Annotated in this window: 39 protein-coding genes, 1 tRNA gene and 1 pseudogene; 38 read left to right on the forward strand and 3 right to left on the reverse strand. The window is 68.4% G+C overall.

Going from position 1 to position 53,854, the window contains the following annotated elements; translation table 11 throughout:
- From tuf to FL344_RS22835, 20 genes and pseudogenes are all read left to right on the forward strand, one after another.
- Positions 1 to 218 (forward strand): annotated as a pseudogene (tuf, locus tag FL344_RS22740) (elongation factor Tu); the annotation flags it as partial.
- A 99-nt stretch (positions 219 to 317) separates the two neighbouring features.
- Entirely contained in the window at positions 318 to 482 is a 165-nt protein-coding gene (gene rpmG, locus FL344_RS22745) for a 50S ribosomal protein L33 (RefSeq protein WP_011553120.1), read from the forward strand.
- A gap of 23 nt (positions 483 to 505) precedes the next feature.
- Positions 506 to 581 (forward strand) — tRNA-Trp (locus FL344_RS22750).
- A gap of 100 nt (positions 582 to 681) precedes the next feature.
- The gene (secE, locus tag FL344_RS22755; protein ID WP_141594345.1) at positions 682 to 1,125 is read left to right on the forward strand and encodes a preprotein translocase subunit SecE; all 444 of its coding nucleotides are present in this window, start codon (positions 682 to 684) and stop codon (positions 1,123 to 1,125) included.
- Positions 1,125 to 1,667, forward strand: a complete 543-nt coding sequence (nusG, locus tag FL344_RS22760; protein WP_002640701.1) for a transcription termination/antitermination protein NusG — start codon at positions 1,125 to 1,127, stop codon at positions 1,665 to 1,667. Before secE ends, nusG begins: the two co-directional genes overlap by 1 nt.
- Before the next feature lie 146 nt (positions 1,668 to 1,813).
- On the forward strand, positions 1,814 to 2,260 hold the full coding sequence (gene rplK / locus FL344_RS22765) for a 50S ribosomal protein L11 (protein WP_090494983.1): 447 nt from the start codon (positions 1,814 to 1,816) through the stop codon (positions 2,258 to 2,260).
- 36 nt (positions 2,261 to 2,296) lie between these two features.
- Entirely contained in the window at positions 2,297 to 3,010 is a 714-nt protein-coding gene (gene rplA / locus FL344_RS22770; RefSeq protein WP_011553124.1) for a 50S ribosomal protein L1, read from the forward strand.
- A 396-nt stretch (positions 3,011 to 3,406) separates the two neighbouring features.
- Positions 3,407 to 3,928 carry a 50S ribosomal protein L10 gene (gene rplJ, locus FL344_RS22775; RefSeq protein WP_090494980.1) on the forward strand — a complete coding sequence of 174 codons (522 nt, stop codon included), beginning with the start codon at positions 3,407 to 3,409 and terminating at the stop codon, positions 3,926 to 3,928.
- A 103-nt stretch (positions 3,929 to 4,031) separates the two neighbouring features.
- Positions 4,032 to 4,400 (forward strand): 50S ribosomal protein L7/L12, encoded by a 369-nt coding sequence (rplL, locus tag FL344_RS22780; RefSeq protein WP_141619995.1) that lies wholly within the window; start codon positions 4,032 to 4,034, stop codon positions 4,398 to 4,400.
- 177 nt (positions 4,401 to 4,577) lie between these two features.
- Positions 4,578 to 8,804 carry a DNA-directed RNA polymerase subunit beta gene (gene rpoB, locus FL344_RS22785; protein ID WP_141594342.1) on the forward strand — a complete coding sequence of 1,409 codons (4,227 nt, stop codon included), beginning with the start codon at positions 4,578 to 4,580 and terminating at the stop codon, positions 8,802 to 8,804.
- 134 nt (positions 8,805 to 8,938) lie between these two features.
- Complete coding sequence (gene rpoC / locus FL344_RS22790) at positions 8,939 to 13,150, forward strand: DNA-directed RNA polymerase subunit beta' (RefSeq protein ID WP_141594341.1); 4,212 nt, start codon at positions 8,939 to 8,941, stop codon at positions 13,148 to 13,150.
- Positions 13,151 to 13,360: 210 nt separating this feature from the next.
- Positions 13,361 to 13,888 (forward strand): hypothetical protein, encoded by a 528-nt coding sequence (locus tag FL344_RS22795; protein WP_141619996.1) that lies wholly within the window; start codon positions 13,361 to 13,363, stop codon positions 13,886 to 13,888.
- Positions 13,889 to 14,060: 172 nt separating this feature from the next.
- Complete coding sequence (locus tag FL344_RS22800) at positions 14,061 to 14,411, forward strand: phasin family protein (protein ID WP_140862317.1); 351 nt, start codon at positions 14,061 to 14,063, stop codon at positions 14,409 to 14,411.
- On the forward strand, positions 14,408 to 15,148 hold the full coding sequence (locus FL344_RS22805) for a lytic transglycosylase domain-containing protein (protein ID WP_011553131.1): 741 nt from the start codon (positions 14,408 to 14,410) through the stop codon (positions 15,146 to 15,148). Before FL344_RS22800 ends, FL344_RS22805 begins: the two co-directional genes overlap by 4 nt.
- A 129-nt stretch (positions 15,149 to 15,277) precedes the next feature.
- Positions 15,278 to 15,967, forward strand: coding sequence for a hypothetical protein (locus FL344_RS22810; RefSeq protein ID WP_228565290.1), 690 nt, complete (start codon positions 15,278 to 15,280; stop codon positions 15,965 to 15,967).
- Between the two features lie 32 nt (positions 15,968 to 15,999).
- Entirely contained in the window at positions 16,000 to 16,467 is a 468-nt protein-coding gene (locus tag FL344_RS22815; RefSeq protein ID WP_011553133.1) for a hypothetical protein, read from the forward strand.
- Positions 16,468 to 16,504: 37 nt separating this feature from the next.
- The gene (gene tgl / locus FL344_RS22820) at positions 16,505 to 17,266 is read left to right on the forward strand and encodes a social motility TPR repeat lipoprotein Tgl (protein ID WP_141593081.1); all 762 of its coding nucleotides are present in this window, start codon (positions 16,505 to 16,507) and stop codon (positions 17,264 to 17,266) included.
- Between the two features lie 22 nt (positions 17,267 to 17,288).
- Positions 17,289 to 17,675, forward strand: coding sequence for a RodZ family helix-turn-helix domain-containing protein (locus tag FL344_RS22825; RefSeq protein ID WP_011553135.1), 387 nt, complete (start codon positions 17,289 to 17,291; stop codon positions 17,673 to 17,675).
- A gap of 9 nt (positions 17,676 to 17,684) precedes the next feature.
- Positions 17,685 to 18,419 (forward strand): DNA repair protein RecO, encoded by a 735-nt coding sequence (gene recO / locus FL344_RS22830; RefSeq protein WP_141619998.1) that lies wholly within the window; start codon positions 17,685 to 17,687, stop codon positions 18,417 to 18,419.
- Positions 18,416 to 19,438: a carbohydrate kinase gene (locus FL344_RS22835; RefSeq protein WP_141619999.1), complete on the forward strand. Its 1,023-nt coding sequence runs from the start codon at positions 18,416 to 18,418 to the stop codon at positions 19,436 to 19,438. The genes recO and FL344_RS22835 overlap by 4 nt, the downstream gene beginning before the upstream one ends.
- Positions 19,439 to 19,535: 97 nt before the next feature.
- Here FL344_RS22835 and FL344_RS22840 read toward each other — a convergent pair whose 3' ends face one another.
- Positions 19,536 to 20,024, reverse strand: a complete 489-nt coding sequence (locus FL344_RS22840) for a GyrI-like domain-containing protein (protein WP_141620000.1) — start codon at positions 20,022 to 20,024, stop codon at positions 19,536 to 19,538.
- A gap of 54 nt (positions 20,025 to 20,078) precedes the next feature.
- Between FL344_RS22840 and FL344_RS22845 the strand changes: the two genes are divergently transcribed.
- From FL344_RS22845 to FL344_RS22865, 5 genes are all read left to right on the forward strand, one after another.
- Entirely contained in the window at positions 20,079 to 20,882 is an 804-nt protein-coding gene (locus FL344_RS22845; RefSeq protein WP_141620001.1) for a MerR family transcriptional regulator, read from the forward strand.
- A 16-nt stretch (positions 20,883 to 20,898) separates the two neighbouring features.
- A complete protein-coding gene (locus FL344_RS22850; RefSeq protein WP_194863215.1) occupies positions 20,899 to 22,755 on the forward strand; it encodes an OPT family oligopeptide transporter in 1,857 nt (618 codons plus the stop codon).
- Between the two features lie 15 nt (positions 22,756 to 22,770).
- A complete protein-coding gene (locus FL344_RS22855; RefSeq protein ID WP_141620003.1) occupies positions 22,771 to 26,595 on the forward strand; it encodes a serine/threonine-protein kinase in 3,825 nt (1,274 codons plus the stop codon).
- 161 nt (positions 26,596 to 26,756) lie between these two features.
- Positions 26,757 to 28,301: a hypothetical protein gene (locus FL344_RS22860; protein WP_141620004.1), complete on the forward strand. Its 1,545-nt coding sequence runs from the start codon at positions 26,757 to 26,759 to the stop codon at positions 28,299 to 28,301.
- Between the two features lie 12 nt (positions 28,302 to 28,313).
- Positions 28,314 to 29,687: a serine/threonine-protein kinase gene (locus FL344_RS22865; RefSeq protein WP_141620005.1), complete on the forward strand. Its 1,374-nt coding sequence runs from the start codon at positions 28,314 to 28,316 to the stop codon at positions 29,685 to 29,687.
- A gap of 3 nt (positions 29,688 to 29,690) precedes the next feature.
- Here the strand turns inward: FL344_RS22865 and FL344_RS22870 are convergent, their stop codons facing one another.
- Positions 29,691 to 31,109: a sigma 54-interacting transcriptional regulator gene (locus FL344_RS22870; protein ID WP_141593090.1), complete on the reverse strand. Its 1,419-nt coding sequence runs from the start codon at positions 31,107 to 31,109 to the stop codon at positions 29,691 to 29,693.
- 379 nt (positions 31,110 to 31,488) lie between these two features.
- Here FL344_RS22870 and FL344_RS22875 point away from each other — a divergent pair, with 379 nt between their 5' ends.
- Complete coding sequence (locus tag FL344_RS22875) at positions 31,489 to 31,884, forward strand: MmcQ/YjbR family DNA-binding protein (RefSeq protein ID WP_228565291.1); 396 nt, start codon at positions 31,489 to 31,491, stop codon at positions 31,882 to 31,884.
- Positions 31,885 to 32,025: 141 nt separating this feature from the next.
- The gene (locus FL344_RS22880; RefSeq protein WP_141620006.1) at positions 32,026 to 33,225 is read left to right on the forward strand and encodes a cyclic nucleotide-binding domain-containing protein; all 1,200 of its coding nucleotides are present in this window, start codon (positions 32,026 to 32,028) and stop codon (positions 33,223 to 33,225) included.
- Between the two features lie 23 nt (positions 33,226 to 33,248).
- Here the strand turns inward: FL344_RS22880 and FL344_RS22885 are convergent, their stop codons facing one another.
- Complete coding sequence (locus FL344_RS22885; RefSeq protein ID WP_141620007.1) at positions 33,249 to 34,421, reverse strand: PAS domain-containing sensor histidine kinase; 1,173 nt, start codon at positions 34,419 to 34,421, stop codon at positions 33,249 to 33,251.
- Positions 34,422 to 34,645: 224 nt separating this feature from the next.
- Here FL344_RS22885 and FL344_RS22890 point away from each other — a divergent pair, with 224 nt between their 5' ends.
- From FL344_RS22890 to polA, 11 genes are all read left to right on the forward strand, one after another.
- On the forward strand, positions 34,646 to 36,952 hold the full coding sequence (locus FL344_RS22890) for a serine/threonine protein kinase (protein WP_141620014.1): 2,307 nt from the start codon (positions 34,646 to 34,648) through the stop codon (positions 36,950 to 36,952).
- 47 nt (positions 36,953 to 36,999) lie between these two features.
- On the forward strand, positions 37,000 to 37,992 hold the full coding sequence (gene glyQ / locus FL344_RS22895) for a glycine--tRNA ligase subunit alpha (RefSeq protein ID WP_141620008.1): 993 nt from the start codon (positions 37,000 to 37,002) through the stop codon (positions 37,990 to 37,992).
- Entirely contained in the window at positions 37,982 to 40,093 is a 2,112-nt protein-coding gene (glyS, locus tag FL344_RS22900) for a glycine--tRNA ligase subunit beta (RefSeq protein WP_141620009.1), read from the forward strand. Before glyQ ends, glyS begins: the two co-directional genes overlap by 11 nt.
- 137 nt (positions 40,094 to 40,230) lie before the next feature.
- Complete coding sequence (locus FL344_RS22905) at positions 40,231 to 41,709, forward strand: YncE family protein (RefSeq protein ID WP_228565292.1); 1,479 nt, start codon at positions 40,231 to 40,233, stop codon at positions 41,707 to 41,709.
- Positions 41,706 to 43,772, forward strand: coding sequence for a hypothetical protein (locus FL344_RS22910; protein ID WP_228565293.1), 2,067 nt, complete (start codon positions 41,706 to 41,708; stop codon positions 43,770 to 43,772). The genes FL344_RS22905 and FL344_RS22910 overlap by 4 nt, the downstream gene beginning before the upstream one ends.
- A gap of 63 nt (positions 43,773 to 43,835) precedes the next feature.
- Complete coding sequence (locus FL344_RS22915) at positions 43,836 to 44,702, forward strand: FHA domain-containing protein (protein ID WP_141620011.1); 867 nt, start codon at positions 43,836 to 43,838, stop codon at positions 44,700 to 44,702.
- 107 nt (positions 44,703 to 44,809) lie between these two features.
- Entirely contained in the window at positions 44,810 to 45,349 is a 540-nt protein-coding gene (locus FL344_RS22920) for a prepilin peptidase (RefSeq protein ID WP_020478566.1), read from the forward strand.
- A gap of 35 nt (positions 45,350 to 45,384) precedes the next feature.
- Complete coding sequence (locus tag FL344_RS22925) at positions 45,385 to 46,833, forward strand: type II and III secretion system protein family protein (RefSeq protein ID WP_090494915.1); 1,449 nt, start codon at positions 45,385 to 45,387, stop codon at positions 46,831 to 46,833.
- A 163-nt stretch (positions 46,834 to 46,996) separates the two neighbouring features.
- A complete protein-coding gene (locus FL344_RS22930) occupies positions 46,997 to 48,784 on the forward strand; it encodes an ATPase, T2SS/T4P/T4SS family (RefSeq protein WP_090494912.1) in 1,788 nt (595 codons plus the stop codon).
- Positions 48,785 to 48,791: 7 nt separating this feature from the next.
- A complete protein-coding gene (locus FL344_RS22935; RefSeq protein WP_141620012.1) occupies positions 48,792 to 51,023 on the forward strand; it encodes an FHA domain-containing protein in 2,232 nt (743 codons plus the stop codon).
- 45 nt (positions 51,024 to 51,068) lie between these two features.
- On the forward strand, positions 51,069 to 53,795 hold the full coding sequence (gene polA, locus FL344_RS22940) for a DNA polymerase I (RefSeq protein ID WP_141620013.1): 2,727 nt from the start codon (positions 51,069 to 51,071) through the stop codon (positions 53,793 to 53,795).
- The last annotated feature ends 59 nt before the right edge of the window (positions 53,796 to 53,854 follow it).

Genomic DNA, 53,854 nt, shown 5'->3' on the forward strand with positions numbered 1-53,854 from the left:
TCTTCAAGGGCTACCGCCCGCAGTTCTACTTCCGCACCACGGACGTGACGGGCTCGGTGAAGCTGCCGGAGAACGTCGAAATGGTGATGCCGGGCGACAACATCGCCATCGAGGTGGAGCTCATCACTCCTGTGGCCATGGAGAAGGAGCTGCGCTTCGCTGTTCGCGAGGGTGGCCGCACCGTGGGCGCCGGCGTCGTGGCGGAAATCATCGAGTAATGCCGGGTCGGCCGTGAGGCCGCCGGGCTCACTGTCCCGATTCCGAGGGGAGGGCTGCGTTGTGGTAGCCTTCCCCTCTCGTATCTGGTGAGGTAGGTCATGCCGAAGGGCAATCGTTCCATTATTTCGCTCGAGTGCACTGTGTGCAAGGAGCGGAACTACACGACCACGAAGAACAAGCGGAAGAGCCAGGACAAGCTCGAGCTGAGCAAGTTCTGTCCTCGTTGCCGCAAGCATCAGGACCACAAGGAAGGTAAGGTCTAGGTCGGTAGTTCAGGGAAGGTTCTAGGCCAGTAGCTCCAACGGTAGAGCAGCGGTCTCCAAATCCGCGTGTTGGGGGTTCGAATCCCTCCTGGCCTGCCAACTCTCAGTAGTCGCGGGGCCCCCGGTACCTGGAGGTGCCGGGGGTTCCTGTGTTTTCGCAGTTTCGCGAATTCGCATCCGCAGTACCTCGTGAGGCACCATGGCGACGGCATCAGAGGCCAGCCAGCAGGCTAACCGCTCGGCGATGGATCCGAAGCGGCTCGTGGTCATCTTCTATCTTCTCGTCGGCATCGTCCTGGCCCTCTTCCTGGAGCGTCTGCTCGGATTGCTGTGGGCGCGATTCAGCTGGAGCGACCCGGTCCTCATCGAGGGCTTGGACTGGAAGGTGTCCACCCTGGTGGGCTACGCGCTGGCCGTGGGACTGGCTGTGGGGGCGTACTTCCACCCGCGCACCCATGCGCTGTCCATCGATGTGGCTTCGGAGTTGATGAAGGTCACCTGGCCCACCTGGTCGGAGACCAAGGCGTCGACCATGGCCGTCGTCGTGGCGTCCCTGGTTGCCGCCGTCATCCTCTTCTGCATCGATACCGCCGCCTACAACCTGATGGTGGAGTGGCTGCCGGCCATGTGGGGGAAGCTGTAATGGCGATGAAATGGTACGTGGTCCACACCTACTCGAACTTCGAGAACCAGGCGAAGAAGAGCCTGGAAGAGAAGGTCCGTCTGGAGGGCCTTCAGGACCAGTTCGGTGAAATCCTGATTCCGATGGAACAGGTCGTCGAAATGGTGAAGGGCGAGAAGAAGACCTCTCGCCGCAAGTTCTTCCCCGGCTACATCTTCGTGCAGATGGAGCTGAACGACCGGACGCTCCACCTGGTGAAGAACACGCCGAAGATCACCGGGTTCCCGGGAACGGCGCAGAATCAGAATCCGTTGCCCATCTCCGACCAGGAAGTGGCGCGGCTGACGTCGCAGATTTCCGAAGGCACGCTCAAGCCGAAGCCCAAGGTGCAGTTCGACGACGGCGACACGGTGCGCGTCATCGACGGTCCGTTCGCGAACTTCAACGGGACCGTGGAAGAGGTCAATGCGGAGAAGGGCAGGGTGAAGGTGCTGGTCAGCATCTTCGGCCGTGCCACCCCGGTGGAGCTGGACTTCATGCAGGTGGAGAAGACCACCGGCTAGCAGTTGATGCCGCGCCGTGCACTCCTGTATGGCGTGCGCGGCGTTCGCATTTCTGGTCCCCGTATTGGGGCCGGACTCATGGGTGGGAGGGCTTCCCCGTCTGGTGGCCCGCTCGCACCACCCACTCGAAAGGCAGTTGTCGTTCGATGAAGAAGATCACAGGTCAGGTCAAGCTGCAGATCCCCGCCGGCAAGGCGAACCCCGCTCCGCCGATCGGCCCCGCGCTCGGTCAGCAGGGCGTGAACATCATGGAGTTCTGCAAGCAGTTCAACGCGAAGACCCAGGCGGAAGCCAAGGAAGGTCTCATCATCCCGGTGGTCATCACCGTGTATGCGGACCGCTCCTTCACCTTCATCCTGAAGACCCCTCCCGCCGCCGTCCTCATCAAGAAGGCCGCGGGTCTCCACACGGAGAAGAAGAAGGGTTCGGGCGCGAAGAAGCCGGGCAAGGAGAAGGTCGGGCAGATCACCCGCGCTCAGCTCGAGGAAATCGCGAAGAAGAAGATCCAGGACACCACCGCCGCGTCGCTCGAGGCCTGCATGAGCACCATTGCTGGCACCGCACGCTCCATGGGCATCGACGTCGTCGGCTAGGCCGCCGCGCACCCACTCACGACAAGGATTTCTGTCATGGCTAAGACTGGGAAGAAGTTCCGTGCGGCCGCCGCTCTGGTTGACCGCGATAAGCGCTACGCCGTCGCCGAGGGCTTTCAGCTCCTGAAGAAGACGGTGGAGGCTCGCTCCACCAAGTACGACCAGACGGTCGACGTCTCCATCAACCTGGGCGTGGACCCGAAGCACGCGGACCAGATGGTCCGTGGCGCTGTGGTGCTCCCGCACGGCACCGGCGCCACCGTGCGCGTGGCCGTGTTCGCCAAGGGTGAGAAGGCCACCGACGCGACCAACGCCGGCGCGGACGTGGTCGGCGCCGAGGACCTCCAGAAGCGCATCGAGGAGGGCTTCCTCGATTTCGACACCGTCATCGCCACCCCGGACATGATGGGTGTCGTCGGTCGCCTCGGTAAGGTGCTCGGTCCCCGCGGCCTGATGCCGAACCCGAAGGTCGGCACGGTGACCATGGATGTCGCGAAGGCCATTCGCGACGCCAAGGGTGGTAAGGTCGACTTCCGCGCCGAGAAGGCCGGTATCGTCCACGCGAAGCTGGGCAAGTCCTCCTTCGAGGTCGAGAAGCTCGAGGCCAACTTCAACGCGCTGGTGGACCTGGTGATGAAGCTGAAGCCGGCCGCCGCGAAGGGCGTGTACCTCCAGGGTATCGCCATCTCGTCCTCCATGGGGCCGGGCATCAAGCTCGACACCATGGAAATCAAGACGCGCCACGGCTAATCGCCGTCCGGTCGCACGGACAGGGGGATGCAACCCTGACTACGGGTCAGGGCTGTTGCCTGTCTGACGTCACAGGTTCGAAAGTTCTGGATCTTTGCTGAAGCCGGGGGTATAGGCCCCCGGCTTTTGCAATTGGGGCGCCACGTCGTGAGGCGCGGCGTCCCGACACCTGGTTCATGACAGCAGGGACCTGGGCGAAGAGGATGCATGTTCCGTTGGCAGCCGGGCAACCGGCCGGACGGCACCTTCGACCCCTGGTTCAAACGACCGCAAGGTCAGCCCTGCCGAGACTGGAGGTGCGGTGTGGTGCCTCTCGAGGCTCCTCTCGCTCTGCCACTTTGGCCCAGGCATCACGCCCGTCCTGAAAAGGCGGGCCCAGTAAGGAGGTGAGTCAAAGTGCTGAAGAGCGAGAAGGAAGAGATGATCAAGGAGCTCCACGAGAAGTTCTCGAGGACGACCTCCGCCGTCGTCGCCGAGTTCACCAAGGTGGACGTGGAGACGGTGACCAAGCTCCGCAAGAAGTTCCGCGAGGGCAACGTCGAGTACAAGGTCATCAAGAACACGCTGGCGCGCCGTGCCGCGCAGGGCACGTCCGTGTCGGTCATCGCTGATGACTTCACGGGCCCCGTGGCCCTGTGCATCAGCTACGGCGACGTGGTGGCTCCCGCGAAGATCCTGGTCGAGTTCGCGAAGGACATCGAGGACAAGATCAAGATTCGCACTGCCGTCGTCGAAGGCCGCAAGGTCGACGTCGCCGGCGTGAAGGCCCTGGCGAAGCTGCCGGGTCTGCCCGAGCTTCGCGCGCAGCTGCTGGGCGTCATCAGCCAGCCCGCGAGCAAGCTGGTTCGGACCATCGCGGCTCCGGGTTCGCAGCTCGCCCGAGTCGTCCAGGCCAACGCGGACAAGGCGCAGGGCTGAGAAGCCCTCATCTGTTCGAGAAGTTTTTCTACCGCAACCTCTCCGGCCGGAACTCTCCAAAGGGGGAGTTGGCCGTTAGTCGAAACCAGAAGGACACATTTCAATGGCTGACCTGAACGCGATTGTTGACCAGCTTTCCTCCCTGACCGTCCTCGAGGCGGCCGACCTCGTGAAGCAGCTCGAGAACAAGTGGGGCGTCTCCGCCGCCGCCGTGGCCGTTGCCGCGGGCCCGGCCGCCGCCGCCGCTCCTGTCGAGGAGAAGACGGAGTTCACGGTGGTGCTGGCCAACGCCGGCGCCAACAAGATCAACGTCATCAAGGAGATCCGCGCGATCACCGGCCTGGGCCTGAAGGAGGCCAAGGACCTGGTCGAGGGCGCTCCGAAGAACGTCAAGGAAGGCGTCAACAAGGACGACGCCAAGAAGATCAAGGACCAGCTCACCGCGGCTGGTGCGACCGTCGACATCAAGTAGTTTCTACAGGGACTGTCCGGTTTTCCGGGAAATTTCGGGCAGCCTCCTGACCGGATGTGCAGGCCGGCGCTCCCTGAGTGGGGGCGCCGGCTTTGCCCATTTGACCGTTGCAAATTTCCCGGCGCCGCCGCGCGTTACTGAAGTTTGCCCGCCCGAGCAGTCGTCCCCGGAGCCAGAATGCCGACGCAGATCCAGAACAATTTCCGCGTGCGGAAGACCTTCGCGAAGATCGCGAAGATCATCGACATTCCCAATCTTATCAACATCCAGAAGCAGTCCTACGAGAAGTTCCTCCAGGCGGACATTGCCGCCGACAAGCGCGAGGACCTCGGTCTTCAGGGCGTCTTCAAGTCGGTGTTCCCTATCCGCGACTTCAACGAGACCTCCTCGCTGGAGTTCGTGAGCTACCACCTGGAGCGCCCGAAGTACGACGTAGATGAGTGCCACCAGCGTGGCATGACGTATTCGGCGCCCATCAAGGTGGTGGTGCGCCTGGTCGTGTGGGACAAGGACGAGGAGACCGGCGCCCAGTCCATTCGCGACGTGAAGGAGCAGGAGGTCTACTTCGGCGAAATCCCGCTGATGACCCAGAACGGCACCTTCATCATCAACGGTACCGAGCGCGTCGTCGTCAGCCAGCTGCACCGAAGCCCGGGCGCCTTCTTCGACCACGACAAGGGCAAGAGCCACTCGTCTGGCAAGCTGCTCTACAACGCCCGCATCATTCCCTACCGCGGTTCGTGGATCGACTTCGAGTTCGACCACAAGGACCTGCTGTACGTGCGCATCGACCGCCGCCGCAAGCTGCCGGCCACGGTGCTCATCCGCGCGCTCGGCGCCGTCCCGGACACCGCGAAGAAGAACCCGCTGGAGTTCAAGGGCTCCACCGAGGAGATCCTCAACTACTACTACGCGACGGAGACGATCTACCTCCACAGCGCGGAGGAGTTCGAGAAGAGCGTCGAGCTCGAGCTGCTGCCCGGTCAGCGCGCGACCCGCGACATCAAGGCCAAGACGGGCGAGCTGATCGTCAAGAAGAACCGCAAGTTCACCCGCGCCGCCATCAAGAAGCTCGAAGCGGCGAAGATGAAGACGCTCCCGATCGATGCGGACGAGCTCTTCACCAAGGTGTCCGCCTACGACGTGGTCGAAGAGACCAACGGCGTGGTGCTCCTCGAGTGCAACGAGGAAGTCACCCAGGAGAAGGTCGACGAGCTCCTCAAGCACGGCATCAAGGAGTTCAAGGTCCTCTTCATCGACAACCTCAACGTGGGCCCGTACCTGCGTGAGACGTTGATGCTGGACAAGCTCGAGACCCCCGAGCAGTCCATCATGGAGATCTACCGCCGCCTGCGCCCTGGCGATCCGCCGACGCCGGAGACGGCCATCAACCTGTTCACCAACCTGTTCTTCAACCCGGAGCGCTACGACCTCTCCAAGGTCGGCCGCCTCAAGCTGAACTTCAAGTTCGGCCTCGAGGAGCCGCTCGACGGGCAGATCCTCACCAAGCGGGACATCCTCGAGGTGATCCGCTACCTGATCGATCTGAAGAACGGCAAGGGGACCATCGACGACATCGACCACCTGGGCAACCGCCGCGTCCGCGCGGTGGGCGAGCTGCTGGAGAACCAGTACCGCATCGGCCTGGTGCGCATGGAGCGGGCGATCAAGGAGCGCATGAGCCTCCAGGAGATCGAGACGCTCATGCCGCACGATCTCATCAACGCCAAGCCCGTCACGGCGGTCATCAAGGAGTTCTTCGGGTCCAGCCAGCTGTCGCAGTTCATGGACCAGACGAACCCCCTGTCCGAGGTCACGCACAAGCGGCGCCTGTCGGCGCTCGGGCCCGGCGGCCTCACCCGCGAGCGCGCGGGCTTCGAGGTGCGCGACGTGCACCCGACGCACTACGGCCGCATCTGCCCCATTGAGACGCCGGAAGGTCCGAACATCGGCCTCATCGCGTCGCTGTCCACCTACGCGCGCGTCAATGAGTTCGGCTTCGTCGAGACGCCGTACCGCAAGGTCGAGGCGGGCGTGGTGACGACCGACGTGGCCTTCTACTCCGCTCTCGAGGAGGAGAAGCACACGATCGCCCAGGCGAACGCGGAGACGGACAAGAAGGGCAAGTTCGCCAACGCGCTGGTGTCCAGCCGCCGCGGTGGTGAGTTCGTCCAGGCTCGCGCCGAGGACGTGGACCTGATGGACGTGTCCCCGAAGCAGCTCGTGTCGGTGGCCGCGTCGCTCATCCCGTTCCTGGAGAACGACGACGCCAACCGCGCGCTCATGGGCTCCAACATGCAGCGCCAGGCCGTTCCGCTGCTGCGCACCGCGGCGCCGCTGGTGGGCACGGGCATCGAGTCCATCGTCGCCCGCGACTCCGGCGTCACCTGCGTGGCCCGGCGCGACGGCATCGTGGAGAGCGTGGACGCCGGCCGCATCGTGGTGAAGGCGGACGTGCCGGCCTCGCTGAGCGATGTCACGAGCGAGGTCGACATCTACAACCTGCTCAAGTACCAGCGCTCCAACCAGAACACCTGCCTCAACCAGAAGCCCATCATCAGCAAGGGCGACCGGGTGAAGAAGGGTGACGTCATCGCCGACGGTCCGGCCACCGAGACGGGCGAGCTGGCGCTGGGCCAGAACGTGGTCGTCGCGTTCATGCCGTGGCAGGGCTACAACTTCGAGGACTCCATCCTCATCAGCGAGCGCATCCTCAAGGACGACGTCTTCACGTCGATCCACATCGAGGAGTTCGAGTGCATCGCGCGCGACACCAAGCTGGGCAAGGAGGAGATCACCCGCGACATCCCGAACGTGGGTGAGGAGGCCCTCAAGGACCTCGACGAGAGCGGCATCATCCGCATCGGCGCCGAGGTGAAGCCCGGCGACGTGCTGGTGGGCAAGATCACCCCGAAGGGCGAGACGCAGCTGTCTCCCGAAGAGAAGCTGCTGCGCGCCATCTTCGGCGAGAAGGCCGGCGACGTGCGTGACAGCTCGCTGCGCGTCCCGCCGGGCGTGGTGGGCACCGTCATCAACGCCAAGGTGTTCAGCCGCAAGGGCGTGGAGAAGGACGAGCGCGCCAAGCAGATCGAGTCCATGGAGGAGGCGAAGCTCCTCAAGGACCAGAACGACGAGATCAAGGTCCTCCAGGACAGCGCGTTCGGCCGCATCCGCGGCCTGGTGCGCACCAAGGAGGTCCAGGGCAAGCTCGTGGACGACAAGGGGAAGATCCTCCTGAAGAAGGGGGACATCCTCGACGACGAGCTGCTGTCCACGGTGCCCTACAAGTACTGGGGTGAGATCTCCGTCGGCGACCCGCTGGACTCGCGCCTGCGCGACATCCTCCGAAACCTGGAGGAGACGAAGGAGGCCGTGAAGCTGGCCTTCGGCGAGAAGATCGCCCGCATCAAGAAGGGCGACGAGCTGCCGCCGGGCGTCATCAAGATGGTGAAGGTGTACGTCGCCATCAAGCGCAAGCTGGCCGTGGGCGACAAGATGGCCGGCCGCCACGGAAACAAGGGCGTCGTGTCCCGCATCCTCCCCGAGGAGGACATGCCGTACCTGGAGGACGGGCGTCCGGTGGACATCGTCCTCAACCCGCTGGGCGTGCCCTCGCGCATGAACATCGGGCAGATCCTCGAGACGCACCTGGGCTGGGCCGCCAAGGGCACCGGCGAAGCGCTGCAGCGCTACGTCGAGGCCAACTGGAGCTCGGACGCCATCAAGGAGCGCCTCAAGGTCATCTACAGCGACCCGGCGTTCGACGAGTTCCTCGACAAGCTCGACGACGAGGAGATCAAGCAGCTGTGCCTCCGCTCCAAGCGGGGCATCCACGTCGCCACGCCCGTCTTCGACGGCGCGCAGGAGACGGAGATCCACGCCCTGCTGGACGAGGGGCAGCTGCCCCGCACGGGCCAGATGGTGCTCTTCGACGGGCGCACCGGTGAGCCGTTCGACCAGAACGTCACCGTGGGCGTTATGTACATGCTGAAGCTGCATCACCTGGTGGATGAGAAGATCCACGCCCGCTCCATCGGGCCCTACTCGCTCGTCACGCAGCAGCCCCTGGGCGGCAAGGCGCAGTTCGGCGGTCAGCGTCTGGGCGAGATGGAAGTCTGGGCGATGGAGGCCTACGGCGCGGCGTACACGCTGCAGGAGTTCCTCACCGTCAAGTCGGACGACGTGGTGGGCCGCACGCGCATGTACGAGGCCATCGTCAAGGGCGACAACGTCCTGGAGAGCGGCCTGCCCGAGTCGTTCAACGTGCTCCTCAAGGAGCTCCAGTCGCTCGCGCTCGACGTGGAGCTGCTGGAGAGCGCCCCGCCGGAGCGGCAGCGCAGCTTCGGAGGCGACTTCCTCGGCGGCGGTGACGGCGAGGAGCGCAAGACGGGAACCGAGGCCTGATTGCACGGAGCGCCCGCCTGACCGGCCGCCCGCCGTCCCGATAGGGGCGGGCGCGGCCGGGTCGGGGCGGGGGCCCGAATCAGCTGGCGGCCCTCCTGGAAGGGGAGGGCGCCCAACGAGATTTCGGAGGCAACGTGAAGGACATTTTCAACTTCTTCGAGAAGCCGAAGGACCCGCTGTCGTTCAACGCCATCCGCATCGCCCTGGCGTCGCCCGACAAGATTCGCCAGTGGTCCCATGGCGAGGTGAAGAAGCCGGAGACGATCAACTACCGCACGTTCAAGCCGGAGCGGGACGGGCTCTTCTGCGCCCGCATCTTCGGGCCGGTGAAGGACTACGAGTGCAACTGCGGCAAGTACAAGCGCATGAAGCACCGCGGCGTGGTGTGCGAGAAGTGCGGCGTGGAGGTCATCCAGTCCAAGGTGCGCCGTGAGCGCCTGGGCCACATCACCCTGGCCACGCCGGTGGCCCACATCTGGTTCCTCAAGTCGCTGCCGAGCCGCATTGGCAACCTGCTCGACATCACGCTGAAGGAGCTGGAGAAGGTCCTCTACTGCGAGAGCTACATCGTCCTCGATCCGAAGGCGACGCCGCTGCAGAAGGGCGAGCTCATCAGCGAAGACAAGATGCACCGGCTCTTCCAGGAGCACGGTGAGGACTCCTTCACCACGGGCATGGGCGGCGAGGCCGTCCGCGAGATGCTCAAGTCGCTGGACGTGGAGAAGCTGTCCGAAGAGCTGCGCAAGGACATGCGCGAGACCACCAGCGAGGCGAAGCGGAAGAAGTACGCCAAGCGCCTGAAGGTGGCCGAGGCGTTCCGCGTCTCCGGCAACAAGCCTGAGTGGATGATGCTGGACGTGATTCCGGTGATTCCGCCGGACCTGCGCCCGCTCGTTCCCCTGGACGGTGGCCGCTTCGCGACCTCCGACCTGAACGACCTGTACCGCCGCGTCATCAACCGCAACAACCGTCTGAAGCGCCTCCAGGAGCTGAACGCTCCGGACATCATCATCCGCAACGAGAAGCGGATGCTGCAGGAGGCCGTGGACGCGCTGTTCGACAACGGCCGCCGCGGGAAGACCATCACGGGCCCCAACAAGCGCCCGCTGAAGTCGCTGTCCGACATGCTCAAGGGCAAGCAGGGCCGGTTCCGCCAGAACCTGCTCGGCAAGCGCGTGGACTACTCGGGCCGCTCCGTCATCGTCGTGGGTCCCGAGCTGCGCCTGCACCAGTGCGGCCTGCCGAAGATCATGGCGCTCGAGCTCTTCAAGCCGTTCATCTACAACAAGCTCGAAGAGAAGGGTTACGTCACCACCATCAAGTCCGCGAAGAAGATGGTGGAGAAGGAGCGTCCCGAGGTCTGGGACATCCTCGAGGACGTCATCCGCGAGCACCCGGTGCTCCTCAACCGCGCCCCCACGCTGCACCGTCTGGGCATGCAGGCCTTCGAGCCCGTGCTGATTGAAGGCAAGGCCATCCAGCTCCACCCGCTGGTGTGCGCCGCCTTCAACGCCGACTTCGACGGCGACCAGATGGCCGTGCACGTGCCGCTCTCCATCGAGGCTCAGATGGAGGCCCGCGTGCTGATGATGTCGACGAACAACATCCTCAGCCCTGCGAACGGCAAGCCCATCATCGTCCCGACGCAGGACATGGTGCTCGGCATCTACTACATGACCCGCGCCCGCGAGTTCGCCAACGGCGAGGGCCGCGTGTTCGCCTCGCCGGACGAGGTGCGTGCCGCGTACGACCACGGTGAAGTGCACCTCCAGGCGAAGGTCGTCTGCCGCATCGACGGCAAGCGCAAGGAGACCACCGTCGGCCGCGTCCTCCTGTGGGAGGTCGTCCCGCGCGCGGTGGGCTTCGACGCCATCAACAAGGTGCTCGACAAGAAGTCGCTCGGCGGCCTCATCGACCTCTGCTACCGCCTCACGGGTGAGAAGGAGACGGTGCTGCTCGCGGACCGCGTGCGCAGCCTCGGCTACTACAACGCCACCCGCGCCGGTATCTCCATCGCGCTCAAGGACATGATCATCCCTGCGAAGAAGCAGGTGTTCCTGGACGAGGCGCGCGCGGTGGTGTCGGAGATCGAGAACCAGTACCTCGAGGGTCTCATCACCGACGGCGAGCGCTACAACAAGGTCATCGATATCTGGGCGGAGATCACCGAGAAGGTCGCCCAGGAGATGATGCAGCAGATCTCCCAGGAGGAGACGTCCGGGGACCGCGACGGCAAGCGCGAGACGCGCAAGCAGCCGTCCTTCAACCCCATCTACATCATGGCCGACTCGGGCGCGCGTGGTAGCGCCCAGCAGATCCGTCAGCTGGCGGGTATGCGTGGCCTGATGGCGAAGCCCTCCGGCGAAATCATCGAGACGCCCATCACGGCCAACTTCCGTGAGGGCCTCTCCGTGCTGCAGTACTTCATCTCCACGCACGGCGCCCGTAAGGGTCTGGCGGACACGGCGCTCAAGACGGCCAACTCCGGTTACCTCACCCGCCGTCTCGTGGACGTGGCGCAGGACGCCATCATCAACGAGTACGACTGCGGCACCATGGACGGCCTGTTCATCGGCGCCCTGGTGGAGGGCGGTGAGATCATCGAGCCGCTCGGCGAGCGCATCCTGGGCCGCGTGGCCCTGGATGACATCCTCGACCCCGTGACGGGCGAGGTGCTGGTGCGCGCGAACGAGGAGATCGACGAGGACCGCGTCCGCCGCATCGAGAACAGCGGCATGGACAAGGTGAAGATCCGCTCGGTGCTCACCTGCCAGGCCAAGCGCGGCATCTGCGTGGAGTGCTACGGCCGTGACCTGGCCCGCGGCCGCAAGGTGTCCGTGGGTGAGGCGGTCGGCGTCATCGCGGCGCAGTCCATCGGTGAGCCGGGGACCCAGCTCACGATGCGCACCTTCCACATCGGTGGTGCGGCGACGCGGCGCGCGGAGCAGTCCAGCCTGGAGAACCGCTACGCGGGTAGCGTGAAGTTCGCGGGCCTCGTCACCGTGCAGAAGACGGACGGCACGCTGGTGGCCATGAACCGCAACGGCGAAATCGTCGTCGTGGACGACTCGGGCCGCGAGCGCGAGCGCTACCAGGTCATCTACGGTGCCCGCATCCTCGTGAAGGAAGGCCAGCGCATCGAGCCGGGCGTCCTCATGGCGGAGTGGGACCCGTTCGCGATTCCGCTGCTGACCGAGGTCGGCGGTGTCGTGCGCTACGAGGACATCATCGAAGGCGTGACGATGTCCGAGGCGCTGGACGAGGTGACCGGTCTGTCGCGTAAGACGGTCATCGAGTCCAAGGACCCGGAGGCGCGTCCGCGCGTCACCATCCGCGATGCCAACGGCAACATGATGGACCTGCCCAGCTCCCGCAACCCGGCGAGCTACTTCCTGCCGCAGGGCTCCATCATCACCGTCAACGACGGCGATGAGATCCACCCGGGCGAGGTCATCGCCAAGGTGCCGCGCGAGACGACGAAGACCAAGGACATCACGGGCGGTCTGCCTCGCGTGGCCGAGCTCTTCGAGGCGCGCAAGCCGAAGGACGCGGCGGCGATCGCGGAGATCGACGGCGTGGTGTCGTTCGGCAAGGACACCAAGGGCAAGCGCAAGCTCATCATCACCCCCGAGGTGAACGGCGAGCAGCGCACGGACCTGGCCAAGGAGTACCTGATCTCCAAGGGCAAGAACATCAGCGTCCACTCCGGCGACCGCGTGAAGGCCGGCGAGGCGATGATGGACGGCTCGGCCAACCCGCACGACATCCTCAAGGTGCTCGGCGAGAAGGAACTCGCGCGCTACCTCGTGGACGAAGTGCAGGAGGTCTACCGACTGCAGGGCGTGAAGATCAACGACAAGCACATCGAGACCATCGTGCGGCAGATGCTCCGCCGCGTGCGCGTCACCGATGTGGGCGACACCAACTTCCTGGTCGATGAGCAGGTCGAGAAGTGGGTGTTCGAGGAGGAGAACGAGAAGGTCATGTCGGAAGGCAAGCGTCCCGCCGTTGGCGAGCCGCTGCTGCTCGGCATCACCAAGGCCTCGCTCTCCACCGAGTCCTTCATCTCCGCGTCGTCCTTCCAGGAGACCACCAAGGTGCTCACCGAGGCCGCCATCAACGGCAAGGTGGACTACCTGCGCGGCCTCAAGGAGAACGTCATCATGGGCCGGCTCATCCCCGCCGGTACGGGTCTGCCGAACTACAAGCACCTGGACATCGCGGTGGAGAGCCCCACCGACGAGGTCAACGAGATGGAGGCCGCTCTGGCCGCCACTCACGGCGACACCGGCCCCCTGGGCGAGCCTTCCCGCCCGGTAGGCACGCAGACGACCGGCGCGGCCTAATCCGCGCCCCAGCCGTCCTCAAAGCGTTCGCTGAAAGACAACCGCCGCTCCCAGAGCTTTCTCTGGGGCGGCGGTTTTCCTTTGTTTATGGCTAATCGCGTTATGGGCTCGTCGTTGGCTTGACGCTTATGGCGCGCTGCGTTAACTGTTGAACGCTGTAGTGACGCACCTGGTTACCGCCCGGCGAAAGCCGGGATAGGGGAGGACGGTATGGCCACGACGAAGACCGAGACCGAGGCGACGCAGAACGAAGTTCAGAGCTCCGAGGCCGCTGTGAAGAGCGGACTGGCGCAGAATGTGGAGAGCTTTCTGAAGGCCCAGATTTCCCAGGCGCAGAAGCGCATCGAGGAGCTGGAAGGCGAAGCGGGCAAGGTCGTGAAGACCTTGGAGTCCCGTGGGCAGGAGGCCGCCAAGGAGGCCCAGGCGCTGTGGGCGAAGTTCCAGGCCGGTGAGCTGCTGACGGACCCCCGCGTGCAGGAGCTGAGCAAGCGCGCCAACGAGGCCAGCACCGAGCTGAGCCGGCGCGTGGACGCCGCAGGCACCGAGCTGCGCAAGCGCTTTGACGGTATCCAGACGCGCGTCGTCGAGGCCGTGGGCGTGGCCAGCCAGGCGCAGCTGAAGGACCTCAACAAGGAGCTGGCGAAGCTGTCCCGCAAGGTGGACTCGCTGCTGAAGCCCGTTCGTCGGGTGAACGGCGCGAAGCCCGCGAGCAGCCCCGCGTCCTCGCCGCGCGCCTGAAGTCCTGTCGAATCCCGACAGGTAGTGTGACCTCTCCCTTTCTCGGAGTACGAAAGAGGAGGGGGAGGCACATCGCCGTCGTTCCCTTCACGTCGGGGGTGTGCTTATTTCGGCCGTTCCCCGACCGGGTCGGGCCTGAACGTCTGGCCTGTACACCTCCCGGAGAGACCCCATGGACAACAAGCCCGAGGCCCCCCGAGAGAAGCACTCCGTGACGGAGACGTTCGAGCGTCTCTGGAGCCAGGCGCTGCTGGCGGTGAACACGGCCGAGGAAGAAGCCTCACGGGCCGTGCAGCGCGTGGCCGCGGTGGCGGGTTGGAGCCAGGACGAGGTGAAGCGCCAGGCCCGGGAGTTCAGTGAGCGGCTGGTGGGCCACCGCAAGGACCTGGAGCACAACGTGGAAGAGCGGGTGCGCCAGGCCCTGACGAAGATGAAGCTGCCCCGCCGCGAGGAGCTGGCGGCGTTCGGAACCCGGCTGGACAAGCTGGCCGAGCGCATCCAGGCCCTGGAGCACCGGAAGTGAAAGCTCCCGCCCCTTCGGGCGGGAGGTCTTTCGGTACGCGGCTCTTCGAACGTCTCCACGCCTTCAGCTCGGGTTGTTCCCGGCTCCCGCTGCTCGCGGGGGCGGCGCTCGTCGTGTCGGCGCGGCTGGTGCCGTTGCTGGAGGAGCGGCCGGTGCAGCCCGTCGTTCCGGGCGTCGTGGCGGCGGAGGTCATCTCCCCCGAGGCGTCGCTCATCGATGCGGTGCTGGCGCGCCGGGCCCCGGACCTGGGCCTGACGCTGCGCCGGCAGCTCATCCAGGCCATCGCCGAGGAGGCCGGGCGGCTCGCGTATGATCCGCTGCTGATCCTGGCCATCATCGACGTGGAGTCGGATTTCACGGAAGATGCAGTGTCCGTGAAGGGCGCGCGCGGGTTGATGCAGATCAAACCGAGCACGCTGCACTTCCTGGCGGAGAAGGAAGGACTGCGCCTGTCCCGCGAGGAAGTGACCGCGGACACCGCGCTCTGCGTGCGGCTGGGCATCCGTTACCTGCGCTCGTTACAGGAGCGCTTCGGTGGGGACCTGGACCTGGCCCTGATGGCCTACAACGCCGGTCCCACCCGCATCCGCAATGCCATCAAGCAGGGCGAATTGGAGCGCTTCCGGCGCTATCCGCGTGCGGTCCGCCGGGACTTCCGGCGCTTCCGTGAGGGCCACGGGCTGGGCGGTGACTGGGCCTTGGCGCAGCGCGAGGTGCCTCCCGAGCCCATGCCCTGAGTGGGTGGGGTGAATCTCCGGGCAACTGGGACGCTCCAACGGGGTGTATGCGCGCCTTGTTCCGTCCCGCCGGGTGCGCTAAGCGTTGCAAGTGCCCGGGACTGTTGGAGATTCTCAGGAGTGACCCGCATGAAGAACCCCCTGTTCCCCAGCGCCGCGCTCGCCGCCGCCCTGGCCCTGGCCCCGTTCGGGGCGCACGCAGGCTCCATCTTCCTCAACGGCGTCAAGATTGACGGCGTCACCAACCAGAAGTTCGAGAAGGCCACCGTCCGCATCGACGAGGCCGGCAACGTGCACATCGACGCGCCGGGCTACGCGGCCCGCGTGACGGCGGTGACGCCTCCGGCCCCCGCCGCGTCGCCCCAGGCACCGGCGCCCGCCACCCCAGGGCCGGCCGCCCCCGCCGCGAAGGCGCCTCCCGCGGCGCAGCAGGCGCCTGGCGCGCCCACGGCCCCCGGGCGCCTCACCCAGCGCTACTGGCTGGTGACGGAGCAGACGGTGCCGGGGATGACGGGGTACGACATCGACGTGTTCATCAATTCCACGTGGCTGCGCAAGCTGCGAGGCAACGAGGACCAGGTGGTGGTGGACATCACCCGCAACCTGCGGCCGGGGGCGAACAAGGTGACGTTCATCGCCCGGAAGGGAAACGCCGGGGACGCGCGCAGCAGTTCGCCTGCCCACGTGTTTCGGGTCATTATTGGCGAGGGCAACGAGGGCGGCGGGAACGTGATGATCGACAATCCCATCCTCCGCTTCCAGAAGACGGCGGCGGACACGCAGGATGCGACGCAGGAGTTCACCCTCACCACGCGCTGACGGGTGCGGGGCTTCGGGTAACGGAGACAACCGTGTTCAACCTCGACGAGCGCTACCGCGGGCTGCCCGCCACGCGGGAACAAATCCTGGCGCTGCATACCTCCCTCAACGCGCCGCACGTGGCCATTCCGGGCAAGCAGGCCGGTCCGGCGCAGGCCTTTGTCGTGGGCCTCCGGGGAGGGCAGGGGACCGCGGCTGTCTTCGTGTACCTGTACCTGGCGGAGGCCGCGGACTGCGCGGTGTACCTGTCCGGCCGGCGCAACGTGTCAGCGGATGAGTACCGCGACGACGAGGGGGACGCGCTGGCCTTCGTGGAGTCGCTCGGGTTCATGATGGACGACGCCAACTGGCGCGCGATGGCCCCCGAGCAGCAGGACGAGCAGCTCAAGACGTTGCCGGTGTTCTTCAAGGACCCGACGCTCGTGCCAGCCGTGGTGGCGCGTGCCGAGGAGAAGAAGAACGTCACCACCACCCTGGGCCGCTTCCTGGCCGCCTTCTGAGTCACCGCCCCCTCACCCTCGTCGAGAGCCGCTCCCCATGTTCCGCCTTTCCTCCGCGTCCTGTTCGCTCGCGCTGCTGCTGGTGTCCTCCGGTTGCTCTCACACGCCCACGGAGAAGGAGAAGCGGAGCGCCGAGATTCACTACGACCTGGCGTTGCAGGCCCAGCAGGCCGGCGAGCTCCAGGATGCGCTGCGTGAGCTGCAGGTGTCGCTGAAGAACGACCCGGACTACCCCGACGCGAACAACGCCATGGGCATCCTGCTGCACCTGGCGTTTCGCCGTCCCGACGAGGCCATCAAGCACTACACGAAGGCGCTGGAGGTTCGCCCCGACTTCTCCGAGGCGCGCACCAACCTGGCCAACGTGCACCTGGACCAGGGCCGCTACGACGACGCCATCAAGCTCTATGAGCTGGTCCTCAACGACATGCTCTACCCGACGCCCTTCATCGCCCAGGGAAACCTGGGGTGGGCGTACTACAAGAAGGGCGAGCCGGACCGCGCGGTGGAGAGCATCAAGGCCGCGGTGACGACCAACCCCAACTTCTGTTTGGGCTACAAGAACCTGGGTCTCATCTACGACGAGACGGGGCGCACCTCCGAGGCGTGCCGCCAGTTCACGCACTACCGCGAGAATTGCCCGGACGTGGCGGAAGCGTACATGCGTGAGGGCGTCTGCCAGGCGAAGCTGGGGCAGGTCGATGCGGCGAAGGCAGCCTTCGCCACCTGTGAGACCAAGGCGAAAGCTGGTGAACAGGTGCTGAAGGACGACTGCCGGAGGCTGCTGGAAAAGCTCTAGCGCGTTGGGTATCTGGGGACCCGTGGACCACGTCGATTTCGGCAAATACCTGAGCCAGCAGCGAGAGCTCCGAGGGCTCTCGCGTGACGACGTCGCGCGGGAGACCAAGATTCCTCCCACGCTCATCACCGCGCTCGAGGCCGGTCAGGTGGAACGGCTGCCCTCGCGCATCTTCGTGGTGAACTACATCCGCGCGTACGCGCAGGTCATCGGCATGTCGCCGGAAGAGGCCGTGCTGCGCTACGAGGAGGTGGACAAGTCCGTTCCGGCGCCATCTCCCGTGCAGTTGGAGCAGGAGCGGCGCAAGCGGGCCTACGTGGGGCTGTCCGTGCTGCTGGCGGCCCTGCTCCTGGGCGTGTACCTGTTCCTGGTGCTGAGCGGAAAGCTTCCCAATCCGCTCGCGCGTTGAAGCATCTCCATGGAGCGATACGACGACGACGCGCTCGTGCTGTCCTCGGTGGACTATGGCGAGTCCGACCGGCTCGTCACCTTGCTGACGCGCGAGCATGGGAAGCTGACGGCCTTCGCCGCGGGCGCACGCAAGAGCAAGCGGCGCTTCGCCGGCGCGCTGGAGCCGTTCATGCGGCTTCGCGTGCACATCGTGGAGACGCGCGGCAGCACGGTGCGGCTGGACGGCACGGACATCGTCGCGGGCTTCTATGCGGCGCGCGAGGACCTGTCCCTGATTGCCCGGGCCTTGTACGCGGTGGAGCTGTGCCGCGAGCTGACGCGGGACCATGAGCCGCAGCCGGAGCTGTTCGCCCTGCTGGAGTCGTACCTGACGCGACTGGATGCGAAGGAGGCCGGGCCCACGTCGCTCTTGGCTTTCGAGCTGTCCGCGCTGGCGCACGCGGGGTTGATGCCTCGGTTTGATTCGTGCTCGCTGTGTGGCGGCGCTCCGGGCGAGCGGCCTCGTTTCGACCAGGCCCATGGCGGCGCGGTGTGTGAACCGTGTGGAGCCCGTGCTCGCGAGTCCGTGGTGGTGCCGGTGGCGCTGCTGTCGGGCCTGCGCGCGCTCCAGGAAGGGGCGCGCACGCCGCTGCCGCCGGATCTGCGCGCGCGTGCTCGCGGCCTGCTCAACGTCTTCATTGCCCACCACCTGGGTCGTCGCCTCAAGAGCGTGGACTTCATGTCCCAGGTGGGCCTGGATTGACGAAGTTCGGAAGCGAGGGGCTCATGCCGCCGCTGGATGTCGTGTGCTTTGGCGAGACGTTGGTGGACTTCCTCCCGGCGGCTTCAGGGCACCGCGTGCGCGACGTCCCCGCGTGGCATCCGTGCCCCGGTGGCTCGCCGGCGAATGTCGCGGTGGGGCTGGCCCGGTTGGGGCTGCGTCCGGCCATGCTGGGCGTGGTGGGCGCGGATGAGTTCGGGCACTTCCTTCGCGAGCGATTGGCGGCGGAAGGCGTGGACGTGAGTCACCTGCGCCAGACGGCGGAGGCTCGCACCGGGCTGGTGTTCATCTCCCTGGATGGGAAGGGCGAGCGCAGCTTCACTTTCTTCCGGACACGCTCCGCTGAGTTCCTGCTGGGACAGGCGGATGTCGACGCGGCGTTCCTGTCGGGGGCGAAGGCGGTGCATTGCGGCTCCAACTCGCTCCAGTGGCCGGAGGCGCAGGAGGCCGCGGTGCGGATGCTGGGGTTGGCGCGCGACGCGGGGCTCATCGTGAGCTGTGACCCCAACTTGCGGCTGCACGCGTGGGAGGACACGTCTCTCCTGAAGGGCCTGCTGGCGCGGATGCTGCCGCTGTGCACCGTGGTGAAGCTCTCCGAGGAGGAGATTGGCTTCGTCACGGGGACGGAGGTGCCCCACGAAGCGCTGACGCGACTGGCCGCGATGGGCGTGCCGCTGCCCGTGGTGACGCTGGGCGAGCGTGGCGCGCTGCTGCAGTGGAAGGGGGAGCGCATCCACGTCGCGGCGCCACAGACGCGCGTCGTCGACACCACCGGTGCTGGCGATGGTTTCGTCGCGGGCCTGCTGCAGGGGCTGGTGCGCTGGTTCGGCGGCGCTGAGGCGCTGCGCGATGCAACCGGTGAGGAGTTGGTGGCGCTGGCCACGTTCGCGTGTGAGGTCGGGGCCCGTGTCGTGGAGAAGCTCGGCGCGGTGGATGGGCTTCCCCGGGCGGAAGCCCTGGCTCAGGTCATGCCGTCGCGTCCGGACAGGTCTCGCGCATAGCGCTGTGACGGTGGTGTCGTCGCGTCCGACGAACAAGCGTCTGTTGTCGTGCGCATGGTTTGACGCGGGCACGTGTTCGGTGCCTGGGAGACGTCGCTCAGGGCGCCAGGGGTGTGAGCAGTTCGTAATCGAAGCGTTCGTACGGTGGCGTCACGGGCTGTCGACGCTGGTCGTATCGCTCCAGCACGTAGGCCGAAGGGTCTGAGCGCCTTCCTGCCGATTGGAGCCAATTCGCCAGCCGGCCGTAGGCCGCGTTGATGGCGTCCGCCGTGCCCTGCACCGGCGTCATGGCGTAGTCGCGCGCGGGAATCGTCAGGGCCTTCAGGCCTTCTGGGACCGCGTCGAGTCCTTGGACCTCGGTGGTGACCCAGTACTGGTAGACGGGGTCATCGCCCGATTGCTCGTGGTCGCTGCCCGGCACGCAGCCATGGAACACGTCGCGGTCCACCACTCCGGACAGTCCATCCAGGCGAGAGAGGAGTTCCAGCCACGCCAGCGGGACGCGGTGGCTCAGCTCGCTGCGCCGGCCGACCACCTTGATGCCCACCAGCTTGATTTCACCTCGGGAGACGATGGAAACGTTCATGGTTTCCGAACCCTCCACTTTGAAGCAGGTTCAACCTCAAGGGAAAGCCGCCGGATGCTGACGATTTCCCAGTTCGCGGACCGATGTGGCCTGGCACCGAGCGCGCTGCGATTCTATGAGCGCAAGGGCCTGCTGCTGCCCTCCGCCCGGCGCGCGAATGGCTACCGCGCCTATTCTCCCGGACAGGTCGGTGAAGCACGCTTCATCAGTAGCCTGCGCGCCGCGGGCATCTCCCTCTCCGCCATCCGTGAGTTCCTCCGAAAGGACGCACGGACGCGCGAGACGATGCTCACGTCGTGGCGGCAGGACCTGTCCGCGCGGCTGCTCTCGCTCCAACTGGCCGACCAGTACCTCCGGGGGCTCGGCGCGTCGTCGGGGCCGCGGGTCCATCTGGAGCACTGGGTCGAGCCGTCCGTGCTCGTGTGGTTCCCCGTCACTGCTCCGCCCGGGCCCCTGGCGTTCCGCGCCGCGGTGCCGGGGTGGAAGAAGGAACTCGAGCGCCGCGGCATCCCCGTGCTGACGAGTGGTTACGTCCGCACGCTCGACGTGGTGGACGGGCAGCTCCTGGGCGAGGTGGGCTTCCGCATCAAACCCCGCAGGCGGCTGCCTCCCGGGAGTCGGCGGCAGGAGATGGCGCCGACCCTGTTCGCGACGCTGGAGTGCGCCGTCCGTGATGACCAGTCCGCGCATCGCGTGTTCCGCTTCCTGGCCGAATTGGGATTCCGCCCCGATGGGCTCCACCTGGAGCGCTACCTGCCCGGTGTCGCCGACCGGTACCTCCTGATGCTGGGCGTGCAGCGCCTGCGTCCCGGGGTGGCGGACGGGGAAGGGGGCTCGTCCCCGATGGCCTCGGAATGAAAAGATGGAACGGCCCATGTCTCAGCCCGTCCCCCAAGCTGCCTCTGAGGAAGTGACACCGGCGCAGGCACCGCTGACGCTGCTGCGAATCCCAGGGGATTCCCCCGAGGCCCTGGACACCTTCTGGCTGCGCGAGGTCTTCCAGGGGGACCGGGTGCCGCAGCTCACCCTGCGGGCGGTGCTGCTCGGAAGTGGCATTGGTGCCATCACCTGCGCGACGAACCTCTACGCGGGCCTGAAGATGGCCGTGGCCTTTCCCGTGGCCATCACCGCCGCGTTGCTCGCGCACACGGCACACGGAGCGATGCGGCGCGTGGCACCGGGCGTCGCGGGTGCTCCGCTTTCGCCGCTGGAGACGTGCTCCGCGCAGGCCGTGGCGTCGTCCGCGGGCTATGCGACGGGCGGCGCCCTGGTGTCCGTTCAGGGCGCGTGGTTGCTCACAACGGGCAGTCATCCCCCCGGGTGGGCGTTGCTCGCGTGGACCTTCCTCCTGTCCGCGCTGGGCGTGCTCTTCGCGGTGCCCCTCAAGCGCAAGCTGGTGGACCATGAGCAGCTTCCGTTCGCCACGGGCACGGCCGCGGCGGCGACCATCCGTGCTCTTCACACCACGGGCGCGTCGTCCCGTCCGCGGCTGTCGATGCTGGGCCTGGGCGGAGGTATCGCCGCGCTCGTCACCCTGGTGCGGGATGGGCTGGGCCGCCTTCCCTATGTGTTTCCCTTCCCCGGAACGCTGAGCGGGATGTCGCTGGAGCGCCTGGGCTTTGGCTTCGAGATGAGTCTGCTCCCGCTGGGCGCGGGCGCGCTGCTGGGCCTGCGGCTCACGGCGTCCTGGTTCCTGGGCGCGCTGCTCATCCACGGAGTCGTCGCACCGCGCGTGTTCGCTTCGGGGCTGCTGCTGCCAGATGGAGACTTCCTCGCCTGGAGTCTCTGGCCCGGGACGGCGGCGCTCACCACCGCGTCGTTGTTGCACTTCGCGCTGGAGGGCCGCGTCTTGGGGCGCGCATTGAAGGGACTCTTCAAACGTCCCTCCGTGGCGCCCCATCCGGTGGATGTGCTTCAGGTGCCGGGACGCTGGCTGCTGGCGGGCCTGCTCGTGTTGACGCCCGCCACGCTCGCCGTGGCCAAGGTGGGCTTTGGCGTTCCGCTGCCACACGCCGCGCTCGCGGTGGCGTTGTCATTCGTGCTGTGTCTCATCGCCTGCCGCGTCACGGGGGAGACGGATGTCACGCCCGTGGGCCCGCTGGGGCAGGTGACGCAGATGACCTATGGCGTGCTGCTGCCACGCAACGTGGAGGCGAACCTCGCCACCGCGGGCATCACCGTCAACGCGGCGTCGTCCGCGGCGGACCTCCTCAGTGACGTGAAGACGGGACACCTGCTGGGGGCCCATCCCCGCCGCGTGTTCCTGGCGCAGCTCGTGGGTTGCGCGGTGGGGGCCGCCGCGGTGGTGCCGCTGTTCTTCCTGTTGGTGCCGGACCGTTCGGCGCTGGGGGGCGAGCGCTTCCCCGCGCCCGCCGCCACGGTCACCGCCAGCATCGCCCAGGTGCTGGCTTCGGGCCTCTCGGGTTTGGAGCCGGGCACGCGCGCGGCGCTCGGTTGGGCCGCGCTCGCCGCCGCTGTCCTCACGCTGACGGAGCGACTGCTTCCTGAACGGGTGCGACACTGGGTGCCGTCCCCCCTGGGCATGGGCCTGGCCTGTCTGTTGCCGGCGTCCACCGCGCTGGGGTTCTTCCTGGGCGGCGTGGCGGCGGCCTTGGCCCGCACGGCGAATCCAGGGGCGCAGGAGGGGCGGGTGGTGACGCTGGCCGCCGGCCTCATCGCGGGCGAAGGGTTGATGGGGGTTGTCATCGTCCTGAGCCAGGCGCTCTGGTAACGTTCGTTTCACCCCATGCGCTGTCCGGTCTGCCACCGCCGTCTCGCCTCCGGCGCGGTGTGTCCTGTGCATGGCCAGCGCGCTTCGTCGCCTGGCCCTGACGCCGAGCCCTTTCCGCTCCCGGACGTGCCAGGTTTGAGCCCCGCGGCCTTGCTGGGCTCGGGCGGCTTCTCACACGTCTTCACCGCCTACCGCGAGGAGGATGGCCGTGAGGTCGCGCTCAAGGTCGGACGGCCGCCTCACCGCGACCGCTTCGCCCGGGAGGCCGCCGCGCTCCGCCGCATCGGCGCGCCGACGACGCCCACGCTCCACCACTCAGGGGTTGTCCGAGGGCGGCCGTTCCTCGTCATGGAGCGGCTGCATGGCCAGACGCTCGCCGCGTGGATGGCGGCGTTGCCGGGTTCGGGCGCAGCGTCCGTGCCCCGCGTGCGCGAATTGCTCAGGGGCCTCTGCGCCGCATTGGAGCGCGTCCATGCCGTGGGCGTGGCCCACCGCGACCTCAAGCCGGAGAACATCTTCCTGCGCGAGGGTGGGGCGCTCAGCCTGCTGGACCTCGGGCTCGCACGCTTCCTGGACGCACCTGACGACGGAGAGCGCCCGGAGCCCGAGGGCTTGACGCTCGTGGGGCAGCGGCTGGGCACGCCGTATTACATGGCACCTGAGCAGTGCCTGGACGCGCGCGAGGCCGGCGCCGCCGCGGATGTCTACGCGCTGGGCGTCCTCCTGTACGAGTTGCTCACGGGCGCGCCGCCTTTCGTCGGCGGCGCCGAGGAGATTCGCCACGGGCACGTCAGCCTTCGCCCCGCCCGGGTGTCGGAGCGCGCGCCCGTGCCGACGGCGCTCGACGGGGTGCTGTCGCGGTGTCTGGCGAAGGCGCCCTCCGAACGTTTCTCGCGGGCTTCGGATGTGCTCGCCGCTTTCGATGCCGCGTGTACCCAGGCCCTGTCCATGGCTCCGCCGGAGGGCGTGCCCGCGGCGGTGCCCACGTCGTCCGTGCCGGGGGCCGGCGAGCGGTGGGTCGCGCTGCTGGGCGTCCGCGCGGACATACCGGTCGATGTGCTTCGGCTGACCTTCGAGCCTCAGGGCGGCACACTCGCGCGTGCCAGCGCACGGGGTTATCTGGTCGCGTTCTCCGAGTCCCTGTCCGCCGAGGCCAACCTTCGTGCAGGCGCACTGGTGGCGCGCAAGCTGATGGAGGAGGGCAAGGCCGCCACCGTCCTGCACCTGTCGCGGCTGCACGTTCTTCCGGGCGCCACGACCACGCGGGTCGCGGGGCCTGCCTTGGAGTCCGCAGGAGACTGGTGGCCGGAAGACCTCGCCCTGGGAGAAGCCCGCGTCACTGCCTCCGCCGCGGCCAGGTTGGGGCCGGGCGCCACGGAGCACTCGCCCGATGGCGCGCGCCTGCGATTGCACGACGGGGGCGCCGCCACGTCCTCCGCGGATGCACCGCCCCTGTCGGGCCGCGATGCCGTCCTGGCGGCGCTGGAGGCCGAGGCATCACGCTGCATCGAGGAGGGGGTCCCAGGGATATGCGTCCTCACGGGTGACGTGGGGCACGGCACGTCCCGCGTCCTGGAGGCACTGTCCACCCGGCTGGAGGCCGCGGGGCGGTGCCTCGTGGTGCGGCTCCGCGCGCCTTCTCCGGACGCCGCGTCCTCGGAGTCGCTGCTGGACGCGCTGCGGGCCACCGCCGAGCCGGCCCGTGTTGTCCAGGCACCAACGCGTCCACTCGCGGATGAGCGACACGCAGCCGCGCGCTGCCTCGCTGAGGGACTCCAGCGGCAGGCCCAGGCGGTCCCTCGCGTGTTGCTCGTCGACGACGCGCACCTGGCGGACCCCACCAGCCTGGATGCACTGGAGGTCGCCACCTTGGCGGGTGTGCGTGCACCGCTCTGGGTCTGCGTCGCCGCGAGGCCCGCGTTGCTCGGGTTGCGACCGCACCTGGGCGAGCGCAGCGCCCGCGTCGCGCGAATCGCACTGCCGCCGCTGACGCCCGAGGCGAGCCGTTCCCTGTTGCTGCATCTGCTGCGCCCCGCCGAGCATGTCCCCGAGCCGGTGCTGGCGCGGTTGGAACAACTGGCGCAGGGCGTCCCCTTGTCGTTGGTGGAGCTCGCGGGCGCGCTGAGGGCCGCGGGTGCCTTGAGGGCGTCTCCAGGAGGCGGGTGGTACATCGCGCCGGACGCGTTGCTGGACGTCTCCGTGACGCCGCTCTTCGAGCGACTCGCCGCGCGGGCGTTGGCCGGGCTCCCCGCGGCACACCGCATCCTGGCGCGGCTTTGCGCGGTGCTGGGCACGGAAGTGGAGGTGTCCCGCGTGGATGCCGCCCTGCGACACCTGGAGCCGAGCGAGGAGCTGGCGCGCGTGACGTCGCTCGACGCGGGGGCCGGACTCCAGCGGCTGGCGCGCTCGGGGCTGTTGCGGCCCACGGCTCCGGGCCACTTCGCCTTCCGCCACCCCTTGCTGCGCGAGGCGTTGGAGGCGTTGCTGCCGGCTTCCTCACGTCGCGTCCTCCACGCCGCGGCGCTGCGTGCCACGCCCCGGGACGGGATGGCCGAGCGCCGTCGCTGGGCCCACCATGCCGCGGCCTGTGGTGCTCATGCGGAGGCCATCACCGCGTTCCTCTCGCTCGCGGAGTCCGCGCGCCGTGCGCACCTGTCCGTCGAGGCGGAGCAGCACTACACGCGCGCGCTCGCGTTGTTGCCGGAGGGAGATGTGGAGCGCCGGGCCCTGGCGTTGTCGGGGCGTGGGCGCGTCCGTCACCGGCTTCAGCGCTTCCGGGAGGGGCTGGCGGACCTGGGCGCCGCGCGGGCACTGGCCGTGGCCCGCGGTGACGAGGCCCAGCAGGTGGAGTTGCTGCTGGAGGAAGCCACCGCCCGCGACTGGATGGAGGACGTGGAGGGCTCGTCGGCCTGTACACGTGAGGCGCTGGAACGCATCGAGCGGCTGGATGAGCCTCGCCTGTCCCTGCGCTGCTCGCTGGCCCGGGGCCGGCTCCACGTCCGGCTGGGGGAGTGGGGCGCCGCCGTGCGCGTTCTGACCGGCGTGGTGGAAGGCGCGGAGCGGGCGCATGACCACGAGACGCTCGTGGTGTCGCTGGCGCTGCTGGGCTCGGCGCTCACGTTCCTGGACCGGACCGACGAAGCCGCGGCCCGCTTCGACATGGCACTGCTGCGCTGCGAGCAGGCCGGGGACGCACTGCACCGGGCCGCTACGCTCATCAACCGTGTGCTGCTGTGGTTGCGCCTGGGGAATGTGGCTCGGATGGAAGAGGACCTGCGCCGCGCGATGGCGCTGGGCCGGGAGCTGGGCCATGCGCAAGTGGAGCGCTGGTCCACCTTCAACCTCGCCGAGGTGCTCTACATGCAAGGCCGTCTGGAGGAGGCGCTGCCGCTGGCCCGGCGTGTTCACGAACTGGGCGTGCGTTTCTTCCGTGAGCACCCTGTCCCGGTGGATGCGTTGCTGCTCGCGCGCATGGCCGCCGCGCTGGGCGACCTGGAGGAGGCGACGCGGCAGCTCCGGTGGATTGACGCCCACTGTCCGCCCGAATCGTTGCCGCCCACCGCCGTCATGCGGAGGCTGGTGGAGCTACAGGTCCAGGACGCACGGGGCGGCGGCTCGGCGCGGGAGGCGTGGCTGGCCCTGGCGGACGACGCTGACACCCTGGCTTCGGCGGATGAGAAGGCGGAGATTCTCCTCCAGGCCGCCCGGGGCGCGCTCCAGGCGGGACGCGCCGACGAGGCGCGCACCTGGGTGGTCCGGGCCGAGCGCGCGGTGGAGGAGGGCGCTCCCCTGTGGCGGGCCCGCCTGGAGTCCCTGCGGGTTGCCCTTTTCGACGTGTAGCGAGAAATGTCACTGTCCGGTGGCGGTGTGACGTGAAGCGCTACGCGAATGCCGCGTGGAGATCTGCTCTCATGGCACCGCATACAACCTCCCAGGCTGGCTCGGCACATGCTTGCTGGGAGGCAGCTCTCCTTCCTTCCGTCGTTCTTGGAGGACGTCTCATGGCCCTTGGTTCGCCTCGCCTGTTGGCGGTTTCCTCGCTCGTGTTTTTCGCCCTGTCGGGCTGCGGAACCGGGCCCCATGAAGAGGAGACGCCCACGGTAGGGGCGCAGGCGTCGGAGATTCGCATTGCCAACTCGCTCACGACGCAGGCGCTGGTGCTCAACGCCATCTCCACCAACGCCGACTCCAACCTGTTGCTGGGGACCTCGGCGCTTGGGCAGCTGTTCCACCCCACGCTGGGCGACGAGAACACGCGCCGACGGTTGCATGACCCCCATGCGCAGCGGTTCATGGAGTACCTGGTGGGCTGCGCGCTGACGGTCGAACAGGAGATTGCCTATTACGACCCGAGGGATCCCAGCCCCGGCGTCCGGAAATGGATTGGACAGGCGGGGCTCTGCCCGGATTGGGCCGACTCCCCGCCGACCCGGAGCTGCCTGGAGCGTGTCTCCGCCTGTGTGCTGGCGCGCAACAACGCGGAGGGACGGCGCGTGGAGCTGTCCATGCGCGGCGAGCACCAGTTCTACTCGTCGGGACCCAACATCTACACGCTGGATGCGAAGACGCGCCCGGCCGCGCACGCCCCCATCACGGGCAATGCGCTGGCCAGCTTCGGGGACTGTGTCCTGGGCGAATCTGGCGAGCAGCGTGACTGCGGTTGGACGCCGGATGGCATTGGCCGCTGCACGCCTTCCACGACCGTCGTGGTGGGGGCGGGTGGGCCGCTGTCCTGCGCGGGGCTGTCTCCCATCGTGGGCTCCAGTGTGAATGGGCCCACTGTCCTGCGGGTGTGCGAGGGCATCGCGGGGTGTGACCATCTCGACGCGCGCAACCTGGGCGAGGCGACAGGGAGCTGCGCGGGGTCGCCCGCCGTGCCGGTGGTCTCCTTCACCTGCCCTGCCGGGGGCTACTACAGCGTGATGTCCGCGCCGGCTTCGAGCACGACCGTGGAATGGCTGGCGAACGTCGAGGCGTATCCGGACTCCGCGTCCACCTATGGCCTGTCCGAGCAGCAGGTCTACTCCGTGCGCGAGGGCGCATTCTACGGAAACATCTTCCTGCCGAACGAGCTGGGGGCGGAGGTGGACGTCGTGGAACTCGGGGATGGGGACAAGAAGCGGTACGTGGTGGTGGGCGCCGACGTCATCGTGCGCGGCTCCATCTACCGGAAGATGTTCTCCTGCTACGACCCGGCCTGGTCGAGTGGGGCGGCGTACGCGGCGAACCGCGTCTGCGCGCTGCCCTCGTCGGGGTCCAACTGTGCCGCGCGCGTGACGGGGCCCTGCTTCACGTCCCTCAGTCCGCCCGTGGCCGGTAAGTGCGACATCCTGGATGGGCCCCTCACGCCGAGGGATGGCGACTACGAGGCGTGCCACGACGATGACAACGTGCTGTGGAAGCAGTCGGTGACCACCTACCTCCATGCCCCGTGCGACACGGTGGCGAAGGAGATGCGCACCCAGTCCTGCGGGCGTACCTCGGGGACCGTCAAGCCGCTGCCTACGGGGGAGGAGCTGCCCTTTCCCTTCCCTCGGAAGAAGTAGGCCTCCTGCCGCATGGCGTCGGGTGACGAAGAGGCCCTCTATGGCGAGGAGCTGGGCGTCGGCGCCCTGGTATCGGACTGGCTGGTGGAGCAGGTCCATTACCGGGGGCCTGCCTCCACGCTCTACCGTGCCCGACATGTCCGCACGGGAGCGCTCGCGGCGCTGAAGGTCCTGCTCCCGCAGCCCTCGGACGTCGCCCTGCGGCGCTTGCGTCGGGAGGCGGAGACGCTCCGGCGGTTGAGCCATCCGCACATCGTCGACGTGCTTGGCTACGGCACGCTCGCGGACGGGCGGCCCTTCATCGCGATGGAGTGGTTGGAGGGGAGGGACCTCGCGGCGGAGCTGGCTTCGCGCGGGCCGCTGTCGCCGGGAGAGGCGCTGGAGGTGCTGGAGCAGGTGGGCGGCGCGCTGCGCACGGCGCACCAGGCCGGTGTCGTGCACCGGGACTTGAAGGCACAGAACGTGGTGCGCTTGAGCACATGTGGGGGAGCGCCGCGCGTGAAGCTGGTGGACTTCGGCGTGGCGAAGGGGCTGACGCCGGATGCGCCCGGCGCGTCCACGCTCACGCTGACGGGCGTCTCCCTGGGCACGCCGTTGTCCATGGCACCTGAGCAGATTCGCGGCGAGCCGCCCGACGCCCGCACGGACCTGTACGCGATGGGCGTGCTGCTCTTCCAACTCGTCACCGGGCAGCCGCCCTTCCAGGGCGCCACCCGGCACGAGGTGGAGGACCTGCACCTGAATGCGCCGCCTCCTCGGCCCAGTGAGCGCGCCCCGGTGCCTGCCGCACTGGATGCCGTGGTGCTGCGCAGCATGGGGAAGCGGCGCGAGGACCGATACCCGGACATCGATGCCTGGCTCGACGCGCTCCGGCGCGCGGTGAAGGGCAGTCCCACGGAGGACCAGCCCACGCTCGCCGTGGCGCTGTACGCGGAAGCCCGGCTCCACGGCGCGGTGGAACCTTCGTCCTTGGAGCGGCTGGATGCGTTGCTGGAGCGCGTGGGGGGGGCCGCGCGCGCCGCGGGGCTGGACGTGCGGCTGGAGGGGAGCGGTTGCCTGCTGGCCTTCGCGCCGCTGCCGCCGGAAGCAGGGGCGGAGCAGGCCGCGCGAGCGCGAGTGCTGCACGCCGCGCTGGCCCTGGTGGAGTTCGTGGCGGCGAGCGAGGGGCCGCGCCCGGTGGACCTGGCCATCACCGTTCACGTCGCGGAGCTGCCTCGCGAGGACCGCGGCGGCGGGTTGTTGCACCTGCCGGGCTGGGTCGCGGAGCCACCAGGAACGGACCTGGTGGCGACCGCGCGTGCGCTCGAGGGCCTGGAAGCGGCCTTCCTGGCGACACCCGTGTCCGCCGCGGGACTGGGGTGCTGGCGCGTCAGCCGCCCGCGGTGAGGCTCACGGCTTGATGCCGTGGCGTCGCAGCAGGCGGTAGAGGTGGACGCGGTCCATGCCAGCGGTGACGGCTGCCTGGGCCACCTTGCCCTGGTGCTTCTCCAGCAGCGCGCGCAGGTAGCGGCGCTCGAAGTCGTCGACGACGTGACGGCGCTGGTCGGCGTACGGCTGCGAGGGGTCCACCTCGGGAGGGCCGGAGCGGTGGGCTTCTTCCTCGGAGAGCTCTACTGCTTCCTCGAAGACGAGGCAGCGCTCCAGGTAGTTGCGCAGCTCGCGCACGTTGCCGGGCCACGCCGCGTGCCGCAACCTGGCCAGGAAGTCCTGCGTGCGCAGCGCGCCCGTGCGCTCGCGGTCCGCGCCGAGCAGGTCGAGGATGCCTTCCACCAACATGGGCAGGTCCTCCGGACGCTGACGCAGCGGTGGAAGCAGCAGGCGCAGCACCGCGAGCCGGAAGAAGAGGTCGGAGCGGAATCGGCCCGCGTTGACCTCCGCGCGGAGGTCCCGGTGCGTGGCGGCGAGGAGGCGCACGTTCACCGGCTGATATGTGTTGCTGCCCACGCGGCGAATCTCGCGGTTCTCCAGCACGCGCAGCAGCTTGGGCTGCAGCTCCGCGGGAAGCTCGCCAATCTCGTCCAGGAAGACGGTGCCCCCGTCGGCTTCCTCGAAGACGCCCGCGCGCCGCTGGACAGCGCCGGTGAACGCGCCCTTCTCGTGGCCGAACAGCTCGCTCTCCAACAGGTGCGCGGGGATGGCGCCGCAGTCCACGATGAGGAAGGGCGCGTCGCGCCGGGGACTCGCCTGGTGGATGGCCAGCGCGGCCTGGCTCTTGCCGGTGCCCGTCTCGCCTTCGAGCAGCACGGTCACGTCGCGGCCCGCCGCGCGCTCCATCATCGCGAAGCAGCCCCGCATGGCCACGGAGGCACCCACCAGCGTGCCGAAGCGCGAGTTCTCCGACAGCGGCAGGCGGTTGTTCTCCGCGCTGAAGTCGAAGCGCAGCACCACGCGGCCCAGGCGCAGCAGGCTGCCACTGCGCAGCACGCCCTCCACCACCTGCACCCCGTCGACGATGACGCCGTTGAGGCTGTCCAGGTCCTTCACCTGGGGGCCCCGAGGTCCGATGCGCACCTCGCAGTGGAACCGGGACACCGTGGAGTCCTCCACGGCGAAGTCGTTCAGCGGGTGCGAGCCCACCGAGCAGGTGTCACCCGTGGACTCCCACGTCGCCCCTGTGTTCGGACCTTCCGCCACGGTGAGCCGGAATCGGCGCACCGTGGAGGCGTCATAGCCCCGGCGTGCGTGCTCGTAGGGCAGCGTGACGTGCAGCGGCGTGTCACCCCCACCTTCGACTTCCGTCCTCCATTGCGATTCGCCCTTCACGTCCGGCGAGGAGGGTGCGGCATGAGCCCGATCCGGTGCAGACATGGAAGTCAAGATATCACGGGAGCCGACATCCGAACGGTTCTCTCCCAGGCTCATTCTCATTGGGGGGTGGTTGTTGGCCGCCCGCTCTGGGGGCGAGGCAGGCCCCGCGCGGAGGCGCGGCGTCTCCGGGGTTTCCGCTAGTCGTGGCTGTCTGGACCTTCTCGGCTGAGAGGTGCTGTGTCACAGCGGACTCGGAGTGTCGCGGACCCCACGTGTTGGCGCGGGCGGTCGTGCGGATGAAATCACAGACATGACACCGCGGGTCACCACATCGCCACATCCGCCCGGGGATGAAATCATGTCTGTCATTCCACGGGACGGAGTTTCGACATGGCGCGCTACCTGCCGTCCTTGCCTGGGCCTCTGGTAGGAATGCGCCATGGCGACACGGGGCAGGCGCCGCGCGATGCGCGGTGGGGATACGCAGGGGCTGACGTTCGACGCGGTGCGCGCGCTGGCGCTGTCCCTACCGGGGATGGAGGAGGGCACATCCTTCGGGACGCCCGCGTTCCGCGTGCGCAAGAAGTTCATCGCCCGCTTTCATGAGGACGGCGAGTCCCTGGTGGTGAAGGTGGAGCCCGGCGTGCGGGACGTCCTCACGCAGGCCGAGCCAGACAGTTGCTACATCACCGAACATTACGCGGGGTACCCCGAGTACCTGCTCGTGCGCGTTGCCGCGGCGCGTCCGGCGCTGGTCCGCCAGTTGTTGGAGGATGCGTGGCGGAGGACTGCCTCCCAGCGGCAACTGGCGGAGCGGGCGCGGGACGCGGACTGACGCCCGCGTTTTCGCGGCAGGCGTTGGCAGGCCCGGCATTCAATGCGAGGCTATGGGAGAAGAAGGGGGGCAGGCCGGGACGGGGCGCAACGCTTTGGCAGCGCCTGGGCTGGCCGGTCTCACCGGAACGGGAGACCCGACATGACAGAGTCAGCAGGTGGCCAGGGCGAGGGGAGCGGGCGGCTGCGCACGCCCGTGGAGGGTGCCCTCCGCGCGGTGCGCTCTCTGGTCGAGTTGGAGGACACGGACCGGGCGGCACAGCTCTACGAGGAGCTGGGCGATGCGCAGCGCGAGCGCATCCGTCACGAAGCGGAACAGGGGCCGACGAAGGAGCGCCGTGGCTTCGTCGAGGTGCTGCGGCGCGCGCGGGACTTCCTGGGCGCGGCCCGGCTGATGGATGGCCAGGGCGAGGACGCCACCGCCGGGGACCTCTACTTCCAGAGCGGCAAGTACATGGCCGCCGCGGAGAGCTACCTCCGAGCGGGTGATGCCGAGCGCGCCGCCGCCGCCTTCGAGCGAGGTGGTGCGCTGGAACGCGCGCTGGCCATCTACCGGGAGCTGGGCTCGCGCGAAGCCATGGCGCAGTGCCTGGTGCGCCTGGACCGTCCCTTCGAGGCGGCCACGCTCTACCGGGACCTGGGGCAGGCGCACGCGGAGGTAGAGGCGCTCGGAGGCGTGCGCGCGGAGGACCCGCGCTTCGTGGAGGCGGTGCTGCGCATCTGCCAGTTGCTGGACGCGGAGGGCTTCACGCACCGGGCGCTGGCGGTGCTTGCGGACGCGGTGAGCAGCTCGGAGGACGCGCGAGGGGACCCGGCGCTGGTGACGGAGAAGGCCCGGCTGCTGCGCCGCATGGGGATGGAGGCGGAAGCGGAGGCAATGCTCATCCGCCGTTCCGGAGGTGCGTCGGCGCCCGCGGCGAACGGGTACCGGTTCCTCAAGGCCATCCCCATCTTCGGCGAGCTGTCCCTGGAGGACATGAAGGACCTCTACCGGCTGGCGCGTCAGGTCGTCATCGCGCCCGGCGCCGTGTTGCTGGAGAAGGGCGCGCCCGGCCTGGGCCTCTTCGTCCTGATGGACGGCTCCGTGGACGTCTTCAGTGGCCCCGAGGAGGACGCCCGGCACCTCAACACGCTGGGGCCCGGGGCGTACCTGGGGGAAATCTCCCTGGTGCAGGATGGGCCCGTGTCGGCCCATGTCCGTGCGCGGACCTCCGTGCGGGCGCTGCGCATCAGCCGTGTCGACTTCGAACGCTTCGTGGACACGCACGAGGCGGCGGCGCTGCGCATCTTCCGCCTCTTCACCCAGAACCTCGCGGGACGGGTGCGAGCGCTGAGCACCTGACAGGGACGTCCCATGGCGTGTGTCTACGTGGGGCCGAGCGGGAGCCGGACGCTGAACGTGCTCCCTTTTTCCGGCATGCTGGACACCTGGATGTCGCCCCCGTGCGCCGAAACGACTTGGTGGGCGATGAAGAGGCCGAGCCCCAGCCCACTGAAGTTACGGCCGGACACGGCCCGCATGAACCGGTCGAAGACGTGGGGCAGTGCTTCCGGCGCGATGCCGATGCCCTCGTCGCGAACGCTCAGCAGCGCCATGCCGCCTTCCGCGCGCAGGCTGACGTGAATCGGCTTGCCCCCTCCGTACTTGAGCGCGTTGGAGAGGAGGTTGGTCATCACCTGCTCCACCCGGCGTGTGTCCCATTCGCCCTGCACGGGCGCCGGCGCGTCCAGTTCCACGGTGCTTCCGAGCTGGCTGGCTTGTGGCAGGTAGCGGGCGACGACCTCTCGAAGCAGCGCCGTGAGGTCCGCGGGCACGCGCTCCAGGGTCAGCTGGCCCACGCTGATGCGTGACACGTCAAGCAGGTCGTCCACCAGCTCCACCAGCTTGCGCACCTGGCGGACGGCGACGTCGAGGTCGCGCCCCACGCGCTCGCTCGGCAGCATGCCTCCCGGGGCACTGTCGACGGCGCGGCGCATGGCCGTCAGCTTCAGTTGCAGCGGGGTGAGCGGGGTGCGCAGCTCGTGGGACGCCACGGACAGGAAGTCGTCACGGATGCGAAGGGCCTCCCGTAGGCGCTCCATCTCCCGCTGCTCCTGGGCCTGGTAGCGGGCGGTGAAGTCGCGCGTCACCTTGCCGAAGCCACGCAGCTGCCCGGTCTCGTCATACAGCGCGGTGATGACGACGTTGGCCCAGAAGCGGCTGCCGTCCTTGCGGACGCGCCAGCCGTCCTCCTCGAAGCGGCCCTCACGCGTCGCCACGTCGAGCCCGTACCTCGGCCGGTTCCGCGCCACGGCTTCGGGCGGATAGAAGCGGCTGAAGTGCTGCCCCAGAATCTCGTCCGCGCGGTAGCCCTTGATGCGTTCGGCGCCCGGGTTCCAGCTTGCTACGTACCCGTCCAGGTCGAGCGTCAGGATGGCATGGTCGGTGACGCTCTCAATCAACAGCCGGAGCTGGTCCGCGGTGTCTTGCTTGGATTCGCCTTGCCCGGAATATGTGATGCGCCTGGTACTTCCGGGGCAGCCGTTGGTGTCTTCCATGAGCCTCCTACTCTGACTTGCTGGTATGAGAACACGCCCCCCTCCGTCACGGGGAATCGCGCGATGTGGCCATCAGCCATCGGACACTCCGGCCGGCGCACAGGCGGGCGGCCAGCCGGTGCCAGTCCCCGACGCGGTGTGCAGGAGCCCCCTCCAACTTGTCGAGGAAGGGGTCGTCACGAAGGTCGACGCGGACCCATGCGGGAGCTAACATGCCGCGCCGAATGTCCATGCAGGGTGGCGCCGGTGACGATCCCGATCGGGGGCGGCGCATCGGGAAATACGAAATCCTCACGCGCCTCTCCATGGGAGGGATGGCGGAGCTGTTCCTGGCCTACACCTCGGGGCCTGGGGGATTTCGCAAGTTCGTCGCGGTGAAGCAGATTCTCCCGGACATCAAGAAGGACGAGCAATTCGTCCAGATGTTCCTGGATGAGGCACGTATCACCGCGGCCTTCTCGCACGCGAACATCGGTCAGGTGTTCGACCTGGGCGAGGAGGGCGGCGAGCTGTACCTCGCCATGGAGTTCCTGCCCGGGCAGAACCTGGAGCAGGTGGTGAAGGCCTCCACGCGCCAGGGCTACCCGTTGCCGCTCGGCTTCGTCGGACGGGTGATTCGCGATACCTGCCTGGGCCTGCACTACGCGCACCACTTCACGGACCCGTCGGGCCGTCCCGCGGTGGTGGTGCACCGCGACGTGTCTCCGAAGAACGTGATGCTCACCTACGACGGCGTCGTGAAGGTGATCGACTTCGGCATCGCCAAGGCGCGCGGGCGGTTGGGCCGCACCCAGGTGGGGACGGTGAAGGGGACCAGTGGCTACATGTCCCCGGAGCAGGTCCGAGGCGTGGCCACCCTGGATGGCCGCAGTGACTTGTTCTCCGTGGGCGTCATGCTGCACGAGCTGCTGAGTGGCCAGCGGTTGTTCAGCGGGCCGCACGAAGCGGCGGTGATGATGCAGATTGTGGAGGCCGACGTGCCTCCGCTGCGCGGCATCAACCCGGATGTCCCCGAAGCCTTGGAAGCCGTGGTGACGCGAGCGCTGTCCCGGGACGTGTCCCAGCGCTTCACCAACTGCCGGGAGATGGCGCGCGCCATTGAAGCGGCGCTTGGCTCGGAGATCTTCGACGAGGACGGCATGACCGCCGTCATGGGCGACCTCTTCGCCGACAAGCGCCAGAAGACGCGCACGCTGTTGGAGCTGGCCAGTCGCGCGGAGGATGCCCGCGTCAGCGAGGCGGCGGGTGCCCTCCAGCAGGAGGACAGCGCGGACTCCGCCCCCACGTCGCAGATGCCGGCCCCGCGCGCCCGGCCTGGTTCGCCCTCGGCCCCGCATTCGAGTGCGCCCAAGCCCGTGCCCCAACGCCGTCCGGCGGAGGGCGGCGTGGCTTCGCGTGGCCCGTCAGGCGCCAGCAACGGGAGCGCGCCCAAGCCCACCCCTCAGCGCCGGACCAGTGAGGCGGCTCCTCCGGTTTCGCGCACACCGCGCGGAGGTCAGGACAGCGCGCCGGCCGCGCGTACACCTCGGCCGCGGCCCACTGCCCGGCAGGAGGCCCCGGCCGAGCCCGAAGCCCTCGACGAGCCGAGCGATCTCCAGACGCAGCGCTTCCGTTCCCGGCCCCAGCGGCCCGGCGCGGACGGTGCTCGGGCCTCCGGACGGTCGGCGCGCCCCGATACGTCCCGGGCCTCGGACACGCCGGTGGAGACGCCCGCTGCCCGTCCGCCGTCGCGCTGGGCCAGCCGGCTGTTCCTGCTCCTTCTTCTGGGGGGCCTCGGTTGGGCTGCGACGCTGCCTGCCGTGCGTGCGCAGCTCCTGCCGGGCTTCGAAGCCGCCAAGGCGTGGGTGAGCGCGGAGTTGAATCCGCCGCCGGCGGAGGACCCCGCGAACCAGCCCTGGCCACCGCAGCAGGCGGGCCCGCCGCCGGGCTTCCGTCGGGCCGAGCCTTCCCAGGCTGTCGCCGAGGCCGAGCAGGCCGCTGGTGGCGAAGGCTCGGACGAAGAGGCGGTGGAAGGCGCGCCGGAAGCCAAGGCTCCGACGAAGGCCCCGCCCGGGCGGAAGGCGAAGGACGGCGCCTCTTCGCCGGCACGCCGGGCGGCCGCCCCGAAGGCCGAGGCCGAACCTGCCAGTGCCAAGGCCGCGTCGCCCGCGCAGACCAGCCCACCTCCGCGTGAGCCAGCGCCCAGCGTGGCGGCTGCCCCGCCGGCCGCCGAGCCCGTCACCACGGTGACGCAGGACCCCGAGGGAATGGCGGAGGTGCTGGATACCAGCACTGCGAAGGGGGCCGCGAAGGCGGGCCTGGGGTGGATGACCCTCTATACGGTGCCGCGGGCGGCCGTGTTCGACGGCGCCACGGAGCTGGGCACCACGCCCCTGAAGAAATTCCCGCTGCCCGTGGGGGTCTACCGCCTGCGCGTGGTGGACCCGACGGGGGTGGAGTCGGTGAGCCGGCTCCTGTCGGCCCCCATCAAGCCGGGCGAGGAGACGAAGATTCAAATCCGGCTGGCGGATCTCCCACCGTACAAGGAGTGAGCGCCGTCCTTGACGCTCCGGACCCCCGTCACTAGGGTCCGCGCGCTATGTATTTTCAGGACCTTATCTTCACGCTCCAGAAGCACTGGGCCGACCAGGGGTGCATCAACACGCAGCCCTACGATGTCGAGGTCGGCGCGGGCACGATGGCCCCGTATACCTTCCTGCGTGCCCTGGGCCCGGAACCCTGGAACGTGGCGTATGTGCAGCCCTCGCGGCGTCCCGCGGACGGCCGGTTCGGAGAGAATCCCAACCGCCTGTTCCAGCACCACCAGCTCCAGGTCGTCCTCAAGCCGGCGCCGAAGAACGTCCAGGAGCTGTACCTGGCGTCGCTGCGGAAGATTGGCATCGACCCGTTGGAGCACGACATCCGGTTCGTCGAGGACGACTGGGAGTCGCCCACGCTCGGCGCCTGGGGCCTGGGCTGGGAAGTGTGGTGCGACGGAATGGAGGTGACGCAGTTCACCTACTTCCAGCAGTGCGGCGGCTTCGACTGCAAGCCCGTCTCCGCGGAGCTCACCTACGGGTTGGAGCGCATCTGCATGTTCCTGCAGAACGTGGAGAACGTCTTCGACATCGAATGGGTCAAGGGCGTGAAGTACCGCGAGGTGTTCCACCCCAACGAGGTGGAGATGAGCAGGTACGCGCTCCAGGAGTCGGACGCGCAGATGCTCTTCGCGCTCTTCGACGCGTACGAGAAGGAGTGCAAGCGCCTCATCGAGCGCCAGTTGCCGCTGCCTGCGTACGACTTCGCGCTGAAGTGCTCGCACGCGTTCAACCTGCTGGACGCGCGCGGCGCCATCTCCGTCACGGAGCGCGCCAACTTCATCAAGCGCGTGCGCGACAACGCCAGGCTGTGCGCGGAGGGCTACCTCCAGATGCGTGAGCGGCTGGGCTACCCGCTGCTCAAGTCGCCGTGGACGGTGGGTGAGCAGCCCCCGGTGCTGGAGGGCAAGCCGGCCAGCGACTACTGGAAGACGGTCGTCCTCAACAAGCCCGTGGAGAAGAAGCAGAAGGCGGAGGTGGCCCATGGCGCGTGACCTGCTCCTGGAAGTGGGCGCGGAAGAGATTCCGGCGTCCTTCATCGGCCCCGCGCTGGACGACCTGAAGCGCGTCATCACCGAGCGCATGGCGGACGCTCGCCTGAAGCACGGCGAGGTGCGGACCTTCGGCACGCCGCGGCGGCTCGCGGTGTGGGTGAAGGACGTGGCGGACGCGGGCGAGGACATCATCAAGGAGGTGCTTGGCCCCAGCGCCAAGGCGGCCTTCGACGCGCAGGGCAAGCCCACCAAGGCGGCGGAGAAGTTCGCTGAGAGCCTCAAGCTCGCGGTGGACCAGCTGGGCCGCGCCACCACCGCCAAGGGCGAGTACCTGTCCGCGCGCGTGGAGGAGAAGGGCCGCCCGGCGGCGGACATCCTGAAGGACACGCTGCACGCGGCGGTGCACGGCATCAACTTCCGCAAGTCCATGCGCTGGGGTGACGTGGACACGTCCTTCGCGCGCCCGGTGCAGTGGCTGGTGGCGCTGCTGGGGAGCGACGTGCTGCCCGTGGTGTTCGGTGACGTGACGAGCGGCCGGACCACGCGGGGGCACCGCTTCCTGTCGCCCGCCGCCATCGAGCTGAAGGCCCCGGCGGAGTATGAGGTGGCGCTGGAGAAGGCGCACGTGGTGGCGGACATCACGAAGCGCCGCGCGCAGCTGGTGGAGAAGGTGAGGGCGGCCGCGAGCAAGGCCGGCGCTCAACTGCTGGAGGACGAGTCGCTGGTGGACCAGGTGACGAACCTGGTTGAGCTGCCCAGCCCGGTGGTGGGCACCTTCGAGGAGCGCCACCTGGACCTGCCCCCAGAGGTGCTGGTGCAGGAGATGAAGAGCCACCAGCGCTACTTCTCGCTGGTGGACAGCGAGGGCAAGCTGCAGCCGAAGTTCATCGCCGTGTCCAACACGCCGGTGCGCGACGAGCAGCTCAGCCTGCGCGGCTACCAGCGCGTGCTGCGCGCGCGACTGGCGGACGGCCGCTTCTTCTTCGACGAGGACCGGAAGACGCCGCTCATCGACCGCGTGGAGAAGCTGGGCCGCGTGGTGTGGCAGGGGCAGCTGGGGAGCTACCTGGAGAAGGTGGAGCGCTTCCGCACGTTGGCGGTGTGGCTGGGCCAGCAGGCGGGGCGGGCAGGGGAGGCGGCCACCATCGAGCGCGCCGCCACTCTGGCCAAGGCTGACCTCGTCACCGGCATGGTGGGCGAGTTCCCCGAGCTCCAGGGCATCATGGGCCGGGAGTACGCCCGCGCGGGCGGTGAGCCGGACGCCGTGGCCCTGGCCATCGCGGAGCACTACCTGCCGCGTGGCGCCGAGGACGCGCTGCCCACGCAGGACCCGGGTGCGCTCATCGGCATCGCGGACAGGCTGGACTCGCTGTGCGGCATCTTCGCCATCGGCAAGGCGCCTACGGGGGCGGCGGACCCGTTCGCCCTGCGGCGCGCGTGCATCGCCATCATCCGGCTGGTGCTGGGGCGGGGCTACCGCTTCAGCCTGTCGGCCGCGGTGGACGAGTCGCTCCGGTTGCTGGCTCCGAAGATTGCCAACGCCAAGCGCAAGGCCGGCGAGCCCGCGCCGCGTGAGCAGGTGCTGGAGTTCTTCCGCGGCCGCCTCAAGGCGCTGTGGGGTGAGCAACACCGCACGGACGTCGTGGAGGCGGTGCTGTCCGCCGGCTTCGACGACCTGGTGGCCGCGCAGAAGCGCCTGGAGGCCCTGAGCCTCATCGTGGGCCGGGCGGACTTCCAGCCCCTGGCCGTGGCCTTCAAGCGCGTGGTCAACATCGTGGAGAAGCAGGGCCGCGACGTGCAGGGAGGGGAGACCAACCCCCAGAAGCTGGTGGACGAGCCGGAGCGGAACCTCCACACCGCCTTCACCCAGGCCCGGAGCACGGTGTCGGGGTTGGTGCGCGCGGATGACTTCTCCGGTGCTCTCCGAGAAATCACGGGCCTGAAGCCCGCCGTGGACACCTTCTTCGACAAGGTGATGGTCATGGCCGAGGACAAGGCCCTGAGGGAAAACCGCATCCGCCTGCTCGTGGAGATTGGCGCCCTGTTCAACCAGGTGGCCGACTTCTCGAAGATTCAGGCTGAAACGGCCGCCGCGGCCTGATGCGTGGCCTGCCTGCCCTCCGGGGAATGAAGCACCCCGGGGGGCACGGCTGCGTCGGGCGCAAGGCGCATGGGAATGGCCCGCCGCGTTTCCGGTTGCCCGGGGGGAGACCCCTTCCTAGACTCCGCCCCCCTCCGATGCGCGCCTACCTTCTTACCTCCGCGCTGCTCCTCGTGTCCTGCAACGTCGGCACCGAGAGCAAGCCCCCTCCGTCCACCCGGCTCGTGTACCCGAGCGGTCTTGCCTTCTGGCGCCCCGAAGCGGGTCCGTCCACCAACGGCTACCTCTACGTGGCGAGCGCCAACTTCGACAAGTGCTACGACTCGGGTTCGGTCGTCGCGCTGGATCTGGACGCCGTGGGGGTGCGGCCCTTCGGCACGGACTTCGACCCCGGGGAGTCGCTGCCCAACGACGTCACGTCGCTGGGCATCGGCGCCCAGTCCTACGTGCAGATTCAGAGCTTCGCCGGCGAGATGGCCATGTGGAGCCCTCCGGGGCGGCCACCGCGGCTGTTCGTCCCGGCGCGGGCCGAGGGCAGCCTGCTTCACGCCATCGACGTGGGCGATGACGGCCTCAGCCTGAGCTGCGTGCAGGGCGGCGAGCGTGACTGCCGCGTCAATGCGCTGTCGCTGCTGGATGTCCCAGGCGCCTCCAACGGATTGCCTTCGGCTCCGGGGCCGCTGGGTGTCAGCGTCGCCGGCAACGGTGAGGACGCTCGCGTCTGGGTGACGCACACGGAGCTGGCCGGGCCGCCGACGACCTTTACCGAAGCGGACCTGGGGGGCTACGTGCTCCACCTCCCCGCGGCGAACCCCACGCGCGACGCGCTGAACACCAGCGAATTCGTGGCGCTGGGGACCAATGACCGGCTCTCCGGCGTCGCGCACGCGACGGCCATTGGCAGCCGGTATGTGTATGTCTCGGGGCGCAACTCTTCCTCCGCGCAGTTGGGGGCGCTGCCGGCGCGCTTCATCCTGCGGCTGGTGGACCGGACCGTCGCGGGCCGCGTGCTGGAGACCGACCTGGAGCTGTCGTACTCGGTGCGTGAGGCGCGCGGCGTGGCGGTGGTTCCCTCGGCCACGCGCGTGCCCGACCCGGCGTCGCCCGAGCTCACCATCGTGGACGAGCGCGTCTACCTGCTGGCGCGCGGTCCGGACACGTTGCTCATCCTGGACGTCCTGAACGCGGCGGGCACGGCGCCTGACGCGGGGACGACCCCCAGCGTGCGCATCGTGTCGGCGCTGCCGGTGCCCGCGGGCGCCAGCGAGCTGGAGGTCATTCCTCGCGGCCCGGGTCGCGGCAATCTGGTGGCGGTGACGGGCAGCGGCGACGAAGCCGTGGCCATCTTCGACGAAGAAGTGGGGCAGCTCGTCGCCCAGGTGCAGGTGGGCGACAACGACCCGAACCAGCCCAGCCAGCCCTTTGGCCTGGCCGCGGACGTCCGCGGCAACAGCGCTCGCATCTTCACCAGCACCTTTGGCGACGGCCGCGTGGCCATCATCGACATTCCCGACCTCGACCGGCCGCAGAACGCCCGGTTGGTGGCGCGGCTCGGCGCCCGGCAGGGAAGAGACCCGCGCCAGGGCACCAGCCTGTGCCAGGAGACCTCACCGTGAAGCGCGGTACCCTTGCTCTGCTCCTCGCGAGCGCCGGCCTGTCCGGCAGTTGCTCCTCCACCAACGTGACGACGGGCTTCGCTGGCCTGTCCGGCACCTTTGACGTGACGCTGGCCAACAACCTCGTCTTCGTCACGTCGTCGGACCGGGACGAGCTGCGCGTGCTCGACCTGGAATCGAACCCCCGCACCTTCGTCCCCGCGCCCAACCCGCTGGAGGCGCTGTCCATCCCCGTGCTGGACCGGCCGGACGCGCTCACGCGCGACGTGGCGTACAACGCGGAAGGCAACGACGTCCCGGGGCCGTACATCTACGCGCGCAGCTCGGGCTCGTCGGAGGTTTCGGTGGTGGCGTCCGCGCGCGACCAGCTCCGGCAGGTCGCCCGGCTCCAGGCGCCGAGCATCGTCACGGCCTTCGCGGCGCGCTCGCCCGCCGAGGGCAGCGGCGGACCCAGCACGCTGTACTACGCCATCCAGGACCCCGACGGCATCTTCGGCGCGGACACCGGTGGCGCCCGGGTGATGCGGCAGGAGATTCCGGGGCCAGACGCACTGCAGGCCGCGGAGCCCGCGCCGATTCCCGAACCGGTGACGGTGTTCTGCCTCCAGCCCGGTGAGTCCATCCTGTCCATGACGATGCTGGCGGGCCAGGGCCAGTTCGCGGTGGCCACACGGCAGGCGTCGGGCCGGTCGGGCCGCACGCTGCTCGTCACCGATTCAGGGCCGGTCGCGGACTGCCTTCAGCCTTCCGCGCCCACCGTGGATTTGTCCGAGGGCTTCGGCAACGTGCCGGTGCGGCTCCTGGTGAGCCACCCCCGGATCTCCATCCCCAACGTCGAGGCCATCAACGCGGGGCGCTACATCTTCGGCGTCCGTGACGAGGCCTCTTGCTCCGCCGCGCGCGAGTGCTCCGGAGTGCTCGCGGTGGACACCGAGTCATCCCCCCCGGGGCAGACGGCGCGGGACCTCAGCGGTGCGCCGATGATGCCCATCTTCCCCGCGGGCGGCTTGCCGACGGGACTGGCCCTGATTCCGGACGCGCCGCTTCGCATCGTGCTCGACGATGGCTCGACGACCGAGGTGCGGGTGCCGCTCCTGGGCGTCATGCCGTCCTCCAACGGCTACATCTCGTTGTTCTCCGCGAGCGACCTGCGCCAGTTCGACCTGTCGGGGGCGAGCGCACGCTCCACGGTGGCGCTGCTGGACGCCAACGAGTTGCCGCTCGTCATCGAGACGACGGACCTGGTGACGGTGACCCAGGACCAGACGCTCCAGTCGACGGTGCTCTACGAGGGCTCCGTTCCGAACGGCTTCTACCGGATCATCTACCAGGGCGCGTTGCCAGGGCTGAGCGGCCTGCCTCGGGAGCCCTCCACCCCGCGGCTCTTCGAGGCCGAGGCCACCGCGGCCGCTTCGGCGCGGGCCGGGGACATCATCGTCCTGGAGGGCACGGATGTGGTGTGCGCCGTCGACCTGCCCATCGCGTCGGTGGAGCCCGTTGCGGGGACCACCCGGGTGCGCTTCGCCATCGCGGACTCGCAGGAGATTCCGGCGGACTGCGCCAGCCTGACGCGCTTCACCATCCGTGCGGGTGGAGACCAGCCCTTCGTCCTCTTCGACGAGGCGGGCACCTTCCTGTCCCGCGATGTGACGGGGGGCTCGAGCTACAGCATCCCCACGGAGTACTTCTTCCACCCCGACACCTTCTACTTCGACGACGACTCCAACCCTCAGACGCCGCCGGTGCCGAACCTGTCCAAGTTCCCCCAGCCGCCGCCGCCGCTGCGCATCCGCGTGGCGGCCGTGGGCCGCGAGGTGCGTCGGGGAGACCGCTACGCGGTGTCGGTGATTTCCGGCATCCGCAACTACATCTTCACGCCGGACGTCAGGGCGGGGACGGAGCTGGCCTTCTACACGCTGCCTGGGCCCGTGGTGGCCGCCCAGGACCGCAGCGCGAGGTTCGCCTACATCGCCTACCCGTCGGCGGATGGCATTCTCCAGGTCGGCTTTCAGGGGCTCACCGACAACCGGGCGCAGTCATTGGCACTGGTTCCCTTCGAGTAACTGGGCGGGAGTGGAGGCCTCTGCTATCGTCCGGGGCTTCCTGGTTCACGCGAGTCAAGACCGATGATCGATCAGAACTCCCGTCCTGCCCGCAAGGTAGGCATCGCCGACCACCTGTGGGAGGCGTTCGAAGACATGGCCCAGCAGATGGGCTCGGATCGCGATGCCCTGATCAACCAGGCGCTCTTCATGTTCGCGCGCCTGAACGGCTTCCTCGAGGTGAAGTCCCGCTCCGAGGCCGCCGTGGCACCCGTGGCCGCCGCGCCGGTGAAGCCCGTGCAGGCCGCTGCCGCCGCGCCGCCGCGTCCGTCCGCGCCGCCGGTGCTGGCGCCCGCGCCCCGGCCAGAGACCACGCCCGCGCCCGCCCGTCCTCCCGTGCGCGCCACGCCGGAAGAGCGGGCCTCCGCCAATGGCCTGGACAATGACCCGGTGCGCCGCGAGGTGGCCGAGCGCGTCCTGGAGACCGCCGCGGAGCTGGAGCGCCTCATCAAGGGCAAGAACAGCGAGCCGCCCCCTCCCGCCGACGACATGGTGGAGGAGGACGAGGAGCCGCTGCCCGAGGCCGAGGATCCGGGCCTCATGGACGAGGAGCCGCCCCCCGATGAGGCCGAGGAAGAGCCCGCCGACGACCTCGCCGAGGAGGAGGAGGTCGGCGCGCTGTACCTGGTGACCGAGTCCGGTGATCAGGAGCAGATCGTCAAGGACCGCTTCGTCATCGGCCGCGGCAAGCACTGCGACTTCGTCATCAATTCCGGCAAGGTCTCCCGTGAGCACGCGGTCATCGTCCACGAGGGCGATGACTGGATCATCGAAGACCTGGGCTCGTCCAACGGCACCTGGTTCAACAAGCAGCGCATCAAGCGCCGCAAGGTCGAGGACGGGGACGAGTATTTCATCTGCAGCGAGAAAATCCGTCTCCTGGTCCGATAATGAGGTGACCCAGGCCCCGTCCCGCGGGGCTTCTGGTTGTTCGCCAATTGACGGGCTCCAGGCGTCCCTGGTTTGATAACGGACGCCTGCCGCGAAGAGGACAGGCGATGATGACGCCTGTTCAAATCGCGTTGTGGACGGTTCTTGGAGTGGCCCTCGTGATCTCCGTGGTGACGGATGTGCTTCGCCGCGAGATCCTCGACGCGGTCACCTACCCGCTGATGGCGGTGGGCCTGGGCGTGCGCCTGGCCACCGAAGGGGTGGGGGACCTGGAGCATGGGCTCATCAGTGGTGTGGTATCGGGGGTAGGGCTCGCGTTGATGCTGCTGCCAGCGGCGCTTCGCGGTCGGATGGGGTGGGGCGACGTGAAGTTGATGGGCGGGGTCGGAGCCGTGCTGGGCTTCCCGGCGGTGCTCGCGGCAGCGGCCTTCATCTCACTGGTGGGCGCGCTTCAAGCAGTGGTGACACTGCTCTGGCAAGGCGCGGTTTGGGACACGCTGGCGGCAGTGGTGCGCCGGTGGGCGGTGTGGGTGCGTTTGGCCAGCGCGGACGCGCAGCCGGCGCCCCAGCGCCACATTCCCTATGGAGTGGCCATCGCGCTCGGCACCGTCTGGGCGCTGTGGTGGCAGCACGGAACGTTGGGTTAGCTCGGACTTCTGGAAGAGAAGAGGGGACACGGACGATGTTCACACGCATCACGCATGCCGCGGCGCTAGGCGCCCTCATCGCACTGGTGGCGGGCGGCAGCGCCCTGGCGCAGGATGGCACCACCGTCAGCCTCGGCGTGGGTTCCCAGAAGGTGATCACCATCCCTGGTCTCAGCCGCGTGGCGCTCGGTGATCCGAGCGTCGCCGAGGTGAAGACGCTCGGCTCCGGCCAGCTGCTCATCACCGGTCAGGCTGAAGGCAAGACGACGCTGCTCGTCTGGAAGTCCTCGGGCCAGCGCGTCAGCTACCTGGTGGCGGTTCGCAAGCAGGACCCCAACGAGGTCATCTCCGAAATCAAGCGCCTGCTGGGTGAGATTGAAGGCGTCTCCGTCCGCATGGTGGGTGATCGCATCTACCTGGACGGTCAGGCCTACACCACGCAGGACGCCGACCGCATCGAGCAGGTGGTGGGCCTCTACCCGAACGTGAAGTCGTTCGTGAAGATTGCCCCCAACGCCAAGAAGCTGGTGGCCCAGAACCTCAACGCGGCCTTCCAGAAGGCGGGCCTGAAGAACGTCCAGGCCAACGTGGTGGGCGCCACCATCTTCCTGGAGGGCTCCGTGGAGAGCCAGCAGGACCTCCAGAAGGCGGAGCTCATCACCAAGGCCATCGGTGAGAAGGTGGAGAACCTCCTCGTCGTCGGCATCAAGCGGATGATCCTCTCCGAGGTCCAGTTCGTCGAAATCCGCCGCAACAGCCGCGACCGCTACGGCATCCGCTACCCGACGGACATCACGGGTACGGCGACGGCCATCGCCAGCATCTCCCAGGAGCTCTTCCCGGGCACCTTCGGCTCGGGCGTGTCCACGCTCACCCTCAACGCGAACTCGGACTTCTCCTTCGGCTTCCAGGGCAACGACGGTTACGGCCGTCTGCTCGCGCAGCCCAAGCTGGTGTGCGCCAGCGGTGAGAAGGCGGAGTTCCTCGCCGGCGGCGAGGTTCCCATCCCGCTCATCACGAACAACCAGTTCACGGTGGAGTTCAAGAAGTACGGCGTCATCCTGAACCTGCGCCCCACCGCGGACCGCAACGGCAACATCCAGACGGAGATCGAGGCGGAGGCCTCCGAAATCGACACCTCCGTGGCGGTGTCCTTCGGTGGTTCGTCCTCCATCCCCGGCTTCCGGACCCGCAAGGTGAAGACGAACGTCACCGTGCGCCATGGTGAGACCATCGTCCTGTCCGGCGTGTTCAGCCACGACGAGCAGAAGTCCGTGTCGAAGCTCCCCGGCCTCGGTCACATCCCGATCATCGGTGAGCTCTTCAAGAGCCGCGGTTTCGACTCCACCAAGCGCGAGCTGGTCATCTTCGTCACCCCGCGCATCGTCAACCCGGACTCCGACAAGGTCCGCACCATCATCGAGGACGTGAAGAGCCGCTACAAGCAGGCCCGGTCCGAGGTGAACTTCAACATCTTCGACTGAGGCGGGCGCCCCGGGCGCTGTTTCAGACGGGCCTTCCGGGCCCACGGCACGGGCCGGCTTCTTCCCTTCCGGGGGCGGTTGCCGGCCCGTCGCCTTGCGGGCAAGCATTCAACCCGGTTCTCACGCTTTGAGGACGAAGGGGGGCTTGCTAGCATCCGTCCCCATGTTTCTCATCACCCTCGCGGAAAAGGGCGGCGGGACCGAGCAGCGCGAGTATCACAAGAATGAAGTCACCATCGGCCGTCTGCCGGGCAATGACATCATCCTCGCGAAGGGCAACGTCTCCAAGTACCACTCGCGAATCGTTGCCAAGGACGGGAAGTTCATCATCGTGGACATGAAGTCCACGAATGGCACGTTCGTGAACGGCAAGAAGATTGCCGCGCCCCAGGTTCTCAAGCCGACCGACCAGGTCTACATCGGCGACTACATCCTCAACGTCGAGGCGCTCGAGGACGAGGGCCCGGTGATGACCCGCGCGGGTCAGGCCGAAGAGGAGTACTACGACGAGCAGGGCGAGGAGCCCTACGAGGACGAGGAAGGGGCTTACGAAGACGAAGAGCCCTACGAGGAGGAGGAAGAAGAAGCGCCGCCTCCCGCGCCCGCTCCCAAAGGCATGCCGGCGTCGCTGGCGTCCGCCCTGGCGAAGAACAAGCGCAAGGTGGACCCGCGTCAGGAGCGCTACACCCGGCTCCAGAAGGAAATCCATGACCGGCTCATCGAGTACCTCGATCTGCGCCGCATGGACATGGACCGGCTCGGCGACGACGAGCTGTGGCGCCGCACCGAGAAGGCCATCCGCGACATCATCGACCAGATGGAAGCGGACGGAGAGCTTCCGGAGGACGTGGACCGCGAGGAGCTGCTCACTGACGTCATCAACGAGGCGCTGGGGCTCGGGCCCCTCGAGGCGTTCCTCGCGTCGGATGACATCAGCGAGATCATGGTGAACCACGCCAACCAGATCTACATCGAGCGCAAGGGCAAGCTGACCCTGTCGGAGAAGACGTTCTCCTCCAACCAGGCGGTGCTCGGCGTCATCGAGCGCATCGTGGCGCCCATCGGCCGCCGCATCGACGAGTCCAGCCCGCTGGTGGACGCGCGCCTCAAGGACGGCAGCCGCGTCAACGCCATCATCCCTCCGCTGGCGTTGAAGGGGCCCTGCATCACCATCCGCAAGTTCAAGAAGGACTCGCTGAAGATCGCGGACCTCATCAAGTACAAGACCGTCACGGCGCAGATGGCCGAGTTTCTGGAGATGTGCGTCAAGGCCCGGCGCAACATCGTCATCTCCGGCGGCACCGGCTCCGGGAAGACGACGACGCTGAACATCATCAGCTCCTTCATCCCGGAGGGTGAGCGCATCATCACCGTGGAGGACGCCGCCGAGCTGCAGCTGCCGCAGGATCACTGGGTGCAGCTGGAGAGCCGGCCGCCCAACCTGGAAGGCAAGGGCGCCATCACCATCCGCGAGCTGGTGAAGAACTGCCTGCGCATGCGGCCCGACCGCATCGTCGTGGGTGAGTGCCGCTCCGGTGAGACGCTGGACATGCTCCAGGCCATGAACACCGGCCACGACGGTTCGCTCACCACGCTCCATGCGAATACGCCGCGAGACGCCATTGCCCGCTTGGAGACGATGGTGCTCATGTCCGGCATGGACCTGCCGGTGAAGGCCATCCGTGAGCAGATCGCCAGCGCCGTGCACATGATCGTGCAGCAGACGCGCTTCTCCGACGGCACGCGGAAGATCTGCTACATCACCGAGGTGTCCGGCATGGAGGTCGACATCGTGACCCTCCAGGACATCTTCTATTTCAAGCAGGATGGCTTCACGGAGGACCACAAGGTCCGTGGCCGCTACGTCGCCTCCGGCTTCGTGCCGAAGTTCTACGACGAGCTGCAGCGTAAGGGCATCCCCGTCAACATGAGCATCTTCCGCGAGGACTGACGCGCCCATGGCCACCCTGGTCGTCCGTCACCCTGACGGCACTGAGAACGAATTCGCCATTACGGGCGAGCTGAAGATTGGCCGCCAGCAGGGCAGTGACATCCTCATCACCGAAGGGGGCGTGTCGCGGACGCACGCGCGCGTCTTCGACGAAGGCGGCACCGTCTTCATCGAGGACGTGGGCAGCGCCAACGGCACGTTCGTCGACGGCCAGCGCATCATGGAGCCCACGGCCCTGACGCCGCAGTCGGAGGTCCTCCTCGGGGACTACGTGCTGCGTCTCAAGGCGGCCGCGGTGCGGGGTTCTGGGGCCCGGCGCGCTGCGGCCAGACCCCCGGCCGGGGGCGATGAGCCCATGCCGGTGGGCGACGAGGGCGGCGGTGTACGCGCCACCCGGGCCATGCCGAGCATCAAAAAGGGCTCCGGCGCGGCGAAGGGCGAGCCCGGCGCGGCGCTGGCGAAGCGGCCCGCGCGTCCGGCACGTCCCGCCCCGGGTGGCGGCGCACGTCCGGCGCCGGCGGGTGGCCCGGTGCTTCGCGGCATGGTCGGTCCCTGGGCCGGCCAGACGTATCCGCTCAAGGGCAAGGTGCTCGTGGGGCGGCAGCCGCCCGCCGGCATCATGCTGGATGACGACTCCGTGAGCCGCCGCCACGCGGAGCTGGAAGCGACCAGCTCGGGCGTGACGGTGCGGGACCTGGGCAGCGCCAACGGGACGCTGCTCAACGGGGAGCCGTTGGACCAGACGCCGGTCCCGCTCGAGCCGGGGGATCAGCTCCAGTTCGGCGTGGTGGAGATGACCTTCGAGCCCGAGCCGTCCGCGGTGCCCGTGCGCAGGGGCGCGGCGGGCGCGGCGCGTGGGGGCTCGGACGAGGATCCCGCCGCCAAGCGCAAGAAGCTCATCATGGTGGCGGCCGGGCTGGTGGGCGTGCTGCTGATGGTGGGCATGGTGTCCTCCATCCTGAACCCCAAGCCGGTGGACGTTCAGGGCCCGGGTGGGGCCGCGCAGATGGATCCGACGCAGAAGATCCAGGAGCTGCTGAGCGAGTGCCGCTCCTACGCCTCCAGCGAACTGGGCGCCCCCAACTGGGAGAAGGCCCACGAGGTCTGCACCCAGGCGTTGGACCTGGACCCCATCCACCCGGAGGCGAACACGCTCATCCGGCGCATCAAGCTGGAGAAGGAGTCCTTCGAGTACTACTCGCAGGGCGAGCGGCTCCTGCAGCGCCTCAAGCCGGAAGAGGCCCTGGAGTCGTTCCGGAAGATCCAGAAGGAGAGCGAGTACTTCCGCCGCGCCCGCGCCAAGGCGCGCGAGGCCGCCGAGGCGGTGACGAAGCGCGCACAGGAGGACTGCAAGCTGTACCTGCGTGACTCGCAGTGGAGCGCCGCCGTGTCACGCTGCGAGGTGTACATGGCGGTGTGGTGCCAGTCGAAGCCGCGTGAGGACCTGCAGCCGCCCCTGGGCTTCACGCTGAAGCTGGAAGGCCGCCTGCGCCGCGACGAGTGGCGGCCGAAGGATCCGATGTTCGTGAAGTTCCTCATCGCGCGGCAGAGGATGGACGCCAACGCGGCGCCGTGGGAGTGCCCGGTGGCGGAGGTGCTGGCCGGTGACGAACGGGTCGTGGACCCGCGCACCTTCGTCATGGAGGCGGCGAAGAAGCGCTTCCCCAACAAGCTGATGCAGGCCGCGCTCCTGGACTACTGGGGTGGCCGTGGCAGCGAGGCGCTGGCCACCATGCAGAAGCTGCGCGCCAACTACGAGGCCGCGCAGTACCACGCCGAGGCGGACGAGCTGATGAAGATCATGTCCACCGTGGATCAGCTCTTCAAGGTGGGCCAGAGCTACCTGGCCGCAGAGGATCCGGAGAAGGCCGCGGAGCCCTTCCGCGAGGCGCTGGCCACGGACAAGGCGGTGATGCTGGAGCTGGCGGAGTCCAAGCCGTCCTTCTACCGGCGCAACATCCTCCAGGACATCGCGGAGAAGTCGTACCAGCGCGGCAAGCACTGGGCCGACCGCGAGGACCGCCGCCGCGCCTGCCGCGTGTGGAAGCTGGGGTTCAGCTTCTACGCGGGCAATCCGAACCTGAACAAGGCGGCGGCCTTCTGCTCCTCGAGGGCCCTGGAGGCCTTCCGCGCGGCGTCTGGCTGCGGCGACATGGCGGTGGCGCTGGACTACGCCGTCAAGGGCGACGGTGTGGAGGAGATGGTCGTCGCGAAGCAGGCGGAGCTGGGCTGCAAGTAGCACGCGTCGTGGACAGGGCCGGGCGGGCGCGCTAGGCACGGGGGCATGGACGACACCAGCCCTTCGCGCTCAGCGCCCACCCTGGTCCTCATCGACGCGTCCGGCTTCATCTTCCGCGCCTACCACGCCATCCCTCCGCTCACGACGAGCAAGGGGGTGCAGACCAACGCCGTGCTGGGCTTCACGCGCATGGTGCTCAAGGCCCTGCGTGAGCTGAAGCCCACACACGTGGCGCTCGCCTTCGACAAGGAGAGCCGCACCGAGCGCCAGAAGATTGATCCGACGTACAAGGCGAACCGCGAGGGCCCTCCGGAGGACCTGGTTCCCCAGTTCGCCCTCATCCGCCGCGTGGTGGAAGCCATCAACGTGCCCGTGCTTGAGGTGGCCGGCTGGGAAGCCGACGACGTCATCGGCACGCTGGCCGTGAAGGCGAAGCAGGAGGGCTTCTGCGTCCAGGTCGTCACCGGCGACAAGGACTTCGTGCAGATTGTCGACGACGACGTGCGCCTGTACGACCCGATGAAGGACGTGCACACGCTGCCCGCGGACGTGAAGGCGCGGCTGGGCATCGAGCCGGGGCAGATGCGGGACTACCTGGCCCTCATCGGCGACGCGGTGGACAACGTCCCCAAGGTGCCGGGCATCGGCCCGAAGACGGCCACCGAGCTCATCCAGCAGTTTGGCGACGTGGAGACGCTGCTCTCTCGCCTGGCTGAGGTGAAGAAGCCGAAGATCCGGGAGAACATCGCCTCGCACCGCGAGAGCCTCCTGCGCGCCAAGGTGCTCGTCACCTTCAAGACGGACCTGCCGCTGGACGTGCGCATGGCGGACCTGGCCCGCCGGCCGGTGGACGCGCAGCGCTCGCGCGAGCTGTTCACCGAGCTGGAGTTCTTCGCCCTCCTCAAGGAGCTGCCCCAGCAGGACGGTGTCGCCGGGGCACCCGAGGAGGTGAAGGAGAAGCCCGCGCCGCTGGCGGTGACGCCGCGGCTGGTGGGCGCGGACGCGGAGCTCGCCCAGTTGGCTGGCGCCGTGCGCGAGGCGGGCGCCGTCACCCTGATTCCCGCCTACGAGGGCTCACCTTTCGGCGCGAAGCTGGTGGGCCTGGGCGTGGCGCTGCCGGACGGGCAGACGGCGTATGTGCCGCTGCGGCACGCGCAGCTCGGCGTCACCCAGGTGCGGCCGGAGGCCTTCACCGCGGCCTTCCGCGAGGTGCTGGAGGACGCGGCGGTGAAGAAGGGCGGGCATGACCTCAAGGCGCTCAGCCTGGTGCTGGCCAACGACGGCATCACCCTGCACGGCGCGCACGACGACGTGGAGCTGCTCAGCTATCTGCTCAACCCGTCCCGCCGCGAGCACGCGCTGGTGGACCTGTCGCGCGAGCGGCTGAACACGGAGCTGCCGCCGCTGCCGCCCGCCGCGGAAGGCAAGCGCGGCAAGAAGGACCGCGCGCTGGCGGACCACACGGTGGAGGAGGTGGCCACCGGCTTCGCCATCCGCGCCGAGGCCGCGCGCCGGCTGGCGCCCGAGCTGTGGAAGGAGCTGGAGGCGGCGAAGCTGGCGACGCTGGCTCGCGACATGGAGCTGCCGCTGTTGCCGCTGCTGGCGCAGATGGAGCGCAGGGGCGTGCTGCTGGACACCGCCGAGCTGTCGCGCACCTCCGTGAAGGTGGACGCCGCCGTCGAGGCGCAGGTGAAGGAGGTCTACCGGCACGCGGGCCGCGAGTTCAACATCGGCTCCAATCCGCAACTGGTGGAGGTGCTCTTCACGGAGCTGAAGCTGCCCATCATCAAGCGGGGCAAGACGGGGCCGTCCGCGGACCAGGAGGTGCTGGAGAAACTGTCCGAGGAGCACCCGCTGCCGGGCGCCATCATCGAGTACCGCAGCTTGTCCAAGCTGAAGAGCACCTACCTGGACACGCTGCCCACGCTGGTGGCCGCCGACGGGCGCATTCACACCACCTACCACCAGGCGGCCACCGCCACCGGGCGCCTGTCCTCCACCGACCCGAACCTCCAGAACATCCCCGTCCGCACCGACCTGGGCCGGGAGATTCGCCGCGCCTTCGTGGCAGCGGAAGGGCACCAGCTGGTGAGCGCGGACTACAGCCAGGTGGAGCTGCGGCTGCTGGCGCACATCGCGGACGACCCCGTGCTCATCGAGGCCTTCCTCCATGACGAGGACATCCACACCCGCACCGCGGCCGAGGTGTTCGGCGTGGCCAAGGAGCAGGTGGACCGCGAGCAGCGCCGCGTCGCGAAGATGGTGAACTTCGGCATCGCCTACGGCCTGTCACCGCACGGCCTGGGGGCGCGGCTGGGCATTGCCCAGGACGTGGCCCGCGACATCATCGAGCGGTACTTCACGCGCTACGCCGGCATCCGGCGCTACCTGGAGGAGACTGTCGATAGGGCGCGCAAGACGGGCTACGTGGAGACGCTCTACGGCCGCCGCCGCTACATGGCGGACCTGAACTCCAAGAACCGCGGCGTGGCCCAGGCCGCCGAGCGCGCTGCCATCAACATGCCGATTCAAGGCACCGCCGCGGACCTCATCAAGAAGGCCATGCTGGCGGTGGACGAGGCGTTGACGGCCCAGAAGCTGCGCACGCGGATGCTGCTGCAGGTCCACGACGAACTCCTCTTCGAGGCGCCCGACGCGGAAGTGGAGCAGGTGAAGGCGCTGGCGGTGAAGGCCATGTCCTCGGTGGCCGACCTGAAGGTGCCGCTCAAGGTAGAGGTGGGCGCGGGGCGCAGTTGGGCGGACGCGCACTGACGCGCGGGCAGGGCGGGGCGGCGCGAAAAAATACGGGAGGAGCGCCCACCCCCGTAGGC

The sequence above is a fragment of the Myxococcus sp. AB036A genome, assembly GCF_006547355.1.
GTDB lineage: Bacteria > Myxococcota > Myxococcia > Myxococcales > Myxococcaceae > Myxococcus > Myxococcus virescens.

Bases quoted from the DNA above. Each gene is read 5' to 3' on its own strand.
- rpmG (WP_011553120.1), top strand. From the start codon at position 318: ATGCCGAAGGGCAATCGTTCCATTATTTCGCTCGAGTGCACTGTGTGC.
- secE (WP_141594345.1), top strand. From the start codon at position 682: ATGGCGACGGCATCAGAGGCCAGCCAGCAGGCTAACCGCTCGGCGATG.
- nusG (WP_002640701.1), top strand. From the start codon at position 1,125: ATGGCGATGAAATGGTACGTGGTCCACACCTACTCGAACTTCGAGAAC.
- rplK (WP_090494983.1), top strand. From the start codon at position 1,814: ATGAAGAAGATCACAGGTCAGGTCAAGCTGCAGATCCCCGCCGGCAAG.
- rplA (WP_011553124.1), top strand. From the start codon at position 2,297: ATGGCTAAGACTGGGAAGAAGTTCCGTGCGGCCGCCGCTCTGGTTGAC.
- rplL (WP_141619995.1), top strand. From the start codon at position 4,032: ATGGCTGACCTGAACGCGATTGTTGACCAGCTTTCCTCCCTGACCGTC.
- rpoB (WP_141594342.1), top strand. From the start codon at position 4,578: ATGCCGACGCAGATCCAGAACAATTTCCGCGTGCGGAAGACCTTCGCG.
- FL344_RS22795 (WP_141619996.1), top strand. From the start codon at position 13,361: ATGGCCACGACGAAGACCGAGACCGAGGCGACGCAGAACGAAGTTCAG.
- FL344_RS22800 (WP_140862317.1), top strand. From the start codon at position 14,061: ATGGACAACAAGCCCGAGGCCCCCCGAGAGAAGCACTCCGTGACGGAG.
- FL344_RS22810 (WP_228565290.1), top strand. From the start codon at position 15,278: ATGAAGAACCCCCTGTTCCCCAGCGCCGCGCTCGCCGCCGCCCTGGCC.
- tgl (WP_141593081.1), top strand. From the start codon at position 16,505: ATGTTCCGCCTTTCCTCCGCGTCCTGTTCGCTCGCGCTGCTGCTGGTG.
- recO (WP_141619998.1), top strand. From the start codon at position 17,685: ATGGAGCGATACGACGACGACGCGCTCGTGCTGTCCTCGGTGGACTAT.
- FL344_RS22840 (WP_141620000.1), bottom strand. From the start codon at position 20,024: ATGAACGTTTCCATCGTCTCCCGAGGTGAAATCAAGCTGGTGGGCATC.
- FL344_RS22845 (WP_141620001.1), top strand. From the start codon at position 20,079: ATGCTGACGATTTCCCAGTTCGCGGACCGATGTGGCCTGGCACCGAGC.
- FL344_RS22850 (WP_194863215.1), top strand. From the start codon at position 20,899: ATGTCTCAGCCCGTCCCCCAAGCTGCCTCTGAGGAAGTGACACCGGCG.
- FL344_RS22855 (WP_141620003.1), top strand. From the start codon at position 22,771: ATGCGCTGTCCGGTCTGCCACCGCCGTCTCGCCTCCGGCGCGGTGTGT.
- FL344_RS22860 (WP_141620004.1), top strand. From the start codon at position 26,757: ATGGCCCTTGGTTCGCCTCGCCTGTTGGCGGTTTCCTCGCTCGTGTTT.
- FL344_RS22865 (WP_141620005.1), top strand. From the start codon at position 28,314: ATGGCGTCGGGTGACGAAGAGGCCCTCTATGGCGAGGAGCTGGGCGTC.
- FL344_RS22870 (WP_141593090.1), bottom strand. From the start codon at position 31,109: ATGTCTGCACCGGATCGGGCTCATGCCGCACCCTCCTCGCCGGACGTG.
- FL344_RS22875 (WP_228565291.1), top strand. From the start codon at position 31,489: ATGGCGACACGGGGCAGGCGCCGCGCGATGCGCGGTGGGGATACGCAG.
- FL344_RS22880 (WP_141620006.1), top strand. From the start codon at position 32,026: ATGACAGAGTCAGCAGGTGGCCAGGGCGAGGGGAGCGGGCGGCTGCGC.
- FL344_RS22885 (WP_141620007.1), bottom strand. From the start codon at position 34,421: ATGGAAGACACCAACGGCTGCCCCGGAAGTACCAGGCGCATCACATAT.
- FL344_RS22890 (WP_141620014.1), top strand. From the start codon at position 34,646: ATGTCCATGCAGGGTGGCGCCGGTGACGATCCCGATCGGGGGCGGCGC.
- glyQ (WP_141620008.1), top strand. From the start codon at position 37,000: ATGTATTTTCAGGACCTTATCTTCACGCTCCAGAAGCACTGGGCCGAC.
- glyS (WP_141620009.1), top strand. From the start codon at position 37,982: ATGGCGCGTGACCTGCTCCTGGAAGTGGGCGCGGAAGAGATTCCGGCG.
- FL344_RS22905 (WP_228565292.1), top strand. From the start codon at position 40,231: ATGCGCGCCTACCTTCTTACCTCCGCGCTGCTCCTCGTGTCCTGCAAC.
- FL344_RS22915 (WP_141620011.1), top strand. From the start codon at position 43,836: ATGATCGATCAGAACTCCCGTCCTGCCCGCAAGGTAGGCATCGCCGAC.
- FL344_RS22920 (WP_020478566.1), top strand. From the start codon at position 44,810: ATGATGACGCCTGTTCAAATCGCGTTGTGGACGGTTCTTGGAGTGGCC.
- FL344_RS22925 (WP_090494915.1), top strand. From the start codon at position 45,385: ATGTTCACACGCATCACGCATGCCGCGGCGCTAGGCGCCCTCATCGCA.
- FL344_RS22930 (WP_090494912.1), top strand. From the start codon at position 46,997: ATGTTTCTCATCACCCTCGCGGAAAAGGGCGGCGGGACCGAGCAGCGC.
- FL344_RS22935 (WP_141620012.1), top strand. From the start codon at position 48,792: ATGGCCACCCTGGTCGTCCGTCACCCTGACGGCACTGAGAACGAATTC.
- polA (WP_141620013.1), top strand. From the start codon at position 51,069: ATGGACGACACCAGCCCTTCGCGCTCAGCGCCCACCCTGGTCCTCATC.